Genomic DNA, 56,714 nt, shown 5'->3' on the forward strand with positions numbered 1-56,714 from the left:
CGTCTCCTGGGACGGCAACGTCATCGTGGGCGAGGCCGTCGTCCTCGACGACAACGGCAACGGCGCGTTCATCTGGACGCCCGAAACCGGCATGCGCCGCGTCACCGACGCCCTCGCCGAACTCGGCGTCGTCATCCCGCCCGGCTGGTACCTGCTCGCCGCCTACGGCGTCTCCGCGGACGGCCGCACCATCGTCGGCGGCGGGATCAACCCCGCCGGCAACTCCGAGGGCTGGGTCGCCTACCTCGGCCCAACCTGCCGCGCCGACTTCAACAAGGACGGCGCGGTCACCACGCAGGACTTCTTCGACTACCTCAACGCCTGGACCGACGCCAGCATCTTCACCGACTGGAACTACGACGGCGAGATCAACACCCTCGACTTCCTCGCCTTCCTCAACGACCACGCCAAAGGCTGTCCGTAGAAGCCACTGTGAATCGTTGTGATCCGACCGTGTGTCATCGCCCGGCCGCCCAAGGATTTCCATTGCGTTGTGCCGCCCTTGCGGTATGATGGCGGCGTTGACCGGCCCCGGGGCGCGGGATGCTGACACGCACGACCACACGACTGATCGAGGGGCTGCGCGATCCGGCCAACGCCGAGGCGTGGTCGGGGTTCGACGCGCGCTACCGCCCGGTGCTGATCGCGTTCTCGGCCAGGCTCGGCTTCTCGCACGACGACGCGGCCGAGATCGCCCAGCAGTCGCTCGCCGAGTTCGCGCGAGCCTACCGCGAGGGGCGGTACGAGCGCGAGCGCGGGCGGCTGAGTTCGTGGCTCATCGGCATCGCGCGCAACGTGGCGTCCGGGATGCGTCGGGGGCGCGGGGCGCAACGCGTCGGCGGCGACACCATGCTCGGCGAGATGCCGGACGATCCGGAACTGACGCGCATCTGGTCGCAGGAGCGCGAGCGGGCGATCTTCGCCGAGGCCATGGCGATCCTGCACTCCACCAGCCAGGCCAACGAGTCCACGCTCCGGGCGTTCGAGTTGTTCGCCATCCGCGGCGTGCCGGCGGAGGAGACCGCGGCCGAGTGCGGCATCTCGGTGGACGCGGTGTACCTCGCCAAGAGCCGGCTGACCAAGCGCCTGCGCGAGATCGTGCGCGAGTTGACGACCGCCTACGACGAGGGCGAGTGAGTGCGCGAGCCGTGCCCACCGCCCGCAACGCTCGAACGCTTTGCGCTGCACGGCGAAGGCGCGAGCGGCCTCGCGGGCCACGTCGACCGGTGCCCGGCGTGCCGCGAGTACGTCGAGGATGCCCGCGAGAACGAGGCCTTCCTCGGGCGGGCCGCGCCCGCGCTCGCCGAGGCCAGGCCCGCCCCCCGCGAGCCGATCGACCCGCACGCGGTCGACGGCTTTGAACTCGTCGAAGAGATCAGCCGCGGCGGGCAGGGCGTGGTCTACCGCGCCGTGCAGGCCGCGACCCATCGCCCCGCGGCCGTGAAGATGCTCCTCGCGGGCGCGTTCGCGTCGGATCGCCAGCGGCGTCGGTTCGAGCGCGAGGTCGAGATCGCCGCGCGCCTGCGCCATCCCAACGTCGTCACCGTCTTCGAGTCGGGGCAGACGCCCGACGGGCGGCCGTTCGTTGCGATGGAGTTCGTCAACGGCGTGCCGATCGACCGTTACGTGCGCGATCGGCTGCCCGAGCCGGGGCGCGACCGAACCGACGCCGTCCTCCGGCTCTTCCTGGCAATTGCGTCCGGCGTGGCGGCCGCGCACGCGGCGGGCGTGATCCACCGCGACCTGAAGCCCTCGAACGTCCTCGTTGACGCGGACGGCGTGCCGCGCGTGCTGGACTTCGGCCTGGCCCGCCCCATCACCGACCATCCCGAAGCGACGGTAACGCACGAGTTCGCGGGCACGCCCGCCTACGCCGCCCCCGAGCAGTTCATCGGCGACGCCGCGGCGATCGGCACGGCGACGGACGTCTACGCCCTCGGCGTCATGCTTTACACCGCGCTGACGGGTCGCCACCCGTACCCGCGCGACGGCTCGCTGGCAGAACTGGCGCAGCACGCCGCCTCGACCGACCCCGCGCCACCATCGCGGTATGTGGATCGTGCTCAAATCGCTGGCGAAGGACCCCGCGAGACGCTACCGCAGCGCCGGCTCGATGGCGGCGGACATCGGCGACTACCTGTCCGGGCTGCCGATCTCCGCGCGGCGCGACAGCGCCGCCTACGTGCTGCACCGGCTGGCAAAGCGGCACCGGGGGACGGCTGCGGCCGCGCTCGTCGTGCTGCTGACCATCGTCGGCGCGGTGGTGGGCCTCGCGCTGCTGGCCTCGGACCTCGACCTCGAGCGCCGGGCCGCGCTGGAGGCCCTGCGCGACAGCCGCATCCACCGCGCCCGCCTCATGGCCGCCGCCGGCGAACTCGACCAGGCTGAGGAACTGCTGTGGCGCGAGGCGGTGGTGGCAGGCGTGCGAGCGCACGACTCGAACTTTGGCTTCGAACACGACGCGATGCAGCGGCGCGCCTCGTGGGCGCTCGTCGAGTATTACACGCGCGTCCCGCGGGCCATGCGCGTGCGCCTGGGAGCGCCCGCGGACCGGGTCGAAGTCGCCGCGGACGGCACGGAGATCGGCGCCCGCGACGTACACGGCGCGTCCGCCAGATGGTCGCGCGACGGACGTCTGCTGCACGCCACGCCCCCGCTGCGCACACTGCCGCCCAGCGTCCAACGCACTCAACAGTACTCGGAGGACTACGACCGGCACGTGCGATACGCCGATGGCACGCTCCGGATCGTGGACCCGCGCTCGGGGGCGACGCTCGCCGGCCCCGTCGCGATCGAGCCGCCGCCACGCCAGTTCTGGATGACGGCCGACGGGAACCACGTCGTCGTCTGGGACGCCGACCGTTCCGTGCGCGTGCTGGACGGGCACACCCTCGGCGAGCGGGGAGTGCTGCTCGGACCCGAGGCGATGGCCTTCAACATGCGGCTCTTCGACGAGCACGGGATGCTCGCCGTTGTGTGCGTAGCCTCCCCCGCCGCGTGCGTCAGGTCCTGGCGGCTCGACACGCTGCGCGAGTCGCCCTTCCGCGCGACCGACCCCTCCGCGCCGACCGGCCTTGACGCCGCTTCGAACTCGTTCAACACGCTCAGCACTCCGGCCGTCAGCCCGGACGCCATGTGGCACGCCGCAGGCTCCGGCGGTGCCGTCCTGGTCTGGCACGCGGATCATCCCGACCGCCCTGCCCTGCTGGACGGGCACGCCGCGTCGATCGCGCACCTGACCTTCAGCGCGAACGCCTCGCGCCTGGTCTCGGTCAGCACCGACGGTGTCACCTGCGTCTGGAGCCTGCCCGCGGGCAACCTCCTCCACCGCTGGGCCAACGGGTCACGCGCCCTCGCAACCGACATCCGAACGGACCTCGGCCTGCTCGTCGTGGGCGACGTTCGCGGCTTCGTCACGCTCTACGAACTGCGCGACAGGCCCTGGCTGCACACCGTCTCCGCGCCGCCGATGGGCATCATGGCGCTGGCCGTGTCGCCCGACGGCCGGACCTACGCCTGGGGAGGACAGGCGGGATCGATCGCCGTCTATGACGCCGACTCGAAGCGCGCCATGCACGACATCGACGCCCACGACGCGCTCATCTCCGCGATCTGCTTCTCACCGGACGGCGGCACGCTCTACAGCGGCAGCGTGGACGGCGCGGTCCGCGCCTGGAACCCCGCCACGGGCACGCTCGAGCGGACGATCTTCGAGGGCCTCCCGGCAGTCTGGGCGCTCTCGGCAAGCCCCGACGGGCGTTCGCTCGCGGCGGGCGGCCTCGGCGGGTTCGTCTGCGCCTGGGACACGACCACCTGGGAAGCACGCCCGTTCCTGGGCATCGAGTCCATCCGCGTGCCCAACCTCGCCTTCAGCCCCGACGGTTCGCTCCTCGCCGCGGTCTCCGCCCACCCCGACGTGCAGCCTTGTGTCTGGAACGCCCGAACGGGCGACCTGCTCTTCCGACTCCAAGGCCACACCCGCGAGGTCCGCGCCCTCGCCTTCAGCCCCGACGGCAACACCATTGCAACCGGCTCCGACGACCTGACCATCCGGCTGTGGGACGCCCACACCGGCGCGCTGCTGCGCACGATCACAGGTCTGGCGCGAGACCCGTTCGAACTCGCGTTCGACCTGACAGGGCGCATCCTCTATTGCGTCGGCCGCGGCCCGGCGCTCGGCGTCTACGACCCCACCGCCGGCATCGAACTCGCCTCCATCACCGTCCACGAGCGCCTCGTGTTCGGACTCGCCCTCTCTCCCGACGGACGCACGCTCATCACCGGCGGCGAGGACGATCGCATCGCTTTCTGGGACCTCGACCACCTCTTCTCCTACGTCCGCGGAAACGCCGCTCGCTGGGAGGCTCAACTCGCGGGTGAGGGAAGCGAGAATGGCCCCCGGAGCGTGGGCACGCGCCGGGGGCCGGGAAAGTAGGCGCGGGCACGAGTCCCGACGCCCGTCATCGCGGCGCGCGGCCGCGACGAATCGTGAGCATCCAGGCAATCACGAGAACGGCGATTGAGTCCGCCGCGAACACGCCGATCAGGATCGGGCTGGGCCTGCCGTTCGCAACGCCGATCATCACCCCCACCCCGACCCCGGCGAGCACGACCAGCGCGGCGGCGAGGAGCACAAACGTCACCATCGGCTTCATGGCACGCACCTGCCTCTCGGCGTGGCTCAGCGACGCGGACGCGACGAGACCAGACCCGTGAGAACAAGGAGCACGAGCGAGCCTGGCGCGGGCACGACGGCGGCGATGTCCCACATCTCGCCCAGCGTTCCCCCGCTGCCGACGTAGACCGTCGTCGGCACGCCCCCGGTTGGCGGAATCCACGACACCGACGCGTTGCCCTTGTTCACCATGTAGAGCCGGTTGGTGGTCACCTCGAACTCGAGCCCGGAGACGAACTGGTGCCCGCTGAGGACGGTCGTCGTCGCGCCGCCGGCGTAGGGGATTGCGGAGATGGTTCCCGCGACGTAGTCGGACCAGAGGACGGTCTGCGTGAGCGGGTTCACGGTGAGGCCGGAGACGACGGTGCCGCCTGGCAGCGTTGCGAGGGTCTGCGGACTGGAGCCGTTGAGGTTGGCGACGTTGAGCGTGACCGAGGCTCCGCCCCAGCCGTCCACCCAGAAGAGTTTGCCCGCGGCGGGATCGACCTCGACGTCCTCGGCGTTGAAGGACGCGAGCACCTGGATCGCGCCGGTTCCGTCGTAGTTGGCGCTGTTCACGCCGTTCAGGTCTGTCCAGAAGACGCGCTTGTTCACGCGGTCTGCGGCGACGCCGTAGTTGTTCCCCCCGGCGCTGTTCCAGGACGCGATCACGGCGTGCGAGCCACCGGAGAAGTCGGCAACGTGCATCGTGTAACTGCCGTGCTTGCCGCCCGTGATGTGGTCCTTCCAGAAGACGAGTTTCGACGCGCCGTCCGCGGCCACGCCGGAGACCATGCCCGGCGCGGGGAGGATGTTCTTCAGCCCGTTGCCGTCGAGGTCGGTGGTGTAGAGCGCGTCCTTTTGCCCGCCGGCGTAGGCGACGGAGCCGAAGAACAGGTTCTGGGCCGAGGCCGACTGGAGCGCGAGGATCGAAGGCGCCAGGACGCACACCCCCATCCCAAGCCTCGGGGCGCGGCGACGCTCGCCCGGACGCCCCACCGAATCAATCTGCTGCGTGTTCATGCTCATCTCCTTATGCCGGATCGTGACGAGACCCGGCTGCATACGGACTTGTCACCCGGGTTCATGATCTTGCACTCCCGCCGCACATTTCCGATCGCCCGGCCCGCGCCGCGCAACAAACACCCCGTCGCACAGGGGCGACGGGGTGTTCGGAGAATGAGGTCTGGAATGAAGCCGTGGAACGCCGAGACGCCCTCCGGCGTGGTCAGCGTCTGCGCCGCATGGCGACGAGCGACGCGGCGCCGAGCAGGCCGAGCGTGCCGGGCGCGGGAACACCCTGCACGCGGAAGATCAGGAACTCGTCGTGGTTCGCCCCCGGGTTGAACGGGTTGCCGGCGCCGGTGTTGTGCCAGATCCACTCGACCGAGGGATCGACGCCGGGCCGGTGGCCCCAGGTCGTCACGTTCCCGACGGCACGGTTGTCCCAGTTCGGGAACGTGGCCGGCGTCACCCACACGGCGGGATTGATCGCCGCAAAGGCGAGCGCGGCATCGACCTCCGCCTGCGTCGGCATCTGGAGCATGGGCCACGTCGCCGGCCAGGACGGATCGATCTGCTGCAGGTACGCGCCGACGGGGAAGACCTCCCATGCGGGGGAGCCGGTGTTGAACTGGAGTCCCTGGGTGATGTTGCGGAACTCGCCGAGGAAGCCCTGCGCCCCCATGAAGTCCGAGGCCGTGGAGACGTAGAAGTAGTCGGTCGCCAGCATCCCCGGCTGCGTGAGCGAGTAGGTCACCTGCCAGTTGTTGCCCGTGAGCACCGCAGAGCCGACCGTCGCCGAAGCCGTCCCGACGTAGGCGTCGAACTGGTTGTCCACGTTCATGCGAATCTGCCACGTGTCCTGCGCGAGCACGGGAGCGGCTACCGAACCGAGCATTGCGAGAAGAACGAGCGTGCGGGAGTTGCGTGCCATCTGCTTGCCTCCTGTTGCGGTCTGTCGTGCGTGTCGGCCCGACTCTCGGACCGCTCAGGAGGACTCGGCGCAGCACGCGGAAGTCTGTCACCCGTTGTGGGACTTATTCCTGCAGCCAAGCCCACCGGCAGGCGCGCCGGCTTGCCGCTGCAACGACAACGCCGCGGCCATCGGGTCGCGGCGTCGTGCGGGAAGTGGAGGCGAAGGGACTCGAACCCTCGACCTCTTCCATGCCATGGAAGCGCTCTACCAAAGCTGAGCTACGCCCCCGCACACGGATTGTCGCCCGGCCTCCGGGGGCCGGGGGGACATCCTAGGCCCATCCAATCCGGGCACGCCCGGATCGGCGTCGCTCCGCCCGCCGCCCGGCACGAATCGGTTCCTGACGACCGTGCCGGTTGTACCGGTCGTGCGGCCTGTGACGGCTGTGCGGCTTCTGCGGTCCGGGAAAGGGTTGCCGACACCGATGCCTGCAACGATCGGGCGAACAGCGACGCCTGTGCCGCCCATCGGCCGCACGGATCGCACAGACCGCCGGGTCCGACTCTTCCCCCCACACCTCAATGTCGATGGAGTGAGGCACCGGAGCGGCCCGCGGGCGCCCCCGCTTCCTCGGCGGACCGTTGCCGCTTCAGACGGAGAAGCCGCCATGAACCCTTTGCGCTACACCGACATCGGGCACAGCACGGACGCCGGCCGGGTCGAAGCCTGGTGGATCGGTGAGCAGGGTCGGCTTCGCACCCACGGCTGCCGGGCGGGTCAACTCCGCCGACACGGCGAAGACCGACCGATCCGGGCGGCATCGCGCCTGCGAGCCTTGGCGATCGGACGGGTCGAACTCGACCGCTCCGTCGGCTCCGTCCATCTCCCGCAGACCGCCAGCGACGATGACCTGACCATGACGCTCGACCGGCTCGAACGGCGTTATCCGGGCGTGCGATGGTTCGTCTTCGGTGAGGCGGGCGCGAGGGAGTGCGCCAGAGCATCGGCGTGACCGCTACGACGGATGACAGGCCTCACCCTCCCAGCGCGGCGCGCCAGCGTTCGAGGTCGGCGTGCCTCGTCAGGTCGTACTGCAACGGCGTGATCGTGATCTTGTGGTCGAACAAGCCATGGACATCGGTGCCGGGATCGGTGGCGTGAAAGTCCAGCCCGTGACCCGACGCCCAGTAGTAGACCCCGCCCGAGGGGCTGACGCGGCGTTCGTAGGCATCGACGAGGCCGTGCGTGTTCATCGGGCAGACGACGACGGGGAGCGGTCGATCGCGGACGGGATTGTCGAGTTCGATAGGGGGGATGTTGACGTTGAGGCACTCGTGCCGGCGCAGGGGAGCGGCGGCCAGAACCTGCTCGACGACACGCCTCGCATGAACCGCTGCGGTGTCGAAGTCCGGCTCGCCCGCGCGGATCATCAGGCTCAGGGCGATGGAGGGGACGCCGAGGAACGCGCCTTCGAGCGCCGCCGCGACGGTGCCCGAGTAGATGACGTTCACGCCGCAGTTCGCGCCGGAGTTGAGCCCGCTGATGACGAGGTCCGGGCGCGAGGGCCGACCGTCTTCGTCCGGGCCGAACCGCTCGGGCCAAATACTGCTGATGGCGAGCTTGACGCAGTCCGCGGGGCGGGCATCGACGGCCACGCCCCGCATCCCCTCGGCGGCCTCGACCTCGCGCACCATGATCGGCTCGTGGAAAGTGACGCCGTGGCTGGTGGCGGACTGGACGGTGAGCGGCGCGACAGGGAACACCTCGACGGGCAGACCGTCCGGCCCGTGGAGCGGGCCGCCGAGCACGCCGCGGGCGTCGGTGAGCGATTGAAAGAGCGCGACAATGCCAGGCGCCCGGATGCCGTCGTCGTTGGTGAGAAGGATGCGCATGGGAAGAGACGGTAGGGAGCGCGGCACGCCCGGCGAGGAGGCCCAGCCGGACGGAGAACCGCGCCGGCGTCCGCGCTCGGCGCGGTACACTGCCGGGCGGAGTCTCGCATGACCCGCAACCCCTACGACTTCTTTCGCGGACGGGAGCTGACGCTCAACGACCATCTCGCCATCGACCGCACCGTCCTCTCGAACGAGCGGACGCTGCTCGCTTACGGGCGCACGGCTCTGGCCATGCTCATCATCGGCGGCTCGTGCATCAAGTTCTTCGATTCCGTGTGGATGCAGGCGCTCGGCGTCCCCTTCGTCGCCGGGGGGGTCGTGGTGATGGGCTGGGGCTGGCGGCGCTACGAACGCACACGTCGCTTCCTCGCGGCCGCGCTCCAGCACCAGACCGGCTCGCCCGAGCATCCGCTGAAGGAGAAGGCCAGCAGAAGCAGCCCCGCGCCGGCGGACCAGGCTACACCGGCCAGATCAGAAGAATCATCGGCGCACTGACAGCGAGCACGATCACGGAAACCGGCAGCCCGAGCCGCCAGTAATCGCCGAAGCGGTACCCGCCCGGCCCCATCACGAGCGTGTTGGACTGGTGCCCGATCGGCGTGAGGAACGCGCTCGACGCCGCCACCGCGACACCCATCAGAAACGGATCGACCGACGACCCCATGCCCTCGGCCAGTCGGACCGCGATCGGCGCCATCAGCACGGCCGCCGCCGCGTTGTTGATCACGTTCGAGAGCAGCATCGTCACGACCATCAGCCCCAGCAGCATCCCCCACGCCGGGAGCGACGACGACGCCCCGAGCAGCCCCGCGGCGATGCGACCCGCCGCTCCCGTCGTCTGCATCGCCTCTCCGACGGGGATCATCGCGCCGAGGAGAACGATGACGGGCCAGTCGATGGCCTCGTAGGCCTCACGAAGCGAGAGCAGGCGAGCGAGCAGCATGGCGCACGCGCTGGCCGCGAACGCGACCTCGACGGGAGCCAGTCCGAGCACCGTGGCCAGAACGCCCGCGGCGAAAATCGCGACGGCGAGCAGCGCCCGCCGCGGCTTTCCCACGCCGAGGTCGCGCTGCGCGAGCGGGAGCAGGCCGAGGGTCTCGAACGCCTGCTGGAGCGCGCCCTGGTTGCCCTGTAGGAGCAGCACGTCCCCGCCGCGAAGACGGATGTCGCGCAATCGGCGCCGGATGCGCCTGCCTTCGCGGGCCACGCCGAGGATGTTGATGCCGGCGCGGCGCCGCAGGTCGATCTGGGCCGCCGACCGGCCCTCGATCGTGCCTCCCGGCGTGACGATCGCCTCGACGACCGTGATCTCGCCCTTGGCGCCGAGCATCTCGGCGCGCAGTTCGCGGTCGCCGTCCAGCTCGAGGCCGAACGCACCGGTCAGAGCGGTGATCGTCTCGGCGTCCGCCTCTACGACCAGCACGTCCCCTGCCGCGATGCGCTCGCGCCGAGAGGGCATCGCCAGGCGCCGGTCGCCGTGCGCGATGCCGGCGATGACAGCGTCACCCTCCGCCGCGTCCCCGACCTCGCCGATGGTCATGCCCTCGGCCTTCGAACCCTTCGGCACACGCAACTCGACGACATACGCGTCGACGTCGAAGAGTGCGTCAGCGGATGAAGCAGGCTCTCGCTTCGGGAGCAGCCTCCAGCCGACCAGCCCGCAGAAGACGCACCCGGCCACCGCGACCCCCGCCCCGACCGGCGTAAACGAGAACATGTCGTAGGGCGAATCCGCGACCTCGGCCCGATAGGCGGCGATGATGATGTTCGGCGGCGTGCCGATCAGCGTCACCATGCCCCCGAGGAGCGAGCCGAAGGCGATCGGCATGAGCACGAACGAGGGCGATCGACCGCCGGCACGCGCCATCTGCACGGCAACGGGCATGATGATCGCCAGCGCGCCGACGTTGTTCATGAACCCCGAGCAGACGGCCGTGATGAGCGTGAGCGTGAGCGCCTGGCCCGTCGCACCCTCGCCCGCGATCCGCATCGCACGTCCCAGGACGTTGACCGCTCCCGAGTTGCGCAGGCCGCGCGAAACCACCAGCACCGCGGCCACGGTAATGACCGCCGGATGTCCGAAGCCGGAGAACGTCCGGTCTGCCGCCACCACGCCCGCGAGCGCCAGCGCCAGCAGCGTCATCATCGCTACCAGGTCGTAGCGCCACCGGCCCCAGACGAACAGCGCCAGAACCGTCACAAGCCCGATCCCCAGGATCGCCTGATCGGACATGCGTCGCCCCCGCGGCCGGTCTTGCACACACCGAACCGTGCTCCGCGCAGTCTACCGCGCGGGTGCGGAGACGGCGTGTCACGATCCACGAGCGGAGGTCGGGGGCAGGCCCGAGTCGCCGTCCTCGACCACGCGCCCCAGCGCGCCGGGGAGTTCGATCCCCGCCTGACGCGCCAGTTCGTGCACCGGGGGCAGCGAGCCGATGAGCCCTGAGAGGAAGTCCGCGGTGGCGCCGCGCGTGCCGCCGTTCTTCGGCTCCACGCCTCGCCCGGAATCCCAGACCGTGATCTTGTCGATCTTCAGGTTCTGCACCGCCTTGACCTGCTCGGCGACGAGTTCCGGCAGTTTCTCGATGAGGAGAAGCGTCGGCGCGACCTGCGGGTTCTGCGAACACGCGGCGACGAGCTGGCGGTAGCCCTCCGCCTTCGCCTCCAGCACCTTGCGCACGCCCTCGGCCTCCGCGGTGTAGCGGGCGAGGATGGCGTCCGCCTCGCCGCGGGCCTCGCGGCGCTGCTTCTCGGCCTCCGCCTCGGCAGCGATCTCGATCCGCTTCTTCTCGATCTCCTGCGGCGCGAGCTCGTCCTTGGAGAGCCGCGCCAACTCCTGCTCGCGCTCGGCGGCAAGGATGGCCTCGGCGGCCTTGGCGGCAGCGACCTCGGCACGGCGGCGCGCCTCGGCGCGAATCTCCGCCAGTTTCGCGTTGCTCTCCGCGACCTGCGCGGCGGACGTGTTCTCCCCCTCGACCGCGCGGGCCTCCGCGTCGGCGACGCGGACTCGCTGCTCCTGCTCCGCCTTCTTCTTGGCCGCGATGGTCTCGGCCTCGCGCGCCGCGGCCGCGATCTCCTGGTCCCGCTTCGCCTCGACCTCGCCCGTCACCGCCTGGGCTTCGAGAGCGGCCACCGCGACGCGCTGCTTCTGCTCCGCGTCCTTCTGGCCCTGCTCCGCCAGTGCGTGCTCCTGCGCCACGCGCACGTTCCGCTCGCGGACGGCGGCGGCCTCGCCGATCGCGCCGGTGCGCTCCTGCTCGGCAACCTCGACCTTGGCGCGGTTGATCGCCTCCGCCGCCGCGCGCTTGCCGATCGCCACGATGTAGCCCGACTCGTCCGTGATGTCGCGGATGTTGACGTTGATGAGTTCGAGGCCGATCTTGTTGATCTCCTGGCCCACGTTCTCGTTGATGTGGTTCATGAACTTCTCGCGGTCCTTGTTGATCTCCTCGATCGTCAGGGTCGCGATCACCAGGCGCAACTGCCCCAGGATGATGTCCTGGGCCTGCTCGCGGATGGCCTGCGTTGGGAGCATCAGCAGGCGCTCGGCGGCATTGTTCATGAGCACGGGGTCGGTGGAGATGCCGACGGTGAAGGTGGAGGGGACGTCCACGCGGATGTTGTTCAGCGAGAGCGCGCCCTGGAGGGGGATATCGATGACGATCGGTTCGAGGGAGAGGTAGGCGTAGTCCTGGATGAGCGGGATGACGAACGCGCCGCCGCCGTGGAGGCACTTGGCGGCCCGCTGCGCACCGACCTTGCCGTAGATGACGAGGATGCGGTTTGAGGGGCAGCGCTTGTACTGCTTGACGATCATCACCGTCACGAAGAGCAGGATCATCAGCACCGCGCCGACGATCCCGAGCGCGAGCACGGGGCTGGACCCGCCTGCGGCGTTCTGCGCGAGGGTAATCATGAGCGAATCGTTCACGTTCCCTTCTCCCTTCGTAACGCGGCGTCAGTCCGACCGCGCGACCGTCAGTGTGTTGTCCTCGTTCACGCGCGTCACCCGGACGCGCGTCCCCGTCGGCAGTTCCTCCCCCTCGGTGGTGGCGTTGTAGGTGCGCTGGCGCTGGTCGAGCACGACGCGCACCTGCCCCCGCCCCGCGCCGCGCGCGGGGATGGTGAGGTAGACGTCGCCCTCGTGTCCCAGCGCGTCCCCGATGGGGACGTTGCCGCTCGCCTCAAGGTCGTACATGCCCTTGAGCAGGACGGCGAGCAGCCAGACCATCGCCGCCCCGCCGACGGCCGCGAGCAGCAGGCTCGTCGGCATGGACCACCCGAAGCCCTTGAGCGAGGCCAGCCCCGCCCAGCCGAAGCCCATCGCGAATGCCGTCGCCGATTGGATCGACAGCACTTCGAACGCCTTGCCGGGGTCGCCGTGCGCGTCGGAGATATCCACGTCACCGAGCTCGGCCCCGCCCCCGCCGACAAGCATGAGGCCGAGCCGGAGCGCGAAGACCACCGTGCCGATGAGGGCCGGGATGGTGAACCAGACTGCGCTGCCCGTGAACAGCAGGTCGATCATGCGACCCCCCTTGCGGACGGTCGGCCACCGAGGCCGAGATCGTTCCAGTGTAATGAAACCCGCCCTTCGCGATTTGATTCGGCGAAGGGGCCTCGCGGTTTCGGGGGTTGGCGGGTTGGATGCCCGGGCGGCCTACGCCGCCAGGTCGATGTCGTCGTCGTCGGCTGCGCCGGGAAGGCCCCACTTGTCCTTCGGCAGGTGCCGATGGTGGACGTGGATCACTCGGGCGAGTTGTCGGCCAAAGAGGTCAGCGATCGTGCCGAGCAGTCGAACGGCGTCGGCGTTGAAGCCGGTGCGCCGCTCGCGGAACAGGGCCACCACCGCCAGGCACTCGCCGTCCTGGCGGCAGGAGAAGCAGGCGAGAGCGTTACCGGCGATCCAGTCGGCATCGTCGCCAAGTCGCGCGTGGAGGTCGTCCTCGCTCGGCATGAGTTCGACGGCCTCGCTGCGCTCGAAGCGCGGCGCGATCACCCCCGCCAGGTGTTCGAGGAGGACTTCGGTGGAGTCGCGCGGGCAGTCGTAGTTGACGTACGCCCCCAGCGAGTAGTCGCCGCTGGTGGAGGGGAGGTAGACGGCGGCGTTGGTCGGCCCGATCTTGGCGAGGATGAACTCGAGCACGGTGCGCAGCAGGGCCTCGAGGTCGAGTTCCTGGCGGACGAGGCTGTTGAACTCGGCGGCCTCGCCGACGTGCGTGATCTGATCGCTGAGTTCCTGGTACGCCCCGGCGAGGTCGTCGCAGAGCGAGCCGACCTGCGAGGCCATGCCCTCGCGGGCGTCGTTCAGTTCGCGGCAGACGTTGGCGAGCCGACGGAGGCGGTCGGCACGCTCCCGTGCGGCGCGGGCCCGGCGCAGCGATGAGGCGATGCGCTCGCGCAGTTCGGCCGGGCCGAGGTTGCCGACGATGAGGTCGAGCGCGCCGGCGCGCATCGCCCGCACGGCGTCGTCGATCGAGGCCGAGCCGGCCAGCATCACCGTGCCGAGCGATTCGTCGATCTCGGTCAGGGCGCGCGAGAGCTCGTACCCGGCACCGCCGGGAAGGTCGGCGGGGATGATGGCAAGGTCGAACCGGCTCGTGGATGCGGCGGCGAGCGCGTCCGCGATCGAGTCGGCCTGCTCGCACGCCGTGCTGCCGCAGGCGAGTGTCGCGGCGAGCCGCTGTCGCTCGGCGGCATCGATGGAGACGATGAGAAGTCGGGCGTTGGCGTCCGCGAGGCTGGTTTCCGCGCCCGCGCCGATGGGCGTCGTCGGGAGCCGCTGGGCGCGCCGGCCGCGCCCGCTGGCTTCCGGTCGTCCGGGCTGTTCGGGCGTCGCGCTCACGCGGCCAGACTCCCTTCCCCGGATGATGCTCGCGCCAAGGGGAGGGCGATCGTGGCGGTGGTGCCGTTGCCGGCTTCGCTCTGGAGGGCGATCTCGCCGCCGTGAATCTCGACGATGCGGCGCGCCCGCGTCAACCCGAGGCCGGTCTGTCGCCCGGCGGGCTTCTCGCTGAAGAACGGGTCGAATGCGTGACGCGCAGCCTTTGCCGACATGCCTGGCCCCTGATCGACGATCCGAACCAACAGTCGGCTATCCGCGGGGTCGGTTTGAGCCAGAACCCGGATGCAGCCTCCCGGCGCGGCCTCGACGGCGTTGCAGATGATCTCGGCCATGGCACGCACGAGCAGTTCTCGGTCGGCGTCGATCTCGACCGGCGCGTCGCCAAGGTCGATCTCCGTCTCCTGCCGAACGCCCGTTCGGCGGTGCGCTTCCTCGATCGCGGCGTCGATCACGGCGCGAAGCCTGACACGCTCGATCTTCGGCGCGGGCGGCGAGGCGAGGAGGTGCAGCGCGGTGATCATGTCGCTCAGTTCCACGGCGGCCCGCACGATCGCCTCCGCAGATGCCCGGTCGGCATCGTCCTTCAGTCGGCGCGCCAGCAACTGGCTGCGCCCGCTGATGACCGTGAGCGGGTTGTTCATCTCGTGGGCCGCACCCGCGGTCACCTCGCCCAGCCGCGCGAGGGCCTCGGTCTCGGCCAGCCGGTCCCGGGCCTCGACGAGCGAACGGTTCACCTCGGCGAGCTGTTCGCTGATGCGCTGTGCCTGCTCGTGGCGCGCGGCGGCGTCGAGCGCTGCCGCCCAGCTGGCCAGCAGCGCATCGGCGGGGCCGAGTTCGCTCCCGGCGGGGGTCTCATCGGAAAGCAGCAGGCAGACCTGCGACGCGCCGGCGGCACGCTGCACGCGAAGCGCGGTGTTCGGCTGGGCGCGCAGCCCCGTCGCGTCGAGCGCGCCCGAGGGGAGCGGGGGCACGTTGCGACCGCCCGAGGCGATGGCCGCGCTGAGTTTCGAAGAGGAGTCGCGGGACACGGCTGCGGCGTGCTCGACACGCCCCTCCGGACCGAAACGAACAGCGAGCCAGGGTTCGCCTTCTTGGCGGCGCAGAAGCACGCTCCAGCGCGTCGGGCCGAGCGTGCGCGCCGCCGAGCGGGCGATCGCGCCGATGGTCTCGATCGTGCCCCGGACGGCGTCGTGGTCGGTGAGGAACGCCTCGATGCATTCGAGCGCACAGGCGGATCGCTTCGCCTGGCGGGCGCGGCGATCGGCCGCGGCGTAGAGGTCGCCGAGACGCCGGTTGGCGTTGGCGATGGACTGCAAGAGCAGTTGCGGCGTGGGGCGCGCGTCCAGCCCGAGCACCTGGAAGCGCTGCGCCGCCGAGTCGTGCAGGTGCGTGGCGACATGGTCGATCGCGGCCGTGTCCAGGCCCGCCTCCTCGCAGACCGAGCGCGACGCAGGGGGCGGCCCGAAATCGCCCGACCAGCCGATGTGCATCTCGCGGCACAGCGCCTTGGCGAGCGTGACGAGAGCGATCAACTCGTGCGGCGAATCGACGGGGAGCGACGAGAGCGGCTGGGCGTGCAGCCACATCACGTCGCGCAGTTCGCCGGGCAGGCCCCAGCGCTCCGCGATGCGCCGGCCCGCCGTGTGGTGGTCGATGCCGATGACGGTGCGCTCGACGGCAGCACTGTCGCACCCGCGCTGCTGCGCGACCATCACGACACGCTGGTAGGCCTCGGGGAGGACGAGGTCGAGCGCGAGCTTGCCGACGCCGTGCAGCAGGCCGGCCGTGAAGGCCTCGTCGGCCCGCACGCCGAGCTTGCGGTAGCGGTGGGCGAAGAGTTCGGCGGCGCACGCGACGCCGAGAGCGTGCTTCCAGAAGCCCTCCCGGTCGAAGGCGGCCGAGCCTTGGGCCGGTTCCCGGCGGTGATTCCCGCGGCTGCTCATCAGGTCGTAGACGCTCACGCTCAGCACGGAGGACTGGACGGCCTCGAGACCCAGCATGATGATGGCACGCCGGACGGTGGTGACGCGGTCGCCAAGCCCGTGGGCGGCCTTGCGGCACAGACCCAGGATGCGCGCCGTCAGCGCGGGATCGGATTCAAGCAGCGTGACGATCTCGTCGAGGTCGGCGTCGTCCGCGCTGCCGACCGCCAGCAGGCGAGTCGCCACGGGCGAGAGCGTCGGCAGCGCGTCCACCTGCTGGAGCACCAGCTCGGCGTGCCGGGCGCGGGATGGATCGGTCGTCTGGTCAATCACGGGGCTACGCGTCGGTGTGCTCGAGACCGAGCAGCGACGCGACGCGCTCCATCAGCGCGCCGACGTCGAACGGTTTCTTGACGAACTCGTCCGCGCCGGCACGCCGCAGCGCGGCCACCTCGTCCTGGTTCACCACACCACTCACGCAGATGATCCGCGTCCCCTCGAGTTCCGGCTTCTCGCGGATGCGCTTGCAGACGACGTTCCCGTTCACGTCCGGGAGCATGTAGTCGAGGATGAGCACGTGCGGCCTGAAACTCTCGGTGAGCATGCCCGCGTCGTAGCCCGTCGAGGCGGTGCGCAGTTCGAAGCGCTCGTCGCCGCCCATCACGTCGCGGAAGAGTTCGAGGATGCCCTCGTCGTCGTCCACCACAAGGACTCGCTTGCGGGCGCCCTCGAGGGCGTCGGTCGGGATGTTGTTCGCCCGCATGAAGCGGATGAGCTCATCGCGTGGGATGCGGCGGAACTTCGAGCCGGGCACTCGGAACCCTGAGAGGCGGCCCGAATCGAAGCAGCGGATGATGGTCTGTTGGCTGACCTTGCAGACCTCGGCGGCCTCGCCGGTGGTGAAGATCTTCTTCTCCGCCCAGGTCTGCTGGCCGTTGTCGGTGCTCATGGCTGCCGTCCCTGCCCTGGGCGCGGGTCGGCCGTCCGTGGCCGCCGACGCGCGGAACCCCGCGCGCCGACCCTGCGCTGCTGGTGCATCGGCGCGCAGACCCCCCAACTTCACGCCAACCCATAACCATCGTGAATCAACGACTCCCACAACGAGCCGCGACCGTGAGGGTGCGGTTCTGTTCCCACCGGCCGCAAGGTCCGATTACTCCCCAGCCCCCCCCCGATCGCGCCAGAGCCGCACCGCCTCAGGCTCGCGGGCATAGATCGGGAGCACTCGAGCGGGATCGACGAACTCTCGCCCCGCCGCGGCGCGAAGGAGCCAGGACGCGCCGAGGACGAGCGGCTCGATCGAGATGCCGGATGCCATCGCCGTGCGACTGATCGACTCGGGCAAATAACTGTCTCCGACAAGACGCTGCAATCCCAGCGCGATCACGCCCCCGGCGTCGAGCACTCGCCCCTCGGCGGTCGGGTTGCCTCGCGCGTCGAACGGGGTAATGAAGGCGTGCTCGCCCTTCGAGGCAAGGGCGACAGCGAAGGGCCGACCGTCGCGGACCGCTGCGGTCGCGGCGATCTCCGCCGTCGGCACGCCGATGCAGACCGCCCCCGTAGCCTCGGCGATGAACCGGGCGGTGGTGACGGCGATGCGCAGCCCCGTGTAGCCGCCGGGGCCGAGCGAAACCACCACCGCCCGCAGGTCGGCGGGTCGCGCGCCGGTGCGGCTGCAGAGCCTGTCGATCGCGGGCATCAGGTCGTCGTCGTGGCGGCGTGCCGGCGAGAGACGCTCGACAGCCGCTGCCTCGCCGCCGATCACGCCGAAACCGACCTCCGCAGGGCAGGCGGATGGGTTGCTGGTCTCGATGGCGAGGGCGAAGAAGTGGGAAGTCATCGGCAACAATCAACTGTGCCAGCAACCGTGTCACAGACTTCGGCTGCTCGAAGCCGAAGTCGGTGCGTTGCGTGCTCGTCGTACAAGCATCGCACCGAGATCGCAGAGTCGATCTCGGTGGCACGAAGTTCGCGGTTTTTCCTTCACCAACAGTATGGAACGATTCTAAGCGACCGAACCGCCAGCCGCACATCGGCCTATTCGTCGGTTCGCCGGCGTGTTCGCTTCGTTTCCCCCCGGCGTTTCTTCGCCGCGATCCTGCGCTCGACCGACCCTTTCGTCGGCTTCGTCGCCCGGCGCGGCTTGGGGGCGTGCAGCGACCGCTCCACGAGGTCGGCCAGGCGTTCCACGCACGCCGCCCGGTTGCGGGACTGCGACCGGTACTCGTCCGCGGCGATGACCAGTTCCCCCTTCTCATCCGCCAAGTGGCGCGCCCCAAGACGCCGAAGCCTGCCCCGTGCGCCCGGCGGCAGCGGCAGGTCGTCGAGTCGCACGCGCAAAACCGCACGGGTGGCCCGCTTGTTCACGTTCTGGCCCCCGGGGCCGGAACTGGACACGAACGTGAACCGCAAGGCGTCCGGCCGCACTGCGACCCCCGGCGCAAGGCGCACAAGGTTCGCGGCCTCGGCAGGCTCGTCCCCCGCGTTGTCGTGGGTAGGGTGGTCGGCCATCCCGTGCTCTCATCGGCTCTCATCGTCAGGGACGGAAGGGCACGCTACGCTCCCGGCTCCTGAGACGCCGGAAACCGCCATGACCACCCCCCGTCTGCCCTCGCTGCTCGTTGCCCTCGTCAGTGCCGTTGCTGCTTCTGCCCAGGCCGTCGGCCAGAACGAGACCCCCCTCGGCGGCAAGGACTCTTGGACGGTTCGCTTTGAGCCGGCGGTCTGGTTCGTCGGCGCCTCAGGCGACCTTCGCCTGCCGGGCACGGAAGCCTCGGGGAACGGCCAGAAACTGGACTTCGGGGATCTGAACCTGGACAGCCCTCGGGCCAGCCCCTTCGGCGAACTCCACCTGAAGCGCGGCCCATGGCGGATCTCGTTCTCCGCGCTCGCGTTGTCCTCCGGCGGGCGCGATTTCGCCGCCGATGGACCGGGCCAACTCGGACCGATCGCTTTCGACGCGGGCGACGTGCTCGACCTCTCGATGGACTACGTCACGTTCGACACAACCGGCGGGTACGAGTTTTTGACCGCGGAGCGGGGCACAACGGAAAACGGCGGTGTGCAACTGCGCTCACGTCTCATCGGGTTCGCGGGCGCGCGCTTCCACGACGTGGATTTCGACGCGTCATTGCAGGCGCCGGACGGCGTATCGGTCTCCGCCGACCGCCTGTTCGCCGAGCCGATCGTCGGGCTGCGGTGGGAACTCGACATCAACGAGCGCTTCACGATTGACGTCGTTGGCGCGGGCGGCGCGTTCGGCTGGGGCGACCAGTCCTCATGGTCCGCGGACATCGGCGTGGGGTTCACCTGGCGGCCGGTCGAGAACCTCGGGGTGCAGGTGGGCTACCGGCAACTCGTCGTCGGCCTGGAAGACGGGGACGCACCGGAGCGGTTCGAGTGGCGCGGGAGCGTCGCGGGTCTCTATGCCGGGGCCGTCCTCCGATTCTGAGCAACAAACCCCTTGCGGACCCCCTTCCGGCGGCCTGCGGGGCCGGTCCCGAACGCCGGTGTTGACCGCACGCTGCCGATGTGCGACACTCTGCCCCGGAAGAGTCAGGATGCCCCGTGAACGGAGACTCACTCGTCGGGGGACGAGGCCCGCTGCACGGGTGGTGAGGACGCTCCCGTCGGCCGACACGCCGAACGGAACGCGCAGGGGGAGCGGGCGGCGATGAAAACCATCACCAAGAAAGACCTGATCGACCGCATCACCGCCCGAACGGGCGAGAAGCGCGCGGCGGTCAAGCGCATCGTGCAGGAGTTCCTCGAACAGATCGGCGGTGACCTCGCCGCGGGCAACCGCATCGAGTTCCGAGACTTCGGCGTCTTCGAGGTCCGGCAGCGCGCCCCGCGAACCGCCCAGAACCCAAAGACTCTCCAGCCCGTGCAAGTGCCGGGTCGCCCCACCGTCCGATTCAAGCCCGGCCGACTGATGCGCGACAGCATCGAGAACGGCAACGCCCGCATCGTCGAGGTCCGCCCGGCCGGCAAGCGCGCCCGAAAGGCGGAAGTGCACGTCCGCACGGGCGGCGGGCGCATCGCTTCCTCCGACGACGGACGCGCGCCCAAGGGCTGATCGCCCGGTCAATCCACGCAACTGGCCACAGGCTTCACGCCCGCCAGGCGGAGCATCCGCTCCAGCGCGGTCAGCGCATGCGCACGCACCTCGGGGTGCACGCGGATCACGTTCATGCTCCGCGGCTCGCCGCGCGGCGTGCCAATCCCGCACAGATTGTCCAGCGTCCAGAGCAGGTGCGGCTCGTCGATGCGGTACATCGTGGTGCACAGGCACTGGCAGTCGGAGAGGATGCGCACCTCGACCCCGCGCGCCGCGGCCTCACGCGAGAGGCGCCCGACCAGGTGCACCTCCGTGCCCACGGCCCAACGGCTGCCGCGCGGGGCACGACGGATCGTCTCAATGATGAACTCCGTCGAGCCGGCAAGGTCCGCCCGGTCCACGACCTCCTTGCAGCACTCAGGATGCACCAGGATGCGCACCGGCTCCTCGCCGCGCTCCCGGCGGCGTTCGTTCTCGGCCCGGATTTCGTCGCAGTGCTCGGGGCGGAACAGCTTGTGGACCGAGCAGTGCCCCGCCCAGAGGATCACGCGAGCATCCAGCAGGGCGCCGGGCGAAGCCCCGCCGAGCGGGTGCCCCTGCCGGGTCTGCCGCGGGTCGTAGAGGCACGACTCGGTCGCCACGTCCACGCCGAACTTGGCGGCCGTGTTGCGCCCCAAGTGCTGGTCGGGCAGGAACAGCACCTTCACCTCGTCCCCCGCGCCCGGCTCGTCGCCACCCGCCAGCGCCCACTCGAAGACGCGGTCTGCGTTGGAACTGGTGCAGCACGCCCCGCCGCGCTCCCCGACGAACGCCTTGATCGCTGCCGATGAGTTCACGTAGGTTACGGGGATGATCCGACCGCGCCAGCCCTGATCGCCCAGCGCGGCGTGGATCATGTCCCACGCCTCGCAGACGTCGTCGTAGTCCGCCATGTCCGCCATCGAACAGCCGGCAGACAGGTCGGGCAGGATCACCTCGACGTGCTCGGGCGTGAGCATGTCGGCGGTCTCGGCCATGAAGTGAACGCCGCAGAACACAACGTGGCGCACCGGTCGCTCGCCCGCGACGCGGGCCGCGATCTGGCTGAGTTTGAGCGAATCGCCCGTGAAATCCGCGTGGCGGATCACGTCGTCCGTCTGGTAGTGGTGCCCGAGGATGACCAGCGAATCCCCGAGGTGCGCACGGCGATCGTCGATCTGCCGGGCCAACTCGTCCGGCGCCATTCGAAGATAGTGGTCGCTGAGCGACGGCTGCCAGAGCATCGCGGCCTCCCACTACAACTATAGGAGGCCGAGGGCCGATTTCAGGCCGCTGCCGCCCCGACGGACTGTGCGCTGTCGAACTCGATGGCGATGCGCTGGCGGCCGTCGAAGCCCGCTTCCGCTCGCACGACCCGCGCACCGACCATCCGCTGACGCGCGAGCACGATCTCGCCGCCCCAGCCGATCGCGACGTCCACCGCGTCACCGGGCAGGAACGGGCGCGGCGACTCGACCAGCAGTTTCGCTCCTCCCGCGGAGAGGTCGTACGTGCCCGCGAGCACGAAACGCCGGCTGTCCCGGTGGATCAACTTGCACGGCCGCGTCACCGCGTACCTCGGGTGCCGCCTTCGGTCGCTCGCCTTCACCTCCACGGGCGGGCCTGCTCGTTCGAGGCTGGTGCGCGGGGATTCGGTCTCGGCCATGGATCGCTCCGTTCCGGGGGCGGGTGCCCCTCTCCATCGCCTATCGGACAGAACGCCGGGCCACTTCGCCGCACACCCGGCAAGGCTTCACCCGTTTTCGGCCGATAAGCAGAACCGGACCTTGCGAACACGACCAGGAGAACAGGCCCGGTGGAGATGAGCGTCGTCATCCCGACCCACGGCAGGCCGGACAAACTGGCCGCGTGCCTGCGCGCGCTCGCGCGGCAGACCCTCGACGCCGAACGGTTCGAGACGCTCGTCGGTATCGACGGCGGGACGCGAGACGAGCGGGCTGCCGAGGCGGTGCGCACTGCGCTGCGGGACGCCTGGCCGGCCGATCGATCCGATCGGCTGGCTGTCGTGCCCCTGCCACGAGGAGGCCAGGCGGCAGTGCGCAATGCGCTGCTGGCGCGGGCGTGCGGCGAAACCATCGTGTTCCTCAACGACGACGTTGTGCCGGACGCAGGACTGCTCGCGGCGCACCTCGCGGCTCAGCGCGAGGCGAACGAACCGGGACGGACCGCGCTCGTGGTCGGCGCAGCGCCGTGGCGCGTCCACGAGCCTGATCGCCTGTTCGACCGCCTGATCCGCGAAACCTCGATGATCTTCTTCTACGACCGCATGGACGCGATGGTGCGCACGGGCGAGGTCGGGCGAGACCACGACTGGGGATTCCGTCACGCCTGGATGCTGAACCTCTCGGCCCCAGCGTCGCTCGTGCGCGAAGCGGGTGGACTCTCGGTGTTCCCCGACACCTACGGCTACGAGGACGACGAACTCGCGTGGCGGCTCGGACAGCGATTCGGCACCCGCGTGCTCTACAGGCCCGAGGCCGCCGCCGTCCACGATCACAGGATGGAGCCTGACGACTACCTGCGGCGGGAGTTCCGGCTGGGGCACGCGGCATGGGGCTTCGCAAGGGCTGCGCCTGAATGCGCGAGGGCCATGTTCGGACGCGACGTGACAAACGGGGAGGAAGTCGAGTACTCGCGCGAGTTCGTGCGCCGCGAGAGGGCGACGGCCGAGCGACTGGAAGCGTCGTTCCGCTCGCTGGCCGGCCTGCCCGCGGACGCCGTTTCAGGGCCGCACACCGAGTCGCTCGTGCGCCTCGCCTACGAGCAGCACCTGCTGCTGAAGCGCTGGCACTGGCGGAAAGGGCTGCTAGCTGCGGCGGCCGAGGATGCGTCGCAAAGAAGTGGCTGAGTGACGCAGTATCGGACGGCGGTGCGCCTCGACACGCATCGGGGGCGGGCCTTCCCAAGACCTGCTATTCCCCGTCGCCTTCTTCGCGCCCTTCGTGTTCGATCGCGGCCGTCCGCTACGTCGGCAGCAGGTCGCGGCGCGGTCCGAAGTCAAGGTTCATGGCCTTCTTGGCCATCGCGAGCGTTTCCTCGGCGACCTCGTTCGCTCGGCGCGTGCCGCGCCGGATGACGTCGAGGATCACGTCATCCCCGCCGGGCTTCTCGTACTCGGCCCGGCGTGCCCGCATCGGTTCGAGCAGCGCGTTGATCGCTTCCGCAACCTCAGCCTTCACGTGCCCGTCACCGATGTTGTCGCCGGTGGCGTAGCGGCGCTCGAGTTCCTTCACGCGCTCCTCGTCCTTGATGAACGCCCGCACGTACTCGAAGAGCGCGTTGTTCACGTCGCCCGGCTCGGTCATGCTCTGGCGACCGGTGAAGATTTCCCCGACGCGCGTCTTCACTCTCTTGGGCGTGTCGCTCAGGAAGATCGCGTTATTCAGGCTCTTGGACATCTTGTTCTTCCCGTCCGTCCCCACGAGCCGCCCGACGCGACCGACGAGCGCTGCCGGGATGGGGAAGACCCCGCCGAGCCGCTCGTAGTCCGCGTCCTCCGCCTGCGGGTCCACGCCGCAGTACACCTGGTCGAAGCGGCGCGCGACCTCGCGGCACATCTCGATGTGCGCGACCTGGTCCTCGCCCACGGGGACATGGGCGGGGCGGAAGGCGAGAATGTCGGCGCACTGGCCGACGGCGTACATGGGGAAGCCGAAGGAGTAGGTGTCGCCGAGTTCCTTGGTCTCGATCTCGGTCTTGAGCGTGGGGTTGCGCATCACGCGGTTGAAAGGCAGGAGCATGGCGAAGAACCAGGTGAGTTCGGCGATGGCCGGCACCTCGGTCTGGAGCACGATCGTCGAGCGCTCGGGGTCGATCCCCGCCGCCAGCCAGTCCTTGACGATCTCGATGGTGTCGCGGCGTATGTCCGCGCTCTTGTGAGCGCGCGTGGTGAAGGCGTGCATGTTGGCGAGCAGGAAGTAGCACTCGTGGTCCTGCTGGAGCCGCACGCGGTTTTCGAGCGAGCCGACCCAGTGGCCGAGGTGAAGCCGCCCGGTAGGCGTGTCGCCGGTGAGGATGCGGGGCAGCGTCATGGGGGAAGAGTGTAGTAGAGCCACAAGGCTTGAGGCGCTGGGTCTGAGCGTTGTGAATCGTGGAAGGCACGCCTTAGGAACCCGACTGCGTCCCCGTCGCCCACATGGCCATCGCCACGTTCATGGCGTTGAAGCAGGCGTGCATGGTGATCGGGACCAGCAGACGCTTGGTGCGCTCGTAGGCCAGCCCGCAGGCGAGGCCCAGCACGCCGATCGGGACCGCGGCATACCACGGGACGCGCTGCTCCGCGGGGCCGACGGCGTGAGCCACGGCGAAGACGACCGCGGCCGCGAGGATGCCGACCCACGGCAGGCCCGTTGCGCGCGAGATCGAGGACTGCAGGAACACGCGGTAAATCATCTCCTCGACCAGCGGCGCGCCGACGACGGCCGCGGCGATCAGCGCCCACACCCATGCCGATCCCCCCCCCTGTGCGCCCTGGAGCATCAGGGCGAGGGTCGGGTGCGCCACGCCGTCGGCGGGCAGCGCGCCCCCGATGCTCGCGTGCATCCGAACCGCCAGTTCCCCGCTCAGGAGCACGAGCGGCAGCGCGAGCACGTACAGGCCCATGCCGATCGGCAGGTCGCTCCACAGCGGCCTGAGGCCGGCGTTGGGCGCGGCGTGGGCCATCATGTAGACAAGGCCCAGCGCGACGATCCCCCCGATGAGGTACGTCGCCCCCTGCACGGCGGCGTGGTAGCGCAGCGCGCCGCTCTCAGGCCCGACGAGCCACGGCCACGCCGACGCTGCGCTCGCCGTCAGCGCCAGCGCCGCGAACGTGAGCAGCCCTGGGAAGAGCCAGATCGGCCACGGGAACGGCTTGAGGTCTCGCTCCCCGGACCGCTGCAGCGAGCCGGGCCGGATCGCGTCGCCCGCCCACAGCATCACCAGCACCAGCGCAGACGCCGCGGCCAGCAGGCCCACGCGCCAGTCCGCCATCACGCGAACGAGTTCCGAGACCGTGACCGAGTCCAGCCCCCCGCCGCTCTCGCCCTGCTTTCGTCCACCCGATTGCCCGAATGCTGGCCCGGCGGCGACAGCCAGCCCAAGCCATGCAACAATGACCCCCGTGAACGACCGGGACGAGACCCAACCCGAAGGCTCCGAGGTGCCGCGGCAGGACCTCCCGGGGCAGCCCTCGGGCGTGCTGGGCGAGATCGTCGCGCACAAGCGGGTCGAGGTCGAGCGGGCGATGTCGGCGACCCCGCTGCGCGAACTCGAGGGGATGGTCGCCGCCGCCGACCCCCCCCGCAACTTCTTCGCGGCGGTGACCCGGCCGGGACGGTTCAGCCCGACGGCGGTGATCGCTGAAGTGAAACGGCGCAGCCCGAGCGCGGGGCTGCTGCGCCCCGAGTACGAGGGAGATGGATTCCGCCCTGAGGCCATCGCAGAAGCCTATTTCCTGAACGGCGCATCGGCGATTTCCTGCTTGACCGACGAAAAGTTCTTCGGCGGGCGGATCGACTTCATCCAGCGGATCAAGGACGCCGTACCCCTGCCCGTGCTCCGCAAGGACTTCATCATCGACCCCTGGCAGTTGTGGGAGAGCCGCGCCCACGGCGCGGACGCCGTCCTGCTGATCGCAGAGTGCCTGACCGAGTCGCAGATCGTGGACATGCTGATCCTCGCCCAGCAACTGCAGCTCACGGTCCTCCTGGAAGTTCACTCGATGGAGAACCTGCTGCGGGTCCGCCCGCACGTCGGGTTCCCTCACCGGGCCTACTGCCTGCTGGGCATCAACAACCGCGACCTCGGCACGATGGCGGTGGACCTGAACCACACGCTCCGGCTGGTGGACCTCGTGGATGATCCGAAGGTGCTGGTCAGTGAGTCCGGCATCCGCACGCCCGACGACCTCTCACGCTTGCGGCGGGCCGGGGTGCGGATCGTCCTCGTCGGCGAGCACCTGATGCGGCACGACGACCCAGGCAAGGCCCTCGCCACGCTCCTCGCCCGCGAGTGACCCGCCGCACGAACCCGCCCCTACGATGCCGGTATCCGAGGCCGGGAATCCCAGGGAGGTCGGTCATGCTCCGATTCCGCGTCGCTGTCGTGCTCGTTGCGGCCGTCTGCTTCGCGTGGCCCGCCACGGGACAGGTCGTCGAACCGGAAGCCGCGCCCGCGGCCTCGCGCCCTCCCGAGGTCGTGGGGCTGCTCGAACGGGCGCGGGACGCCGTGCTCGAACACGGCATCTTCGCCGCAAGACTGAAGACCTACGCCACCGGCTCGCCGGGGCTGGCCGACAACTTCGGACGCGCCGAGGGCGAACTCGTCGCGCAGCGCGACGACGACAAGCAGGAGACGTGGCGCACGCGACTCACCGGCGAAGGCTCGCTCACGGCCCAGGCCACACCCGTGCGCTTCGACTCGATCTGGCACGGCACGCGCGTGGCGTGGATCGACCACGAAGCCCGCGTCTACTACGAGCAACCCGTGGCGGCGCGCGGCGTGTCGAGCACGCCGCTGCGCGTCAGCGATTCCCTCCGGCTCGCTGCCGCGCAGGTCGCATCCTCCAGGCCCTTCGCGGACGCACTGGCGGCGACCGACATGGCGTTCGAGAGGCACGAGGTCGCCGACGGCGTCGAGTGCGGCGTCGTCACCTTCACCGACAAGACCGGCCGGCAGCGATGGCACTTCGCCCTCAACGACGGCCTGCCCCGCAGAGCCGAACTGATCGCGGGAGGCGCGGGCATCAGCGTCAGCATCATCACCGAGTTTTCATCGCCGACGACCGATCCCTCCGCCGTCGCCGGCCAGACCTGGACCATCCCGGTCCCCGAGGGCTACGAGCGCAAGATGGCGCCCGCGCCCGACGAGCGCAGACCGCCCGCGGCACGTCCCGCCCCCAGCGCGGCGCCCGCCGCGAGGTACAGCCCGGAGTGGGAGCTGAAGTCGGCGGAAGGCAAGGCGGTGTCGCCGAGCGCGCTGCGGGACAAGGTCACGGTGCTCTACTTCTGGGGAACGTGGTGTATCCCCTGCAAGCGGGCCGCCCCGCTCCTCATCGACCTGCACCGCGACTACAAGGACAAGGGCGTCGAGGTCGTCGGCATGGCGTGCCGCGAGCGCGACGCCGCCGCCGCCGTGCGCCACGCCGCGGAAGCGGGCTACGACTGGCCGCAGATCATCGGCGCTGACGAGGTCGCGAAACTCTACGAGGTGCGCTCCTACCCGGCGTTCATCGTGCTCGGGAGGGCGTCCGAGATCGTGTACGAGTCGGGCCGGCCGCAGAACGGTTCGTTCGACTCGATCTTCGAGGAGATGCGCAAGGCCATCGACGCCGCGCTCGCGGGCGAACGCCCAGGACAGCCGGGCGCATCCCGGCCGGGGCAGACGCCAGGCCCGACCGCTCGGCCCGTCGAGGGAACGCCGCTGCGAATCCGGCCTCGCCCGACCAACGACACCACGCGGCCCGAGCGCGACGACCACGATCCCGAGTGATCGCCCCGGTGCGCCGGTGACGGCTCAGTTCCCGCCGCGGATCGCGGCCTGCGCCGCCGCCAGCCGCGCGATCGGCACGCGGAAGGGCGAGCACGAGACGTAATCCAGCCCGACGCGGTGGAAGAAGTGGACGCTGGCCGGGTCGCCGCCGTGCTCGCCGCACACGCCGACCTTCAGATCGGGGCGCCGCTCGCGTCCCCGCTCGGTGCCCATGCGGACGAGTTCGCCGACGCCCGTCTGGTCGAGGGACTGGAAGGGGTCGTGCGCGAGGATGTCGCGGTGGAGGTAGTCGGGCAGGAACGAGTTGGAGTCGTCGCGGGAGTACCCGAACGTCAGCTGCGTCAGGTCGTTGGTGCCGAAGGAGAAGAAGTCGGCGACCTCCGCGACGTCGCCGGCGACCAGGCACGCCCTCGGGATCTCGATCATCGTGCCGATGCGGATGTCCAGCCGGCCGCTGTAGCCCTCGGCCGCCCGCGTCCGCTCGATCGTCTCCTCGATCTCGCCGCGGAGCAGGTCCAGTTCCCGGCGCGTGCCCACGAGCGGCACCATGATCTCGGGAACCGCCCGCACCTTTTCGCGGGCGCACGCGATGGCCGCTTCGACGATGGCGCGCACCTGCATCCGCAGCACCTCGGGGAACGTGACGGCGAGCCGGCACCCGCGGTGCCCGAGCATCGGGTTCATCTCGTGCAGCTGGCTCACTCGGGCGCGCACCTTCGAGACCGGCACCCGCATCGTCGCCGCCATCTCCTCCTGCGACTTGTCGTCGTTGGGCAGGAACTCGTGGAGCGGGGGGTCCAGCAGGCGGACCGTGACCGGCAGCCCCTTCATCGCACGGAAGATGCCGATGAAGTCGTCGCGCTGGTAGGGGAGCAGTTTCTCCAGCGCGGCCTCGCGCTCCTCCACCGTCTCCGCCAGGATCATCTCGCGCATCGCCGAGATGCGGTGGCCCTCGAAGAACATGTGCTCCGTCCGGCACAGCCCGATCCCCTCCGCGCCGAACGAGCGCGCCCGATCCGCGTCCGCGGGCGTGTCCGCGTTCGCGCGAACGCCCATCGTCCTGTGCTTGTCCGCCCAGCGCATCACCTTGGCGAAGTCGCCCGAGAGCGTCGGCTCGACCGTCGAGACCGCCCCGGCCATCACCTCCCCCGCCGCACCGTCCAGCGAGATCAGGTCCTGCCGGCCGTAGACCTGCCCCCCCACCGTGAACGTGCCCGAGGCGGCGTCGATCTGGATCATCCCAGCGCCGGCGACGCAGCACTTGCCCCAGCCGCGCGCCACCACCGCGGCGTGGCTCGTCATCCCGCCGGTGCTGGTCAGGATGCCCGCCGCCGAGTGCATCCCGTCCACGTCCTCCGGGCTGGTCTCCTTGCGCACCAGGATCACGCTCTCGCCCGCGCGGGCGCGCTGCACCGCCTCATCGGCGGTGAAGGCCGGGCGGCCAACCGCCGCCCCGGGCGACGCCGGCAGCCCGCGCGCGATCACCTTCGCGATCGCCTTGGCCTTCGGGTCGAAACTCGGCAGCAGCAACTGCGTCAGGTCGCCCGCGGGAATCCGCAGCAACGCCTCCTTCTCGGTGATCAGACCCTCCTTCACCATGTCGCACGCAATCTTCACCGCCGCCGCACCGGTGCGCTTTCCGGTGCGCGTCTGCAGCATGTACAGCGTGCCGCGCTCGATCGTGAACTCGATGTCCTGCATCTCGCGGTAGTGCTTCTCAAGCCGGTTCTTGATCTTCAGCAACTGCTCATGGACCTTCCTGTTCCACTTCGCCATCTGCGCCACCGGCTGCGGCGTGCGGATGCCCGCGACCACGTCCTCGCCCTGCGCGTTCACCAGGAACTCGCCGTAGAAGACGTTGCGGCCGGTGCTCGGATCGCGCGTGAAGGCGACGCCCGTGCCCGAGTCGTCGCCCATGTTGCCGAAGACCATCGCCTGCACGTTGACGGCCGTGCCCTTCAGGCCCGTGATGCCCGAGAGCCGACGGTACGAGATCGCGCGGTCCGCGTTCCAGCTGCGGAACACCGCCTCGATCGCCAGTTCCAGTTGCTTGAACGGGTTCTGCGGGAAGTCGTGCCCGGTGTGCTGACGCACGACCTCCTTGTAGAGCACGCACAGCTCGACGATGCCCGCCTCCGGCACCTCCGTGTCCTCTCGCACCTGGTGCCGGCGCTTCACGTCGTCGAACGCACGCTCGAAGTGCTCGTGCCCCACGCCCATCACCACGTCCCCGAACATGTTGATGAGCCGGCGGTAGGCGTCGTAGGCGAACCGCCGGTTCCCCGTCGAGCGAGCCAGCCCCTCGACCGCCTGGTCGTTCAGGCCCAGGTTCAGGATCGTGTCCATCATGCCGGGCATCGACACCGCCGCCCCGGAGCGCACCGAGACCAGCAGCGGGTTCGCGTCGTCGCCGAACTTCTTGCCCGTCTCACGCTCCAGCAGGGCGACGTGCTGGTGGACCTCGTTCATCAGGCCGTGGGGGAGGCGCTTGCCGTGCTCGTAGTACTTCGCGCAGGTCTCGGTGGTGATCGTGAATCCGGGCGGCACCGGCAGCCCGATCGACGTCATGTCCGCGAGGTTCGCCCCCTTGCCACCCAGCAGCGCCTTCATCGAGGCGTTCCCCTCGGTGCGCCGCGAGCCGAAGAAGTAGACCATCTTGCCCGCCTTCACGCCACGCCGCAACGGCTTTCGGGCCGCCGCGCGAGCGGGAGCGCGGCCTCGGTCGGCGACGTGCTTCTTCGCCGCGGGCATCGAACGGGGTGCGGACGCTGACTTCCCGCCCGCGACGACACGGGCGGCTTTCGCCTTCGACTTCTTCTTCGCCATGGTCAGAATCATCCTCAGCGGCGGTTACGCCGCGATGCGGTATCGGCAACCCTCCGGCCCACGGCACAAGCATCCCGCAAGCGCCGTCGTCCGAGTTCACCATCCCTCGCGCCATGCCGGATGGGGCGAACAGTGTAGTTCGCGCCGACCACCGAAGGCCAATGGCCGCAAAACTCCCGTGAACCATCGATGATCCGCGCCTCTCCCTTTCGGGGGCTGAGCCTTGCAGGCCCCGACTTCCACTCCTTCATGCTCTCTCTCCCACGCACAACCCCGTCAAACCCTCTCTATCATCGGCCGTGCCTCTCAGAACCGCACCGACACGGCCGAGGATCGCACCTGACGCTCGCCCGCTCGTGTACGCGTGCAACCTCCCCTGCCGCGGCACGCTGCGCGCCGCCGCCGAATCCACCTTCCGCGTTGCGCTCGACGACTCCGGCCGCCCTCGCTCCCGCTGGCTCGACGCCGCGACTGGAGACGATCGACCCGCGCCCCTCGCCTTCATCCATGATCCTCTCCGCGACCTCGACCGGCTCCTCACGGCGCATGCGAAACCCGAACTCACCGAGCCGTTCGCCTCAGGCTGGATCGGGTGGCTCTCCTACGACCTCGGCAGGCTGATCGAACCCGCCGCGGACGCGGCCCGCTGCCCCACGGTCCCTTCCGACACCCCCCCCTTGATCGAACTCCACCGGTTCACCGGCGAGCCGCGACAGTCATGGAGCGGTCCGCTCACGACCGAAGAGCCGCTCCCTCACGGTGGCGGCCCGTCGGATCATGGCGGTTCTTTCGGCGTGCTCCGATCCGTCGCGGGCCGCGCCGCCTATGTCGCCGCCGCCGACCGTGCCCTCGAGCACATCCGCGCAGGCGACGCCTACCAGATCAACCTCGCGCACGCGCTCCGTGGCCGATTTACAGGCTCGGCACGCGATCTCTACGCCTCCCTCGCCGCGACCGCGCAGCCCGAGCACGGCGTCTACGTCGAGTCCGCGGCTGGCCCGACCCGGTGGGCCGTCCTCTCGCTCAGCCCCGAACTCTTTCTCTCGTTCGACCCCGCGTCGCGGCGTGTCGTCACGCGACCGATGAAGGGCACGCGCCCCGGCCACGCCGACCCCGACGAACTCATGCGCGCCCCGAAGGACCGCGCCGAACTCGCCATGATCGTGGACCTGATGCGCAACGACCTCGGCCGCGTCTGCGAGTTCGGCTCCATCCGCGTCGACGTGCCACGCCGGATCGAACGCCACGCGACCGGCGCGGCCCGGGTCCTGCAGGCCACCGCCACGGTCTCGGGCACGCTCAGGGGGGGGATGACGCTCGGGGGGCTTCTCGCCGCCGCGTTCCCGCCGGGGTCGGTCACCGGCGCGCCGAAGGTGCGTGCCATGCGGATCATCGACTCGCTCGAAGGCTTCCGTCGCGGGCCGTACTGCGGGGCGACCGCCGTCATCGACGACGCCGGCCGCGCCGTGCTCGGCGTCGCCATCCGGACCGCCGTGGTCGCGGGACGCGCCGACGCCCACGGCCGCTTCATCGATGCCGCCGTCGAGTACGCCGTCGGCGCGGGCATCGTCGCCGATTCCGACCCCGAAGCCGAGTGGCGCGAGACGCTCGACAAGGCGGGGCCGCTGCGGGGCGTGTTCAAACTCGAAAACACCGAGGGAAGCCGGGACTAACCCAGCAGGATGACCCGCTGGCGTTCCGGCCCGGGCCGTGCGATACTCCTCGCACCCCCGCGCTCGCGTTGGTCGCGGCCTCGGCGGGCACCTTCTGGAGACACGCATGGCCGTTCGAGTCGTCGGTGGCGCGTTGGTCGGCGCCGTGGTCGCGTTCATGTGGGGGTTCGTCTTCTGGACCGTGCTGCCGTTCTCGGATCAGGCCATCACTCGGGTCGCGGACGAGGGCGCGCTCTCCGAGTCGCTCCGCCAGCACGTCGGCGCGAGCGGCGCATACGCCCTGCCCTACCCAGACCACCACGAGGGCATGACCGCCGAACAGAAAAAGATGGCCGACACCATCTGGAAGGGCAAGCACGAGATGGGCCCAGTCGCCCTCCTCTTCTACAGCCAGGATGGCGTCAGCACCGAAGACCCGCTGACCTTCGCCCGTGGCTTCCTCATCGCCCTGCTCGCGTCGTTCCTGCTCGCGGCCGTCTCCGCCGCGGCCGCCCAACGCGGCGTGCCCTATGGCAGGCGCGTAGCCCTCATCCTCAGCATCGCGCTCTTCGCCGCCCTCACCTCCCACGCCATGCAGTGGAACTGGTTCTATCTCCCGATGCGCTACTCGATCACCATGTTCGCCGAACTCGTCGTCGGCTGGACCCTCGCCGGCCTCGCCATCGCTGCCATCGCCCAACCCGGCAGACCGAAGTCGCCCCCGAAGCCCGTGGGACGACCGAAAGGCGAAGAGTCGGCGTCGTGACGCTGGCCGCTCTCCTCTTCCACACTCGGATGGTGCCCGTACCCCGTTTCCCGCCCGCGGGGCGCACGTTCGTTGCCAAGGGCGCGGCGAGGCTTTGCAAGCAAGCCCCTAGAGGGGGACCGCCCAATCTCGCTTTCTTTGTGCTCCACACAGAATGACCGCTGCAATGGCTCGAGGTACCGGAGATGGGGATGTTGTTCCCATACCATCCTCCGTGCCCGAACCCGCACCCCACACTCCCCCCGCATGGGGATCCGAGACGCGTGACGAGCGTCTCGCGCGGCTGCTCGCCAAGGCCCGCGCTCTGCCCGCCGTGCCGGGGGTGTACCTGATGAAGGACCACCGCGGCGTGGTGCTCTACGTCGGCAAGGCGGCGCGGCTGCCGGCGCGGGTGTCGTCGTACTTCGTTCCATCGGCGGACCTCGGGCCGAAGAAGGAACTGATGCTCGACGCCGTGCACGACTTCGACGTGCTCGAATGCGAGACCGAGTGGGAGGCACTGCTCGCCGAGAACCGGCTCATCAAGGACATCCGACCGCGCTACAACGCGATGCTCACCGACGGCAAGTCCTTCCCCTACCTCGTCGTCACGCAGCGCGAGGACTTCCCGCGCGTGTACATCACACGCAACCCCTCCGGCGTGCGCGACGACGGCACGGAGGACCCGCTGGTGCGCGGGGCGAAAGTCCTCGGCCCGTTCGTCAGCCCCGGCGCGCTGCGCGAGGCCGTGCAGATGCTCCAGCGCATCTTCCGCTTCCGCACCTGCTCGCTGGACATCGTGGACGGCGACCCGCGCAACCGCCACTTCCGCCCTTGCCTGCTCTATGCGATCGGTCAGTGCTCGGGGCCGTGCGCGGACCGCATCCCGCGTGACGCCTACCGCGCCGACGTGGACCGCTTCGTCCGCTTCCTCGAATCGAAGCGCAGCGTGATGCTGCGCGAGTTGGCCGCCGAGATGCAGGCCGCCGCCACAGCCCTCGACTTCGAGAAGGCCGCCGTGCTGCGCGACCAGATCGACGCCCTGCGCAGGCTCGACGAGCGTTCGACGCGCAAGGCCGGCTGGCAGCCCGAGACCGAGATCGGCTATCTCGACCCGCGCAAGGCCACGCGCAGCCTCCAGCGCACGCTCGCCCTCGACCAGCCGGTCCGATGCATCGAGGGCATCGACATCGCCCACCTGCACGGCGGCGAGACCGTGGGCTCCAAGGTCTGCTTCGTGGACGGGCGGCCGTTCCGCAATGAGTACCGCCGCTACCGCATCCGCTCGGTCGAGGGCGGCAACGACGACTACGCCAGCATCCGTGAGGTCGTCAGCCGCCGCTATCGCGAGGCTGGCGAGGGGCACGAGTTGTACCCCGACGTCATCCTCATCGACGGCGGGCTGGGCCAGTTGCACGCCGCGCTCGAAGCGTTCGAAGGCCTGAACGTGCGTCCGCCCATGGTCGTCAGTCTCGCCAAGAAGGAAGAACTGCTCTACGTGCAGGCACGCGCCGAGCCGATCCGTCTCGGCCGCGACAACCCAGGCCTGCGCCTCTGCCAGGCCGTACGCGACGAGGCCCACCGCTTCGCCCAACTCTACCACCACGCCCTGCGCCGCAAGCGCACGCTCAACGAGGACTGAGCATCTCTGCGAATCCTCCGCGGCCTTCGCGTTCTGTCCTCTCATCCGTTGTCGTACCGCACCCACTCCAGGCACAGCCCCGCGGGCGGCAGTGTCGGGCCGGCGCGGCGGCGGTCGCGCGACGCCAGAATCTCCGGCATCGACGCCACGTCCATCTTCCCCCGCCCCACCTCGTGCAGCGTTCCCGCGATGATCCGCACCATGTTGTAGAGGAAGCCGCTGCCCGACACGTCGATGCGGATCAGCGCGCCGCTGGCCGGGCTTCCTGTGTTGCCGCCCGGCACACCCGCCAACCCATCCACCACGCGCACCCGGCAATCGAAGATCGTCCGCACCGTCGTCTGCCGCCCGTGCCCCGCCGCCGCGAACGCCGCGAAGTCATGCTCGCCCACCAGCAGACGCGCCGCCCGGTCCATCGCCCCCGCGTTCAGGGTGCGCCACGAGTGGAACACCCACCGCCGCTCCCACAACGGCCGGTCCTCCGAGCACAGGATCGTGTACGAGTACGCCTTCGCCCGCGCATCGGCGATCGGGTCGAACGCCTCCGGCACGACCTCGACCCCCGTCACCAGCACGTCCTCGGGGAGCCGCGCGTTCACCGCGAGGCGCAGCCGGTCCAGACCGCGCGCCACGGGCCACCCCGAGCGCCCCCGCGACGCCGCCTCCGTCCCGCCGCCGTCGCCTTCTCCGCCCCCCCCCTCGTCGCCCGAGCACGTGAACGCCGCCACCTGCCCGCGCGCATGCACGCCCGCATCGGTCCGCGACGCCCCGGCTAGCCGCACCGGCTCGCGCACCACCTCCCGCGCCGCCCGCTCGACGATCTCCTGCACCGTCCGCAGCACCGCCCGGCCCTCGCGTGCCTCCGAACCCGCCGGCACGGGCGCGGCCCCCGGGTTCACAGCCGGGTTCGGCGGCTCCTGCTTCTGCCACCCGTGGAACGCCGTCCCCTCGTACGCGATGGTCAACTTGTACCGCGGCACGCCCACAGCCTATCCGCCCCATTTCCCGGGCCAGATACGGCTCGAATGTGAACCCGCGCCCCCGAACCGACCGATCTGCCCCGCGAGACGGCCTCGACGCGGGGAGTGCGCATGAGCGGCATGGTCTTCGGAATCGGCCTCAGCAAGACGGGCACCAACAGCCTCAACGAGGCTCTGTGCACCCTCGGCTACCGCTCTCTGCACTACCCCGATTGCGTGCTCATGCTCGCGGGCCGATACGACGATGCCCTCTGCGGGCACGACGCCGCCACGGACATCTCCGTCGCCGCTTTCTTCCGCGAACTCGACGCGGCCTACCCCGGCTCGAAGTTCATCCTCACCGTGCGCTCCCTCGGCGCGTGGCTGCGTTCCGTGGGCGAGCACATGGCCCGACGCCCGCCCGAGTCCATGCACCCCGGCGAGCCGCGCGGCGAGGTCCGCCTTCGGCTCTACGGCACGCGCGGGTGGGATGCCGACCTCTTTGTCGAGGCCTACCGCCGCCATACCGCCGCCGTGCGCGCCCATTTCGCCGGTCGCCAGGGCGACCTGCTCGTCCTCGACGTCTGCAACGGCGAGGGCTGGGAGAAACTCTGCCCGTTCCTCGGCAGACCGATCCCCGCCGCGGCGTTCCCCGCCCTCAACCGCACCTCGGAGCGGCTCAAGACGGCGTGAGGTCGCACGATCGCGTCATCCGAGCGCGTGCTCGACGTCCGCCAGCAGGTCGTCGCCGTCCTCGATGCCCACGCTGAAGCGCACCAGGCCGTCGGAGATGCCCAGGCGGGCGCGCTGCTCGGGCGGCACGCTCGCGTGCGTCATGATGCCCGGGTGCTCGACGAGCGACTCCACCCCCCCGAGCGACTCGGCGAGGCTGAAGATCGTCAGGCGTTCGAGGAACCGGCGCGCGTCTTCGATCCCGCCCTTGAGTTCCGCGGTGATCATGCCCCCGAAGCCGCGCATCTGCCGCGTCGCCAGGTGGTGCTGCGGGTGCGACGAGAGGCCGGGATAGATCACGCGCTTCACCTTCGGGTGCTGCTCCAGCCACGCCGCCAGCCGGCAGGCGTTCATGCAGTGCCTCTCCATCCGAACGTGCAGCGTCTTCGTCGATCGCAGCAGCAGGAAGCAGTCGAAGGGGGACGGCACCGCCCCGACCGCGTTCTGGACGAACTTCAGCCGCTCGTGCAGGTCCGGGTCGTTCACGACCAGCGCACCACCGACGACGTCCGAGTGCCCGCCGAGGTACTTCGTGGAGGAATGGCACACGATGTCCGCCCCGAGCGCGAGCGGGTTCTGCAGGAACGGCGACGCGAACGTGTTGTCCACCGCCAGCAGCGCGCCCCGCTCGTGCGCGATCGAGGCGGTGCGCCGCAGGTCGATCACCTTCAGCATCGGGTTCGTCGGCGTCTCCAGCCACACCAGCCGCGTGCGCTCGGTCATGGCGTCGCGCGTGGCGGACTCGTCCGTCATGTCCACCAGCGAGACCTTCAGGCCGTGGCGCGTGAAGACGCGGTTGAAGAGCCGGTTCGTCCCCCCGTAGACGTCGTCGCACAGCAGCACGTGATCTCCCGGCTCGAAGAGGTGCAGCACGCACTCCATCGCCGCGCACCCGCTGGCGAAGCACAGCCCGTGCCGACCGCCTTCGAGCGAGGCGAGGTTGGCTTCGAGCGCCTTGCGGGTCGGGTTGCTCGACCGCGAGTAGTCGTAGTCGCTCTTGATGACGCCCGGGCTTTCCTGCACGTAGGTCGCCGTCTGGTAGATCGGCGTCATGATCGCGCCCGTCGTCGGGTCCGGCCGCTGGCCGGCGTGGATGGCGCGCGTCCCGAACCGCTGCTCGCTGCTCATGCTCTGCCCTTAGCCCTGCGCCCTTCGGCTCAGGTAGTCAATCACGTCGATCTGCGACACGATCCCCACGATCCTCCCGTGGTCCACCACCACGGCCACCCGGTCCTTCTCAAAGATCGGGAACAACTCTTCCACCCGCGCCTTGGGATAGACGACCCCGTCCAGCGGGTTCGCCACCTCGCGCACCGGCGAGTCCGGCCCCACCCGACCCGTCTGCAACCCCCGCAGCAGGTCGATCTCGTGCACGATCCCCTTCGGCCTGCCCTGCCCGTTCGTCAGCGGCACCTGCGAGATGCCGCGCGTCCGCATCAACTCCGCCACGCGCGCGACCGTCGCCCCCTCGTCCACCGTCACCACCTCGCCGTGCGGCTGGCGCAGCACGTCTTCGACCACGCCCATCTGCCGCGCAGGCTCCAGGAAACCGTGGTCCTTCATCCACGCGTCCGACAGGAACTTCGTGATGTACCGCGTCCCCGAGTCCGGCAGCACTGTCACGATGCGCTTGCCCGGCCCGAGCTCCTTGGCCAACTCCACCGCCACGTGCACGTTCCCGCCCGACGAGCCGCCGCAGAACAGGCCCTCCTCGCGCACCAGCCGACGCGCCATCACGAAGCACTGCCGATCGTCCACCTGGCGCATCTCGTCGACGGCCTTCATGTCGAAGGCCTCGCACACGATGTCGTCCCCCAGCCCCTCGACCTTGTACACGTGCGCCTCACCCGGAGTCCCCGTGTAGAACAGGCTGTAGTGCACCGACCCGAGCGGGTCGACGCCGACCACGCGCACGCTCCGTCCCGTCTCGCGGTTCTTCTCCTTGATGAACCGGCCGATGCCCGAGATCGTGCCGCCCGTCCCCACGCCCGCCACGAACGCATCGAACTCGCCGCCCGTCTCGTCCCAGATCTCGGGGCCGGTGCGCCGGTAGTGCGCGTCGATGTTCGCCGGCGAGTGGTACTGGTTCACGTAGAACCCGCCCGGCGTCTCGCGGGCCAGCCGCTTCGCCACGTTCACGTAGTGCTCCGGCGAGTCGCCCGGCACGTCGGTCGGCGTGATGACGACCTCCGCGCCGAACGCCTTGAGCATGTTCACCTTCTCCAGGCTCATCTTGTCCGGCATGGTGAAGATGCACTTGTACCCCTTCACCGCTGCCGCCATCGCCAGCCCCAGTCCCGTGTTCCCGCTCGTGTTCTCGACGATGGTGCCCCCCGGGCGCAGCTGCCCGCTCCGCTCCGCTTCCTCGACGATGTGCAGGGCCATGCGGTCCTTGATCGACCCGGCCGGGTTCATGTACTCGCACTTGACCAGCACTTCCGCCGCGCCCGCAGGCACGACCCGCCGCAGCCGCACCAGAGGCGTGTGCCCGACAGCATCCAGAATCGATTCAAAGCACCTCATGGCACACTCCTGGAATCACGGGACGCGTCCGCCCGCAGCCGCCGCACGGGAGGATAGCGGCGACCCGCTCCCCACCCCGGCAGCGCCCGCCCGGCCCCGCTCCGATCGCCGCTCGCCACCCCCACGCGCGCGTGCCGCTCGCCAACCGCCATCCGCTATCCGCCCCTCTTGTTCCTCACCCGCATCACCACCCGCCGAATCCCCCCCCCTGCGCGATCCTGCAGCGCGGCCCGGCCGCCCGAGCGCAGCCAGCGATCCACGCGGAACCGCGTCGCCCCGTCCGTCACCTCGACCGTCACCACGCCCCCCACGAAACGCACGACGCGCGACCGCCCGGCGAGTTCCGGCGGGCAGAGCGCGGCCCACGCCCCCGCCAGCCCTCCCGTCAGCCGACGCTCTCGCTCCAGCCCTTCTGCCACCGCCCGCGCCGCCGCACCGATCGCGACGCCAGGCTCTCGCACGGCGCGAAACTTCTGCAAACGCGCGATCTCGCCGGCCGCATGACCCGCCCGCCTCATCCCGCCATCCTACCACCCAGCCGCCGACCGCAGCCGGTCTCGTTCACTGTCCGCTCGCCCCTGTCCCGTTTTCCCCTTCGGACAGTTGGCTCTTCGGCCATTCGGCTCTGTGCGCTCTGCTACCCTCCCTCCCCATGACCACCGCCATCCGCATCGTCGGCCTGGTCAAGGAGTTCCCGCCCGTCGCCCGCGCGCCGCGCACCCGGGCCGTTGACGGCGTCTCCCTCGACGTTGAGCCGGGCGAGCTCTTCTTCCTGCTCGGCCCCTCAGGCTGCGGCAAGACGACGCTTCTGCGCATGATCGCGGGGTTCATCCAACCCACGGGCGGCACGATCGCCTTCGCCTCCTCTCCTCCCGGCGCCCGATGCCCGGCGCCCGATGCCTCCTTCCGCGACGTCACCCGCATGCCGCCCAACAGGCGGAACACCGGCATGGTCTTCCAGTCCTACGCCCTCTGGCCGCACATGACGGTGGAGCAGAACGTGGCCTTCGGCCTGGGCGTGCGGCGCGTCCCCACCCCTGAGAGGACGGCCCGCGTGCGCGAGGCCCTCGACGCCGTCCGCATGGGCGACTACGCCAGGCGCAAGCCCACCCAGCTCTCCGGTGGTCAGCAGCAGCGCGTCGCGCTCGCCCGCGCCCTCGTCGTTCGCCCCGACGTGCTGCTGCTCGACGAGCCGCTCTCGAACCTCGACGCGAAACTCCGCATCGAACTCCGCGCCGAGATCCGTCGCATCTGCAAGCAGGCCGGTCTCACCACCGTCTACGTCACCCACGACCAGAAGGAGGCCCTGAGCATGGCCGACCGCGTCGCCATCATGGACGCGGGCCGGGTCGTGCAACTCGGAGCGCCGGCGGACCTCTACCGCCGGCCCCGCTCACGCTTTGTCGCCGAGTTCCTCGGCGAGACGAACTTCCTCGACGCCGAAGTCCTCGGCGTTGAGAGCGGCGTCGCCCGCCTGCGCACCCCCGCCGGCGAACTCGCCGCGCTCATCGCGGATGACGGGGCGCGGAGCGAAAGCGTGCGCCACGCTCCCGCATCCCGAGTCACCCTCAGCATCCGTCCCGAGGCCCTCCGCCTCCTCCCCTCTTCGCAGGACTCGGGACTCAGGACTCACCAACCCACCCTCCCTGCACGCCTGCTCGACACCGTCTACCTGGGTGAGATCGCCCAGCACACGCTGGAGCTGCCCGGCGGCGCGCGATTGAAGGCCGCGGAACTCAACCCCCCCCCCACGCCCGCGCGCGCCAGCGACCTCCGCATCGCCGTCGATCCGGCCGACGTGGTCATCATCCCGTGACGGCCTGCCTCGCTGTCCTTGCCCCGGACTCCCGCGACAGCAACTCCCCCACCGTCATCCACGCGAAGTCCGACAGCAGCGAGGCAAAGCGTGCCCCGCAGCGGTCCAGGTTGTTGTAGTGCCGGAAGGCGTGCGAGCGGCGCAGCCCCGACATCCGCGGCTGACCCGGATCGATCTCCCACGGGTGGATGTAGAAGACGTAGGGCGTCCCCGAGCGCAGAATGCGCCGAACGCCGCGCTTGAACACCGGGTACGGGATCAGCCGGAAGTACCCCCCCCCTGCCCACGGCAGGCCCCGCCTGCCCAGCTGCAGCGTGGAGACGCACACCTCGTGGAAGCCCGGCCTGATCTCGGCGATCGGCTCGCCCGCGTCCATGCCCGCCAGCCTCCCGTAGCGATCGTGCGCCACCGTCGGGAACGCCGACGAGTCATACGCGAACCCTTCCTCTCGCAGAACGTCGATCGCCCAGTCGGTGATGGAGAACGACGGCGCGCGATAGCCGCGCACCACCGCCCCGGTCAGGTCTTCCGTGAGCCGCTTCGCCCGGCGCACGTCCTCGCGGAACTGCTCGTGCGTGAGCGTGTAGATGAGGTCATGCCCGTACCCGTGGCTGGCGATCTCGTGCCCGGCGGCCGCGATGCGCTTGATGAGCGATGGGCACCTGTCGGCCACCCAGCCGAGAATGAAACAGGTGCAGCGCACCCCGCGCTCCGCCATCAGTTCAAGCATCCGGTCGGTGTTCCGCTCGACGCGCAACTCGCGCTCGTCCCACGTGTCGCGCGCAACGACAGCCCGCAGGTTCTCGACCTGGAACCAGTCCTCCACGTCGATCGACATGGCCGCCGGGGCATCAGGCATCTGGCAGCGGGCAGCAGGTCCGTCCTTCCCTGGTGCCCGGTGCCTGGCGCCTCATCCCTTCTCCAGCATCCTATGGCCCCGTCTCCTGAACGCCTTCACGTCGCCCGGCTTCGGGAACGAGAAGTACTTCTTCCCCGACATGTCGAGCGGTGTTGCTTCGACAGGCCCGGCCCGGAACCGCTCGAGCACGCGGATCATCAATCTTGCGCCCTCGCGCTTCGTCCCCGTGATGACCCGGTCCAGCGAGTCGCGCTCGCGCAGTGGGAACTCGAGCGTGTCGATCACGCCGCCCGCGTCCAGTTGTTCCGCCATCTCGTGCACCGTCACCACCGCCGCCCGCTCCCCGTGGAGCAACTGCCAGAAGTTCGGCATCATCCCGCGGTAGACCGGCAGCCGGCCAGAGTGGATGTTGATGCACGCCACCCGGGCCGCGGCCAGGATGTCGCGCCGGAAAATCTCCGGCGCGGCGACGGAAACGATCACGTCCGGCCTCAACTCGTCGCGCACCCGCGCGACGTACTCGGAGTCGTTCACCGAGCGCGCCGGCACAATCGGCACGCCCGCCTCGCTCGCCAGCGCCGCGATGGTCCGCCGCCTCGCCTTCGCCAGCGCGAAACGCCAGCACAGCCGCACGAAGTCCACCGGCCCGTAGAACCGCCACATCCGCAGCGCGGTCTTGTGCATCGGCTCGTGGAACGCCTCGCTCACGGTAATGCCGACCAGGTCGATGCGGTCGCGCGGGCACTCGGCAAAGAAGACCTCGAAGAACCGCACGACGTACAGCGGATCGTCCTCGGTGACGATCAGCACGCGGAGCGGAGGGCGCGTCTCGGGCGGATTCATGGCGGGCGTCCGTGCTTGTCAGGCCGCGGTCTCGGCCGCCGCCTGCGACGGCACGGGCCGCTTCTTCATGTCCAGACCCCACAGGTCGGAGAAGGCCTCGATCGCCTGCGCCTGGGTGTACTTCTCCTTGTACGCCTTGAAGGCCTTGCGCCCCATCTCCGCCGTGCGCTCGCGGTCGGCGGCCATCTCGCGGATCGCCCGCACAAGGCCCTCGGTGTCGCCCGGCGCCACCGTGACCCCGCAATCGCACTCGGCGAGCGTGTAGGCCGTCTCGGATTCCAGCGGCGTCTGCGCCAGCACCGCCCGGCCGCTCATCAGGATGCCGTACAACTTGCTCGGCACCGCGATCCCCTCGAACCCCGCTCGCAGCGAGATCAACGCGACGTGGCAGCTCGAAAGACTCTCACGCACCTGCTCGAGGGGAACGAAGTCGTGCCAGGTGATGTTCGTGCAGCCGAGGTCCTCCGCCAGCCGCACCGCCGCGGTCCGGCGCGCCCCCTCGCCGATGAACAGGAAGTGGATCGAGGGGTCGTCCTCGACCATTTTGGCGGCGCGCACGAACGAGTCCATGTCGTGCCACATCCCCATGTTGCCGGAGTACTGCACGATGAACTTGCCCCGCAGCCCCAGCCGGTCGATCATCGCACTCTTCTCGATCGGCAGCGGGTCGGGCGCCTCGACCGCGCTCCAGTGTGGGATGTAGACGATCGACTTCTTCTCGTCGATCCCGTAGCGGTTCACCAGCAGCGTCGTCATGTCCCGCCCGAGCACGATCATCTTCTCCGCGCGCCGGTACGCGATCTTGTTCAGCCACGTCCACGCCCGCGCGACGAACGAACGCTCGCTCATCCCCAACGCGATCAGCGACTCGGGGTACGCGTCCAGCACCATGTACTGGTACTTCAGCCCCCGGAGCAGCGAGACCAGGTACAGCCCCTGCGCCAGGAACGGCGGGTTCGTCACCCCGAACACGATCGTGGTCTTGGGCACGAACAACAGCCGCAGCAACGCGGGGATCATGAACCCCAGGTACGACATCGCCCGCGAGTAGTGCGACTTCTTGTGGTCGATCCGGAACCCCAGCCGGCGGATCTTGATCCCCTTGTACACCTCGTACCGGGGGAGTTTCCGCCCGCGGCCCTCCTTCCCGCTCGGGAACGCGCACAACGCCGTGATGTCGTGCCCCTCCTTCACCATCTCCGCGAACATGCTGGTGAACAGCTGGCTCGTCGACGTCGTGTCCGGGTAGAACACCTGGCAGACGAACAGTATCTTGCGCGGCGTGCTCATGCCTCGGTCTCTCCGTCGCGGGAAGGGGGCGAGTATAGTGGCCCGCCCCGCGACCCTCACCAGTCCAGCCCGGCCTCGTACCCGAACTCCACGAGAAACTCCCCGATCGTGCTCTTGTACGTCCGCCGCAGGGCGTCGTCGAAGTGGTTCCGCCAGTCCCCCGCCACGCCCTTGCGCACGAACGCCTTCGCGTCGTCCTGCCCGCGCTCACGGCCCCCGCTCATCCGTTCGAACGAGTGCGCCTCCACGATCCCGCCGATCGTCTCCGGCGAATCGTCCAGCCCGAAGAGCGCCGCGATCCGCGTCAGCGACCCCCGCGCATCCGCCAGCATGTCCTCGTAGCGCAGCATCAGGCTCGCCTCGGGGTCGCGGTTGTCGCGCCACGAACGCACCCACGCCGCGTACGCAGGAAGGGTCCGCTCCGAAAACACGCGCAGCCCCTCCTGCAGCGGCAGCGGCGCATACAGCGGGTATTCCGGGTGCCAGGGCGTGTTCCGAACGTAGAAGTAGTTGCTCACCGCCACGTCACGCAGGTCGCGGTACAGCACGACGTACGGCACGCCCGCACGCTTCAGCACGCCCGCGTTGTGCACCGAGCCGTGCGCGTGCATCTTCGTCAGCACCAGCATCCCGCGGAACCGCTCGAACATGTCGTCGGGAAGTTCGAAGTCGTGGCTCCCGCCCGTGCGCAGCTCGTGCGACGCCACCTCGGGGATCAGCAGTTCGTGGAAGCCGGGGAACGACGAGATCATCTTCTCCAGCCACGTCGTGCCGCTCTTGGGCAGCCCCGCCACGAACAGCACCGGGTGCGGGTACCGCGACCCGTACTCTCGAAACCCGCGCCGGCACGCGGCACGCTGGGCCCAGTACCGCGGCCAGACGGCCACTCGCTTGGCCTCACGAGCCGCCGACGGAGGAAGGAACCTCCTCGCGAGGTTTTCAAGGGTTTTCGTCGGGTCCATGCCGATCCCACCCATCTCCTGTCGGCCCGCCGCGACGGGTGGCACGATAGGCCGAACGCTCCCGGTCTCACCATCGGCACACCCCTGCCGATACTGTTGTGGCTTGCACCCGATCGGTTCGCGCTCGACCGGCGTAGTGCGGCTGGTGCCCCGCGCACGCCGGCAGTCCCTTCGGAGACCCGATGACCCCCAACGCGACCCAAGACCCGCCCGCAGCCGGCACCCGCTCCGCGCAGGCCGTGCCGCCTCCACCGCGCCGGTCGATCTGGACCCCGAAACAAAAACTTGTTCGGGCTGTGTGGGGGACGGCAGGCCGCCTCTTCTGGGAACTTCTCCCCCCTGCAAGGTCCGCTCTCCTCCGCCTCTTCGGAGGTCGCGTCGGCCGCGGGTGCTCCTTCGGCTCGGGCATCGACATCGCCATTCCCTGGAACATCCGCTGCGGCGACCGCGTGCAGGTCGCGGACCGCGTCATCCTCTACGGCCTCGGACCGATCACCATCGGCGACGGCACCGTCATCGACTACCGCGCCCACATCTGCGCCGGCACCCACGACATGACCGACTCACGCTTCCCACTCCTCAAACCCCCCATCACCATCGGACGCGGGTGCTTCATCGGCCTGGACGCCTACCTCGGCCCCGGGATCGAACTCGGCGACCGCTGCCGCGTCCTGCCGCGCGCCAGCGTCTACAAGTCCGCGCCGCCCGACACTTGGCTCCGCGGCAATCCTGCTCGCCCCTTCGACCCCGCAGCCGAAGGAGACGCGCCGTGAGGGTGTTCCTATGGCGCACGCTCGGGCGATGGGCATTCCGGCTCTCGCCGCACGTCGCCAACCGCTGGCGACGCGCCGTGCTCCGCGCCTTCGGCGCACGCCTCGCCCCGAACATGAAGGTCCGGCGCAGCGTCGCCATCGATTGCCCGTGGCTCCTCTCCGTCGGCTCGCTCACTGTCATCGGCGACCGGGCCGCCCTCCGAGGGGCGGGGCGGATCACCATCGGCGACCGCTGCGTCGTCAGCCAACTCGCCATCGTCACGACCGAGGCCCGCGACCCCGCCGCGCCGGGCCATCCCGTCCGCCGCCGCGACGTCGTGCTCGAGGACGACTGTTGGCTCGCCGCCGACGCCCTCGCCCTGCCCGGTACACGGCTGCGCGCGGGCACCGTCGTCGGCGCACGCTCCCTCGTGCAGGGCGACACCCTGCCCGGCTGGACCGTCGCGGCGGGACAGCCCGCGCGGCCGATGAAGAAACGCGAGTTCGTCAACGTGGCTTCGGCCTGAAGAAACGCGCCAAGGCACGCGACATCAAGGCACACGGTGGCATGAACACCGGAATCGACATCTCGAACAAGCCCAGCCCGCACAGCCTCGGCAACCGCCTCCGCCGCGTCGCCTGGGGACTCGTGCAGGCAACGGTCTTCCGCTGGATCCCCCGCCCCATGCACGCCCTGCGCGCCCGCATCCTGCGCCTCTTCGGCGCGCGCGTCTCGCTCAAGGCCCGCGTCTGCCCGCGCGCCCGCATCTGGGGGCCGTGGAACCTCGTCATGGGCGACTACGCCACGCTCGCCGACGACGTGGATTGCTACTGCGTCGATACCATCGAGATCGGCGCGCACGCCACTGTCAGCCAATACTCGTACCTCTGCGGTGCGACTCACGACCACGAGGACCGACGCTTCACGCTCCGACCCATGCCGATCCGCATCGGCGCATCGTGCTGGATCGCCGCCGACGTCTTCGTCGGCCCGGGCGTCACGATCGGCGAGGGCACCGTCGTCGGAGCGAGATCCAGCGTCTTCCACGACCTGCCGCCGTGGAAGGTCTGCGTCGGCACGCCCGCCAAGCCCGTCAAGGACCGCGTGATCCGCGAGCGCGACCGCGAAGCGCCATGATCCGTCGCCCCTGCCCAATCCGCAAGGTCTCCCCCGACGATGGCTGGCACTACTGGTTCGGCTACTACGACAAGCACCCGTGGTCTGCCGACGGCACGAAACTCCTCGCCCACCGCGCCCGGTTCTGCGACCGCTTCCCCGCCCCCGACGAGCCGGCCGAGATCGGGTGGATCGACGCCGAGCGAGGCTCGTTCGAGGCGATCGGGATCACACTCGCCTGGAACTGGCAGCAGGGAGCACAACTCCAATGGATCGATGACGGCGGGCGCGAGCGCATCCTCTACAACGACACCGCCGACAATCGGCCCATCGCTCGCATCGTCGAGCCTTCCGGCGCGGAAGTCCGCGCCCTCCCCTGGCCGGTCCACGCCGTCTCGCCCGACGGCAGAACCGCCGCCACGCTCGACTTCGGCAGGCTCACACGCCTGCGGCGCGAGTACGGCCTTCCCGCCGCGCACGACGCCCATCCAGACGACCCCGCGCCGGACACCGACGGCGTCTGGCGCCTGGACCTCAGCACGGGCGAGCGCACCCTGATCGCCTCCATCGCCGCCGCGCGCGACCACCACCCGAACCCGATGGGCGACGCGGCACACCACTACGTCAACCATCTCATGTTCAACCGCTCCGGCTCGCGGCTCTGCTTCCTGCACCGCTTCGACCGCCCCGACGGCATCCTGCACTCGCGCCTCTTCACCATCGGCACGGACGGCGCGGGCCTGCGCCTGCTCATGGAGGGCATGGTCAGCCACTACGACTGGCGAGACGACTCCACGCTCCTGGCGTGGGCGGGACGGCGCGTCCTGCTAGGGGGGGGGACGGCCGGCCCCCTCGGTGCGGCCATGACCGCCGCACGACGCGCACTCAAGCCCATCTACTACGCACTCGGCAAGCCGCGCTTCCTCATGAGCCGCGTCGTCCGCGACTCCTACCTGCTCATCCCCGACGAAGAGAACGCGGCCACGCGGCCCTTCGCCCGGGGCGAACTCACCTGCGACGGTCACTGCACCTTCAACCGCGGCGGCCCGGAGCCGGGCCGCTGGGTCGTCACCGACGGTTACCCCGACCTCCGCTCGCGCCAGCCCCTCTTCCTCTGGGACTGCCGCCGGAACACCGGCTACGAGATCGGCCGCTACCCCACGCCCCGCGAACTCGACGGCGAAGTCCGCGTGGACCTCCACCCCCGCTTCAACCCCGACGCGAGCGTCGTCTGCATCGACTCCGCCACGGACGGCCGAAGGGCCATGTATGTTGTGGACACCTCGGAACTGACCGGACGCTGAACGATGCCTGTGTCGATCTTCATCCAGACCCTGAACGAGGAGGCGAACCTGCCCGGGTTGCTGGACAGCGTCTCATGGGCGGACGACGTCGTCGTGCTGGATTCGCTCTCAACGGACCGCACAAAGGACGTCGCGCTTGCCCGCGGCTGCCGGTGGTTCGAGCGCGCCTACGACGGACGCGGCCCGCACCAGAACTGGGCCATGGAGAACATCCCCTTCAAGCACCGCTGGGTCTTCTACCTCGACGCCGACGAACGCATGACACCCGAACTCCGCGCCGAGATCGAGCGCATCGCCGATGGGTGGGAGCGCGGCGAACGATCCCGCGAGCGCGGCGACCCCGTCGCCTATTACTGCGGCCGGCGGAACTACTTCATGGGCAGGTGGATCCGCCGCGCCATGCCGCCCGGCAGCATCATGCGTTTCTTCCAGCCCCCCCACATCCGATTCGAGCGACTGGCCAACCCCGCGCCCATCGTGGACGGCGGCGTCGGCTACCTCCACGAGCGGTTCATCCATTACAACTTCAGCAAGGGCATCGGCGAGTGGCTCGAACGCCACAACCGATACTCGACCTACGAGGCCATCGAGACCATGAAGGCCCTGCGCGAGCGGCCTGTCCGGCTCGCGAACCTCCTGAGCCGCGACCGCAACACGCGCCGGCTGGAACTCAAGAACCTCTCCTTCCGGCTGCCAGGCCGCCCCTGGCTCAAGTTCGCGTACATGTACCTCGCGCAGGGAGGGTTCCTCGACGGCGGCCCGGGCCTCACCTACTGCGTGCTGCAGGCGATCTACGAGTACCAGATCGTGCTCAAGGTCCGCGAGATGAAGCGGGCCGAGCGGGGCCTGCCGCCCTGAGCGCGCGCCCGCCCGCGCCGTGCCGGGCTTGTGCCGCCGCTACGATTGGCCGATAGAGGGGCGGGGCGCGTTCGCGCTCCGCGGAAGGAGACCGTGTGCCATGGGGCAGAGCGACGCCGGGCTGAGACCGCCCATCATTCTCTTCGGCAATGCGCGCTCGGGCACCACCATGATGCGCGAACTCTTCGACCTCCATCCCGATGTCTCCTCCTGGTATGAGGAACGGACCATCTGGAACTACGCCGACCCGGCACGCAAGCACGACCGCTTCACCGAGGAGGACGCGACGCCCAAGGTCCGCGCCTACATCCGCAAGCGCTTCCTGCAGCGCCAGCGCGAGATGGCCGGCCGCCGCGTGATGGAAAAGACGCCCGCCTGTGTCGTCCGCATCCCCTACGTCCGCGCCATCTTCCCCGAGGCGAGTTTCGTCTACATCGTTCGCGAGCCGCTCGCCAATCTCTCCAGCGCGGAACTCCGCTGGCATAACGCCATCCACTTCCGGCACATCCGCCGGCGCATCCGCGACACCCCGAAGTCGCAACTGCACTACTACCTCGGCAAACTCATCGTCGATCACTTCCGCAAGAAGGTGCTCCGCCAGAAGCACGTCTCCGTCTGGGGCGTCAGGTACCCCGGCATCCTCGAAGACCGCAAGCGGCTCTCGACCGAGGAGATCATCGCTCGCCAGTGGTCCTATTGCTCGAAGACCGCCGCCGAGGACCTCGCCGGGATCGAACCCGGCAAGGTCCACACCGTCCGCTACGAGGACTTCGTCACCGACCCGGGAACCCACTTCGCCCGCATCCTCACCCACTGCGGCCTCGACATGACGCCCGAGATCAACAAGGCTCTCACCGAGTGGGTCGATCCCGGCAGGCAGCAGAAGTGGAAGCGACTCGACCCCGATGTCCTTCGGAAGTGCCTCCCCGTCGTGATGGATGAGATGCGCCGACACGGCTACCAGGTGCCCGACGAAGTGCTCGCGCTGCTCGACGGCACGCCACCGCCCGCCGCCGTAGGCGCCTGATCGCCGGAGGCGCGCGTGCTCGACTCCTTCAAACCCCTGCTCCGATCCGCCAAGCTGCGGGTCATCCGCGCCCGTGCCGAGCGCCTCGCACGCAGACCAGCCCCCAAAGGGGGGGGGGCGCTCACCCCGCCCGCCTTCATCGTCGGCTGCGGCCGATCCGGCACCTCGATCCTCGGCGTCGCCCTCCGCGAGCACCCCGCCGTCTGGTATCTCCGCGAGCCGTACCACCTCTGGGCGAACGTTGACCGTAGGCTCGACGTAACCAACCTCCACTACCGCGGTAAGGCACGCCTGTTCATGGACGCCGCCGACGCCACGCCCGAGTCGCAGGAACGATTCAACCGTCTGATCCTCGGCGCTCGCCTCCGCGCAGGCCGCCCCGCCCTCATCGAGAAGACCCCGCACAATGTCTACCGCATAGGCCTCATCGAAGCGTTCACCGGGGGGGCGGCACGATGGGTTCACATCGTCCGCGACGGCGTGGACGTCGCTCGTTCGATCCACCGGCTCGCCACCACGCAGCCCTACCGCATGGCCGGACACGCCGACTACAACCAGTGGTGGGGTCGCGACCACCTGAAGTGGAGACGCCTCGCCGAGGAAGGGCCGCCGCGCGGCTACTTCCCCGACGAGGTTGCGCGCCTCGCCACCGATGCGCAGAAGGGCGCCTACGAGTGGCTCACCAGCCTCGGCGAGGCCGACCGCTGGCGCGCCGTGCTCGCCGACCGTCTGCTCGAGATCACCTATCCGCAACTCACAGCCGACCCCGAGGGCACGCTGCGCCTCATCGCCGTGCACGTCGGCACGGAAGCACCCGCGCCGTGGCTCGACGCCGCCTCGACCATGATCTCAGCCGAGCGCCGCAACGAAGGCACGCCCCTCCTGCTCCCTCCCGCCATGGCATCGCGCTTCAACGAACTCCAGGCCCGCTACGGATTCCCCGGTCGCGCACGGACGGAGGAGCGCGCGTGAAGGTCGTCCATGTCGAACTCACGATGCGCCTCGCGGACGGCGGCGTCGTCGTCGCCGTCATGGACCTCTGCCGCGAGTTTGCGGCCCGCGGGCACTCGGTCACCCTCCTCGCCTGCGACGACACCGACGTGCCCGACGCCTGGCGCGCCGGCGCACCCGGCTCGCCTCGACTCCTCAGGCTCGAACCGCCCTCGCTGCCGATCGGACTCTTCTCCCCGGGCCAACTCCGCGCCGCCCGCGACGCCATCGCCGGCGCGGACGTGCTCCACCTCCACGGCGCGTGGACCCCCTCGAACGTCCAGTTCGCCGCCATCGCCCGACGCGCCGGCGTGCCCTACGTCGTCAGCATCCACGGCATGCTCGACGACTGGTGCATGGCGCAGAAGCGGCTCAAGAAGTCCCTCCACCTCGCGCTCGCCGGGCGGCGCACGCTCGAACGCGCCGGCGCGGTTCACTGCACCGCCGCTGCCGAACTCGAACAGTCCCGCAAGCGATTCCCCCGCGCCCGCGCCGCTGTCATCCCGCTCTTCCTCGACCTCGAACCCTTCCGCGATCCCCCCGGTCCCGAGGAAGCACGCGCGGCGTTCGACTCGCTCGCAAACGAAGGGCCGCACGTCCTGTTCCTCAGCCGCCTTCACCCGAAGAAGGGCCTCGAACTCCTGATCGACGCCGCGAACCTCCTCCGCACGCGCGGCCGCGCCTGCACGCTCACCGTCGCCGGCTCCGGCGATCCCGCCTACGAGCGATCTCTCCGCGAGCGTGTCCGCTCGCTCGACCTCGACGACCGGGTCCGCTTCGTAGGCTTCGTCGGCGGCCGCCTCAAGATCAGCCTCCTCCGCGCCTGCGACCTCTTCGTCCTCCCATCCAGCCAGGAGAACTTCGGCTACGTCCTCTTCGAGGCGATGGCCGCGGGCACGCCGGTCGTCGCGTCGCGCCTCATCGATACCTGGCCGGAACTCGTCGAGAGCGGCGGCGCGGCGGTCGTCGATCGTGACCCCGGCGCAATCGCCGACGCCATCACGACGCTGCTCGACGATCCGGGCCGACGTGCCGCGATGGGAAGCGCGGGCCGAGCGTGGGTCACGCGGAACCTCAACCCCGACGCTGTCATCGCCCGATTCGAAAGCCTGTACGCCGAACTCGCCTCAAAGACGCGACGCACGGAGCCTCGATGAACGTCACGCACTACTTCCACCGGCTGCGGCTGGAAGGCGGCGGGCCGGTACGCGGCGTGCTCGACCTGTCCGCCGCCCTCCACGCACGCGGACACCGCGTCACCATCCTCACCTGCGACGCCTCCGACGCTCCCGACGACTGGAAACACGAGAACGCCTCCTCGCCGCGCGTGCTCACGCTCCCGCCCGCCGGCCTGCCGGGCGGGCTGTTCACGCCCTCGCAGGCGAGGCGCCTCGACGACGCGCTCCAGGGAAGCGACGTGGTCCACCTCCACGGCGTCTGGACACCATCGAACGTGCAGGTCGCCTCCGCCTGCCGGCGCGCAGGCATCCCCTACGTCTGGAGCATCCGCGGAACACTCGACGACTGGTGCATGGGAGAACGCGCCGTCAAGAAGCGGCTCTTTCTCGCCGCCGGTGCCGGCCGCTCGCTCGCCCGCGCCGCCGCCATTCACCTCACCGCCGAGGACGAACTCCGGCAGGCGAGCCGATGGTTCCCACGTGAACTCGGCGTCGTCATCCCCAACCTCCTCGACCTCGAACCCTTCCGCTCTCTCCCCGGCCCCGGCCTCGCGCGCGAGCGCTTCGCCCAGATCGACCCCGCGCGCCCGACCGTGCTCTTCCTCAGCCGGGTCCACTACAAGAAGGGCGTTCCGCTGCTGATCGACGCCGCCGCGGACCTCATCGCGTCCGGCACGGACCTCACCGTGCTGATCGCCGGCAACGGCGAGAACGCATACCTCGACCGTCTCCGTGCGCACGCCGCTCGGCGCGGCGTCGAATCACGCGTGCATCTCGTCGGGTTCGTCTCCGGTGCGCTCAAGCTCTCGCTCTACCAGGCCGCGGACATCTTCGTCCTTCCCACCAGCCAGGAGAACTTCGGCTTCGTGCTCTTCGAGTCGCTCGCGTGCGGCACCCCCCTCGTCACCACGCGCGGCGTGGACACCTGGCCCGAACTCGTCGAGTCCGGCGGGGGCGTCATCGCCGATGCGTCGCCGCCGGCGATCGCCGACGCGATGCGCGACCTGCTCGCCGACCGGGACCGCCTCCGATCGATGGGCGCGTCAGGCCGCCGATGGGTCTTCGAGCGGCTCGAACCCGTCGCGATCCTCGCTCGCTTCGAGGCCATGTACGCCCGTGCCGTCGGCCGCTAGCGCGCCACGCCACGCCTGCGCTCGATGTCCAGGATGATCGGCGCGAGCGTCGTGCGCACGTACGCCTGCAACTCGCGGAAACGCTCCTCGCCGTCGAGGTGGTGCCAGATCAGCACGCCGTTCGCCCCCGCCTCGGCCGGCACCTCCAGCTGCTGGCGCATGTTGACGTCGTTCACGAACGTCCGGTTGAGTTCCGGCCCGGCGGCCTGGTCGTAGCACGCCCAGATGTGGACGTACACGGGCTTACCGCGCGCTACGCGCAACGCCTCCGCCACGTTCGTCCGGATGAACTCGCGGTTCTCCTCGGGCGTGTTTTCCGGCGCGCCCTCGCGCGGTCGCCGGTCCGCCACCGTGTACCGCGGCTGGTACACGTTCGGCGTCACCGCGTCCATCGCTTCCCACAGCCACCCCAGCGTGTCGTTCACCCTCGATGCCTCGTGCGTCAGGTCGCCGTATCCGAACACGCCCGCGGGCGTCTCGCGCCGATCGTACATGCGGCTCGGGTACCCGTAGAACGACCACTTGGCACGCGGCCGAAGCCGCTTGCACTCGTTGATCGTTGCCAGGAAAAACGTCCGCGCCGCCTCTTCCCACGTCCGCTTGAAGTATTCCCGCTGCTCGGGCCGTGACAGCCGCTGCATCAGGTCCGGCTCGCGCGACAGGAGGTAGTCGCGCCAGTCGTCGCGGTAGTCCTCGTCGCGGTCGTCCGGCCCGAGGTCGCTCGGCACGTTCGCCGTTCGCTCCCAGATCAGGTCCCACCGCTCGTAGTCGATGATCGCCAGTCCGTCGTAGTTCGGGTCCGGGATCATCCACGCCAGGTCGGACTCGATCTTCGCCACGTGCGCCTCGAGCGCGCCGGGCCTGCCGAAGACCTGGTGCAGCCCCGCGACGGGGAAGTTGCCGAGGTGCCTCGCGTACAGGATGACCGCCCGGTCGCGCACGATCGGAGCGCCGTGGAAGTCGATCCGAGCGGACCAGTCCCGTCCCTGCCGGACCTCGCTCGGCTGTGTCGTCACCAGCCACAGGTACTCGAACCCGCCGCGAGCGCCGCCCTCCGCTGAAGGGGGGGGTGGCGCGGGCCGCGACGGCTCCGGCGTCGTCACGCACGCGCACAGCACGCTCGCAAACGCCAACGCAATCAGGCCCGCTCCGGCTCGCGGCGTGCGCATGAGAACTCCCCGGGGCCTCGTGATCGTGCCCCGGGGAGTGATAGGCCTCGCAAACGGGCCGCACCGCCTACGGCCGCTCGTTCCGCCCGCCGGGGTTCCGGTTGTCCCTCGGCTTCTGGACCGCCCCACGACCCTCGTTCCCGCCGCCACGGGAGTTGTTCAGCCTGTCGGCGGGTGGCGGCGGGGGCGCATCGGCGTCGTCGCCCACGGAGCCGTCGCCCTCGCCCTGGTCGCCCTGGTCGCTCCCGTCACCCTTTCCATCGCCGGAGCCGCCGTCGCCCCCGGCCTTGCCGTCGCCCCCCTCGTACAGCCCGTACGTCAGCATGATGTCCGCGAGCGTCGGGATGAACATGCGGTCGAAGTACGCCTGCTCGCTCAGGTAGTCCGCCTCGTTGAGCAGGTTGCCCCACAGCACCACGCCGTCCGCACCCGCGAGGTACGGCACCTCGAACTGGTTGCGCAAGTTGATCTCGTTCAGGAACTCGTAGAATCGGCATCCCTTGTTCGGCGTGTGGTACCGAAGCCACGACACCGCATAGACGGGCTTGCCCTTGCCCAGCCGCCGCGCTTCCGCGACGTTCGAACGCAGGAACTCGCGGTCCTCCTCCCTCGACGCCTCCTGGTTCGGGCAATGGCTCGGCTCGCCCGCGAGCAGTGTGTAACGCGGCGCGTAGTACGACGGGAAGAGCGCATCGACCGCTTCCCACATCCACCGAAGCCTGTCGTTGATCTGCGAGGCCCGGTGCGTGTGATCGCCGTAGCCGATCACGTTCTTCGGCGTGTCGGTCTGGTGCTTGAATATCTTGCTCGGGTACCCGTAGAACCCCCACTTCGCCTTCGGCCGCATCTCCTGGCAGAGCCGGAGCGTCGCCAGGTAGAAGTCCGCGCACGCCTGCTCGTAGGTGTCTCGCAGGAAGTCCTCCTGCTCCGAGGGGCTCATCGACTTGAAGTGCGGGTACGTCATGAGGACGTGATCGCGCCAGTCGTCCTTGAAGTCGCGGTCCTCCGCGTCCGGCCCGAGCGGGCTGGGCACGTTCGGTGTGCGGTCCCACTCGCAACGCCAGATCTCGTAGTCGATGATCGCAACGCCGCTGAAGTCCGGGTTCGGCACGAACTTGTCCACCGCCCACGCCACGCGCGCGAGGTGGTCCTGCATGTAGGTCGGGGTCGAGTAGACCATGTGCACACCGGCCCGCGGGAAGTTGCCGAGGTGGTGCTGGTACAGGATGACCGCCTCACGGTCCATCAACCAGTCGTCGAACTGGAGCTGCGAACCCCAGTCGTTCCCCTGCTGCCGGTCGTCCCCGCCCGTCGTGTAGCAGAGGTAGTACCTGAACGCGTCGCTCTGCGCGAGCGCTTGCACGCTCGTCGCAAGCCCGACCGTCAGAGCCGCAGCGACCAGTCTCCATGTACGATTCATCGTGTGCCTCCTCCGTCGTTCCAGCCGGCAGTGTGGAGCCGTGTGTCGCTTCTATCCTCCGTATCGACCCACGCCCCGGCGAGCATCGGAACGCGAAAGATGGAAAGCCGGTTCGGACGATGTGGGATGGGCAAGGCCTGACGATCATGACGGATGCACCGACCGCGACGCCACGCCCGTTCTCGTCTCAGCGGCGCCGGCGGGTCGCACGCACGCTGCTCGCCTCGGGCATCCTCTGCGCCGGCGCGGCCTCGATGTTCCCGGGCCTCGGCTGGCTGCCAGGCATGATCGCCGAGATCGCGGCCCAGGCCCTCCTCGTCTCGCTGCCTTTCGCCGTGGTCTGGGCCGTCCGTCGCCGCTGGGCGTGCGCCGCAGCCTCCTCCGTCGCGTGTGTGCTGCTCGCGTCCGCGCTGCTCCAGCCGCGCGCCCCGTTCACACCCGGCAGCGGAGAGAAGACCATACGCGTTCTTGCGCTCAACGGCGGTCCCGAGAACGAGCACCCCGACGAACTCCTCAAACTCCTCACCTTCGTCAAGGCCGAGGTCGTTGCACTGGTCGAGCCGAATCCGGGCCTCGTCCGCGGCATCCGACGCCACGGCGCGCTCGACGCCTCGTTCCCGCACGGTGCGGCCCGCGGGCCGGTCTCGCACCTCACCTCCTGGAGGCTCGTCCTCAGCGAGTTTCCAGTCCTCGACACCGACGAGAACAGGACCGTCAAAGACCTCCTTTCCGTCGTCGTGCGCCACCCCTCGGGCGAGTTCGGCATGGTCGTCGTCCACCCTTCATCGCCGCGATCGCCCTCGCGGTGGCGCGAGGGGAACGAACTCATCGACCGCGCTCTCTCCGAAGCGAGGCGTCTCGAATCGCAGGGCTACCCGACCCTCATCATCGGCGACCTCAACAGCACACCCACGGGCCACCGCTCCCGGCTGCTGGCCCGCGGCGGCTACCTCCGCTGCAAGCCGCTCCGTGCGCCGATCGGAACCTTCCCCGCCTGGTCCGTCTGGCCCGCGATGGCCGCCATCGACGACGCCTGCGCGTCGCCCGGATGGCGGGTGCGCTCGTGGCGCACCATCCGCGGCGGCGGCTCGGACCACCGCGGCGTGCTCATCGA

General features: G+C 69.8%; 52 protein-coding genes and 1 tRNA gene (1 of these 53 running past the window's edge). 25 read left to right on the forward strand and 28 right to left on the reverse strand.

The genetic code is table 11. The annotated features are described in order from the left end of the window. The first annotated feature begins 543 nt into the window (after nucleotides 1-543). Genes FBT69_07870 through FBT69_07880 form a run of 3 tightly spaced genes read left to right on the forward strand, consistent with a single transcriptional unit; the run spans nucleotide 544 to nucleotide 4,435 of the window. A complete protein-coding gene (locus FBT69_07870) occupies nucleotides 544-1,137 on the forward strand; it encodes a sigma-70 family RNA polymerase sigma factor (GenBank protein MDL1904707.1) in 594 nt (197 codons plus the stop codon). Next, nucleotides 1,138-2,388, forward strand: coding sequence for a serine/threonine protein kinase (locus tag FBT69_07875; GenBank protein MDL1904708.1), 1,251 nt, complete (start codon nucleotides 1,138-1,140; stop codon nucleotides 2,386-2,388). Next, nucleotides 2,051-4,435, forward strand: coding sequence for a WD40 repeat domain-containing protein (locus FBT69_07880; GenBank protein ID MDL1904709.1), 2,385 nt, complete (start codon nucleotides 2,051-2,053; stop codon nucleotides 4,433-4,435). Before FBT69_07875 ends, FBT69_07880 begins: the two co-directional genes overlap by 338 nt. A 25-nt stretch (nucleotides 4,436-4,460) precedes the next feature. Here the strand turns inward: FBT69_07880 and FBT69_07885 are convergent, their stop codons facing one another. The 4 genes from FBT69_07885 to FBT69_07900 all read right to left on the reverse strand — a co-directional run bounded on the left by FBT69_07885 (nucleotide 4,461) and on the right by FBT69_07900 (nucleotide 6,860). Continuing rightward, complete coding sequence (locus FBT69_07885; protein MDL1904710.1) at nucleotides 4,461-4,655, reverse strand: hypothetical protein; 195 nt, start codon at nucleotides 4,653-4,655, stop codon at nucleotides 4,461-4,463. Between the two features lie 26 nt (nucleotides 4,656-4,681). Then, nucleotides 4,682-5,677, reverse strand: coding sequence for a hypothetical protein (locus FBT69_07890; protein MDL1904711.1), 996 nt, complete (start codon nucleotides 5,675-5,677; stop codon nucleotides 4,682-4,684). A 205-nt stretch (nucleotides 5,678-5,882) separates the two neighbouring features. After that, entirely contained in the window at nucleotides 5,883-6,590 is a 708-nt protein-coding gene (locus tag FBT69_07895) for a PEP-CTERM sorting domain-containing protein (protein MDL1904712.1), read from the reverse strand. 195 nt (nucleotides 6,591-6,785) lie between these two features. Then, nucleotides 6,786-6,860: transfer RNA gene (locus FBT69_07900), tRNA-Ala, on the reverse strand. 379 nt (nucleotides 6,861-7,239) lie between these two features. On the opposite strand from FBT69_07900, the gene FBT69_07905 reads away from it, so the two are divergent. Next, nucleotides 7,240-7,584 (forward strand): hypothetical protein, encoded by a 345-nt coding sequence (locus FBT69_07905; GenBank protein MDL1904713.1) that lies wholly within the window; start codon nucleotides 7,240-7,242, stop codon nucleotides 7,582-7,584. A gap of 22 nt (nucleotides 7,585-7,606) precedes the next feature. Here FBT69_07905 and surE read toward each other — a convergent pair whose 3' ends face one another. Further along, nucleotides 7,607-8,464 carry a 5'/3'-nucleotidase SurE gene (gene surE / locus FBT69_07910; protein MDL1904714.1) on the reverse strand — a complete coding sequence of 286 codons (858 nt, stop codon included), beginning with the start codon at nucleotides 8,462-8,464 and terminating at the stop codon, nucleotides 7,607-7,609. Between the two features lie 108 nt (nucleotides 8,465-8,572). On the opposite strand from surE, the gene FBT69_07915 reads away from it, so the two are divergent. Further along, the gene (locus FBT69_07915) at nucleotides 8,573-8,962 is read left to right on the forward strand and encodes a DUF202 domain-containing protein (GenBank protein MDL1904715.1); all 390 of its coding nucleotides are present in this window, start codon (nucleotides 8,573-8,575) and stop codon (nucleotides 8,960-8,962) included. Here the strand turns inward: FBT69_07915 and FBT69_07920 are convergent. From FBT69_07920 to FBT69_07955, 8 genes are all read right to left on the reverse strand, one after another. Next, nucleotides 8,925-10,700, reverse strand: coding sequence for an SLC13 family permease (locus FBT69_07920; protein ID MDL1904716.1), 1,776 nt, complete (start codon nucleotides 10,698-10,700; stop codon nucleotides 8,925-8,927). The genes FBT69_07915 and FBT69_07920 overlap by 38 nt on opposite strands. Nucleotides 10,701-10,778: 78 nt before the next feature. Next, nucleotides 10,779-12,383 (reverse strand): flotillin family protein, encoded by a 1,605-nt coding sequence (locus FBT69_07925; GenBank protein ID MDL1904717.1) that lies wholly within the window; start codon nucleotides 12,381-12,383, stop codon nucleotides 10,779-10,781. A gap of 42 nt (nucleotides 12,384-12,425) precedes the next feature. Continuing rightward, nucleotides 12,426-12,995 (reverse strand): hypothetical protein, encoded by a 570-nt coding sequence (locus tag FBT69_07930; GenBank protein ID MDL1904718.1) that lies wholly within the window; start codon nucleotides 12,993-12,995, stop codon nucleotides 12,426-12,428. A 132-nt stretch (nucleotides 12,996-13,127) separates the two neighbouring features. Beyond that, on the reverse strand, nucleotides 13,128-14,312 hold the full coding sequence (locus tag FBT69_07935) for a response regulator (protein ID MDL1904719.1): 1,185 nt from the start codon (nucleotides 14,310-14,312) through the stop codon (nucleotides 13,128-13,130). Beyond that, entirely contained in the window at nucleotides 14,309-16,567 is a 2,259-nt protein-coding gene (locus FBT69_07940; GenBank protein MDL1904720.1) for an HDOD domain-containing protein, read from the reverse strand. The genes FBT69_07935 and FBT69_07940 overlap by 4 nt, the downstream gene beginning before the upstream one ends. A gap of 4 nt (nucleotides 16,568-16,571) precedes the next feature. Next, the gene (locus FBT69_07945) at nucleotides 16,572-17,183 is read right to left on the reverse strand and encodes a response regulator (GenBank protein MDL1904721.1); all 612 of its coding nucleotides are present in this window, start codon (nucleotides 17,181-17,183) and stop codon (nucleotides 16,572-16,574) included. Between the two features lie 204 nt (nucleotides 17,184-17,387). Continuing rightward, entirely contained in the window at nucleotides 17,388-18,074 is a 687-nt protein-coding gene (gene tsaB, locus FBT69_07950; protein ID MDL1904722.1) for a tRNA (adenosine(37)-N6)-threonylcarbamoyltransferase complex dimerization subunit type 1 TsaB, read from the reverse strand. A gap of 197 nt (nucleotides 18,075-18,271) precedes the next feature. Further along, nucleotides 18,272-18,745, reverse strand: a complete 474-nt coding sequence (locus FBT69_07955; protein MDL1904723.1) for an aminoacyl-tRNA hydrolase — start codon at nucleotides 18,743-18,745, stop codon at nucleotides 18,272-18,274. Nucleotides 18,746-18,824: 79 nt separating this feature from the next. On the opposite strand from FBT69_07955, the gene FBT69_07960 reads away from it, so the two are divergent. Both FBT69_07960 and FBT69_07965 read left to right on the forward strand, forming a co-directional pair. Further along, entirely contained in the window at nucleotides 18,825-19,685 is an 861-nt protein-coding gene (locus FBT69_07960) for a hypothetical protein (GenBank protein ID MDL1904724.1), read from the forward strand. 222 nt (nucleotides 19,686-19,907) lie between these two features. Next, on the forward strand, nucleotides 19,908-20,312 hold the full coding sequence (locus tag FBT69_07965) for an integration host factor subunit beta (GenBank protein ID MDL1904725.1): 405 nt from the start codon (nucleotides 19,908-19,910) through the stop codon (nucleotides 20,310-20,312). Nucleotides 20,313-20,320: 8 nt separating this feature from the next. Here FBT69_07965 and nadA read toward each other — a convergent pair whose 3' ends face one another. Beyond that, on the reverse strand, nucleotides 20,321-21,556 hold the full coding sequence (gene nadA, locus FBT69_07970; GenBank protein ID MDL1904726.1) for a quinolinate synthase NadA: 1,236 nt from the start codon (nucleotides 21,554-21,556) through the stop codon (nucleotides 20,321-20,323). A gap of 41 nt (nucleotides 21,557-21,597) precedes the next feature. Continuing rightward, nucleotides 21,598-21,978, reverse strand: coding sequence for a PilZ domain-containing protein (locus tag FBT69_07975; protein ID MDL1904727.1), 381 nt, complete (start codon nucleotides 21,976-21,978; stop codon nucleotides 21,598-21,600). 150 nt (nucleotides 21,979-22,128) lie between these two features. Here FBT69_07975 and FBT69_07980 point away from each other — a divergent pair, with 150 nt between their 5' ends. Next, complete coding sequence (locus FBT69_07980) at nucleotides 22,129-23,181, forward strand: glycosyltransferase family 2 protein (protein MDL1904728.1); 1,053 nt, start codon at nucleotides 22,129-22,131, stop codon at nucleotides 23,179-23,181. Nucleotides 23,182-23,296: 115 nt separating this feature from the next. On the opposite strand, the gene trpS is transcribed toward FBT69_07980, so the two are convergent. Together trpS and FBT69_07990 are read right to left on the reverse strand one after the other, a co-directional pair. Next, nucleotides 23,297-24,364 (reverse strand): tryptophan--tRNA ligase, encoded by a 1,068-nt coding sequence (gene trpS, locus FBT69_07985; protein ID MDL1904729.1) that lies wholly within the window; start codon nucleotides 24,362-24,364, stop codon nucleotides 23,297-23,299. Nucleotides 24,365-24,437: 73 nt separating this feature from the next. Continuing rightward, nucleotides 24,438-25,304, reverse strand: coding sequence for a CPBP family intramembrane metalloprotease (locus FBT69_07990; GenBank protein MDL1904730.1), 867 nt, complete (start codon nucleotides 25,302-25,304; stop codon nucleotides 24,438-24,440). A gap of 121 nt (nucleotides 25,305-25,425) precedes the next feature. Here FBT69_07990 and FBT69_07995 point away from each other — a divergent pair, with 121 nt between their 5' ends. Both FBT69_07995 and FBT69_08000 read left to right on the forward strand, forming a co-directional pair. Then, nucleotides 25,426-26,328 carry an indole-3-glycerol-phosphate synthase gene (locus tag FBT69_07995; protein MDL1904731.1) on the forward strand — a complete coding sequence of 301 codons (903 nt, stop codon included), beginning with the start codon at nucleotides 25,426-25,428 and terminating at the stop codon, nucleotides 26,326-26,328. Nucleotides 26,329-26,393: 65 nt separating this feature from the next. Then, nucleotides 26,394-27,803: a TlpA family protein disulfide reductase gene (locus FBT69_08000; protein ID MDL1904732.1), complete on the forward strand. Its 1,410-nt coding sequence runs from the start codon at nucleotides 26,394-26,396 to the stop codon at nucleotides 27,801-27,803. A gap of 24 nt (nucleotides 27,804-27,827) precedes the next feature. Here the strand turns inward: FBT69_08000 and FBT69_08005 are convergent, their stop codons facing one another. After that, nucleotides 27,828-30,458, reverse strand: coding sequence for a pyruvate, phosphate dikinase (locus tag FBT69_08005; protein MDL1904733.1), 2,631 nt, complete (start codon nucleotides 30,456-30,458; stop codon nucleotides 27,828-27,830). A gap of 356 nt (nucleotides 30,459-30,814) precedes the next feature. Here FBT69_08005 and FBT69_08010 point away from each other — a divergent pair, with 356 nt between their 5' ends. The 3 genes from FBT69_08010 to FBT69_08020 all read left to right on the forward strand — a co-directional run bounded on the left by FBT69_08010 (nucleotide 30,815) and on the right by FBT69_08020 (nucleotide 34,668). Next, the gene (locus tag FBT69_08010) at nucleotides 30,815-32,302 is read left to right on the forward strand and encodes an anthranilate synthase component I family protein (protein MDL1904734.1); all 1,488 of its coding nucleotides are present in this window, start codon (nucleotides 30,815-30,817) and stop codon (nucleotides 32,300-32,302) included. Between the two features lie 106 nt (nucleotides 32,303-32,408). After that, complete coding sequence (locus FBT69_08015; GenBank protein ID MDL1904735.1) at nucleotides 32,409-33,047, forward strand: hypothetical protein; 639 nt, start codon at nucleotides 32,409-32,411, stop codon at nucleotides 33,045-33,047. A 331-nt stretch (nucleotides 33,048-33,378) separates the two neighbouring features. Then, nucleotides 33,379-34,668, forward strand: coding sequence for an excinuclease ABC subunit UvrC (locus FBT69_08020; protein MDL1904736.1), 1,290 nt, complete (start codon nucleotides 33,379-33,381; stop codon nucleotides 34,666-34,668). 41 nt (nucleotides 34,669-34,709) lie between these two features. On the opposite strand, the gene FBT69_08025 is transcribed toward FBT69_08020, so the two are convergent. Next, entirely contained in the window at nucleotides 34,710-35,648 is a 939-nt protein-coding gene (locus FBT69_08025; GenBank protein ID MDL1904737.1) for a tRNA pseudouridine synthase A, read from the reverse strand. A gap of 111 nt (nucleotides 35,649-35,759) precedes the next feature. Here FBT69_08025 and FBT69_08030 point away from each other — a divergent pair, with 111 nt between their 5' ends. Beyond that, nucleotides 35,760-36,320, forward strand: a complete 561-nt coding sequence (locus FBT69_08030) for a hypothetical protein (protein MDL1904738.1) — start codon at nucleotides 35,760-35,762, stop codon at nucleotides 36,318-36,320. Nucleotides 36,321-36,335: 15 nt separating this feature from the next. On the opposite strand, the gene FBT69_08035 is transcribed toward FBT69_08030, so the two are convergent. From FBT69_08035 to FBT69_08045, 3 genes are all read right to left on the reverse strand, one after another. Continuing rightward, nucleotides 36,336-37,487 (reverse strand): cystathionine gamma-synthase, encoded by a 1,152-nt coding sequence (locus FBT69_08035; protein MDL1904739.1) that lies wholly within the window; start codon nucleotides 37,485-37,487, stop codon nucleotides 36,336-36,338. Between the two features lie 9 nt (nucleotides 37,488-37,496). Beyond that, the gene (locus tag FBT69_08040; GenBank protein MDL1904740.1) at nucleotides 37,497-38,882 is read right to left on the reverse strand and encodes a pyridoxal-phosphate dependent enzyme; all 1,386 of its coding nucleotides are present in this window, start codon (nucleotides 38,880-38,882) and stop codon (nucleotides 37,497-37,499) included. A 155-nt stretch (nucleotides 38,883-39,037) separates the two neighbouring features. After that, on the reverse strand, nucleotides 39,038-39,400 hold the full coding sequence (locus FBT69_08045; GenBank protein ID MDL1904741.1) for a coproporphyrinogen III oxidase: 363 nt from the start codon (nucleotides 39,398-39,400) through the stop codon (nucleotides 39,038-39,040). Nucleotides 39,401-39,534: 134 nt separating this feature from the next. On the opposite strand from FBT69_08045, the gene FBT69_08050 reads away from it, so the two are divergent. Continuing rightward, complete coding sequence (locus FBT69_08050) at nucleotides 39,535-40,698, forward strand: ABC transporter ATP-binding protein (protein ID MDL1904742.1); 1,164 nt, start codon at nucleotides 39,535-39,537, stop codon at nucleotides 40,696-40,698. Here the strand turns inward: FBT69_08050 and FBT69_08055 are convergent. The 4 genes from FBT69_08055 to FBT69_08070 are packed head-to-tail and all read right to left on the reverse strand — an operon-like array spanning nucleotide 40,688 to nucleotide 44,697. Beyond that, on the reverse strand, nucleotides 40,688-41,557 hold the full coding sequence (locus FBT69_08055) for a DUF3473 domain-containing protein (protein MDL1904743.1): 870 nt from the start codon (nucleotides 41,555-41,557) through the stop codon (nucleotides 40,688-40,690). The genes FBT69_08050 and FBT69_08055 overlap by 11 nt on opposite strands. A 51-nt stretch (nucleotides 41,558-41,608) precedes the next feature. Then, entirely contained in the window at nucleotides 41,609-42,400 is a 792-nt protein-coding gene (locus FBT69_08060; protein MDL1904744.1) for a hypothetical protein, read from the reverse strand. Between the two features lie 18 nt (nucleotides 42,401-42,418). Then, complete coding sequence (locus FBT69_08065) at nucleotides 42,419-43,690, reverse strand: glycosyltransferase family 4 protein (protein MDL1904745.1); 1,272 nt, start codon at nucleotides 43,688-43,690, stop codon at nucleotides 42,419-42,421. A gap of 56 nt (nucleotides 43,691-43,746) precedes the next feature. Next, on the reverse strand, nucleotides 43,747-44,697 hold the full coding sequence (locus FBT69_08070; GenBank protein MDL1904746.1) for a sulfotransferase domain-containing protein: 951 nt from the start codon (nucleotides 44,695-44,697) through the stop codon (nucleotides 43,747-43,749). A 137-nt stretch (nucleotides 44,698-44,834) separates the two neighbouring features. On the opposite strand from FBT69_08070, the gene FBT69_08075 reads away from it, so the two are divergent. From FBT69_08075 to FBT69_08115, 9 genes are all read left to right on the forward strand, one after another. Next, entirely contained in the window at nucleotides 44,835-45,425 is a 591-nt protein-coding gene (locus tag FBT69_08075; GenBank protein ID MDL1904747.1) for a hypothetical protein, read from the forward strand. Further along, complete coding sequence (locus FBT69_08080) at nucleotides 45,422-45,931, forward strand: colanic acid biosynthesis acetyltransferase WcaF (protein ID MDL1904748.1); 510 nt, start codon at nucleotides 45,422-45,424, stop codon at nucleotides 45,929-45,931. The genes FBT69_08075 and FBT69_08080 overlap by 4 nt, the downstream gene beginning before the upstream one ends. Before the next feature lie 41 nt (nucleotides 45,932-45,972). Beyond that, nucleotides 45,973-46,542 (forward strand): colanic acid biosynthesis acetyltransferase WcaF, encoded by a 570-nt coding sequence (gene wcaF, locus FBT69_08085; GenBank protein MDL1904749.1) that lies wholly within the window; start codon nucleotides 45,973-45,975, stop codon nucleotides 46,540-46,542. Next, nucleotides 46,539-47,825: a hypothetical protein gene (locus FBT69_08090; GenBank protein MDL1904750.1), complete on the forward strand. Its 1,287-nt coding sequence runs from the start codon at nucleotides 46,539-46,541 to the stop codon at nucleotides 47,823-47,825. The genes wcaF and FBT69_08090 overlap by 4 nt, the downstream gene beginning before the upstream one ends. A 3-nt stretch (nucleotides 47,826-47,828) precedes the next feature. After that, on the forward strand, nucleotides 47,829-48,683 hold the full coding sequence (locus FBT69_08095) for a glycosyltransferase family 2 protein (GenBank protein ID MDL1904751.1): 855 nt from the start codon (nucleotides 47,829-47,831) through the stop codon (nucleotides 48,681-48,683). A gap of 100 nt (nucleotides 48,684-48,783) precedes the next feature. Continuing rightward, entirely contained in the window at nucleotides 48,784-49,710 is a 927-nt protein-coding gene (locus tag FBT69_08100; GenBank protein ID MDL1904752.1) for a sulfotransferase, read from the forward strand. 15 nt (nucleotides 49,711-49,725) lie between these two features. Further along, entirely contained in the window at nucleotides 49,726-50,682 is a 957-nt protein-coding gene (locus tag FBT69_08105; GenBank protein ID MDL1904753.1) for a sulfotransferase, read from the forward strand. After that, nucleotides 50,679-51,857 (forward strand): glycosyltransferase, encoded by a 1,179-nt coding sequence (locus FBT69_08110; protein MDL1904754.1) that lies wholly within the window; start codon nucleotides 50,679-50,681, stop codon nucleotides 51,855-51,857. Before FBT69_08105 ends, FBT69_08110 begins: the two co-directional genes overlap by 4 nt. Then, nucleotides 51,854-53,011 carry a glycosyltransferase gene (locus tag FBT69_08115; protein ID MDL1904755.1) on the forward strand — a complete coding sequence of 386 codons (1,158 nt, stop codon included), beginning with the start codon at nucleotides 51,854-51,856 and terminating at the stop codon, nucleotides 53,009-53,011. The genes FBT69_08110 and FBT69_08115 overlap by 4 nt, the downstream gene beginning before the upstream one ends. Here FBT69_08115 and FBT69_08120 read toward each other — a convergent pair. Then, nucleotides 53,008-54,180, reverse strand: a complete 1,173-nt coding sequence (locus tag FBT69_08120; GenBank protein MDL1904756.1) for a hypothetical protein — start codon at nucleotides 54,178-54,180, stop codon at nucleotides 53,008-53,010. The two genes, FBT69_08115 and FBT69_08120, sit on opposite strands and share 4 nt — an antisense overlap. 67 nt (nucleotides 54,181-54,247) lie before the next feature. Then, nucleotides 54,248-55,600, reverse strand: coding sequence for a hypothetical protein (locus tag FBT69_08125; protein MDL1904757.1), 1,353 nt, complete (start codon nucleotides 55,598-55,600; stop codon nucleotides 54,248-54,250). A 146-nt stretch (nucleotides 55,601-55,746) separates the two neighbouring features. Here FBT69_08125 and FBT69_08130 point away from each other — a divergent pair, with 146 nt between their 5' ends. Then, nucleotides 55,747-56,714 carry the 5' portion of an endonuclease/exonuclease/phosphatase family protein gene (locus FBT69_08130; GenBank protein MDL1904758.1) on the forward strand. The gene runs 34 nt beyond the window's last position, so 968 of the gene's 1,002 nt are visible here — the first part of the coding sequence; the start codon lies at nucleotides 55,747-55,749; its stop codon lies off the right edge, out of view.

The organism is Synechococcales cyanobacterium CNB (assembly GCA_030263455.1).
Lineage (GTDB): Bacteria > Planctomycetota > Phycisphaerae > Phycisphaerales > UBA1924 > CAADGN01.

Bases quoted from the DNA above. Each gene is read 5' to 3' on its own strand.
- FBT69_07870 (MDL1904707.1), top strand. From the start codon at position 544: ATGCTGACACGCACGACCACACGACTGATCGAGGGGCTGCGCGATCCG.
- FBT69_07880 (MDL1904709.1), top strand. From the start codon at position 2,051: ATGTGGATCGTGCTCAAATCGCTGGCGAAGGACCCCGCGAGACGCTAC.
- FBT69_07885 (MDL1904710.1), bottom strand. From the start codon at position 4,655: ATGAAGCCGATGGTGACGTTTGTGCTCCTCGCCGCCGCGCTGGTCGTG.
- FBT69_07890 (MDL1904711.1), bottom strand. From the start codon at position 5,677: ATGAACACGCAGCAGATTGATTCGGTGGGGCGTCCGGGCGAGCGTCGC.
- FBT69_07895 (MDL1904712.1), bottom strand. From the start codon at position 6,590: ATGGCACGCAACTCCCGCACGCTCGTTCTTCTCGCAATGCTCGGTTCG.
- FBT69_07905 (MDL1904713.1), top strand. From the start codon at position 7,240: ATGAACCCTTTGCGCTACACCGACATCGGGCACAGCACGGACGCCGGC.
- surE (MDL1904714.1), bottom strand. From the start codon at position 8,464: ATGCGCATCCTTCTCACCAACGACGACGGCATCCGGGCGCCTGGCATT.
- FBT69_07915 (MDL1904715.1), top strand. From the start codon at position 8,573: ATGACCCGCAACCCCTACGACTTCTTTCGCGGACGGGAGCTGACGCTC.
- FBT69_07920 (MDL1904716.1), bottom strand. From the start codon at position 10,700: ATGTCCGATCAGGCGATCCTGGGGATCGGGCTTGTGACGGTTCTGGCG.
- FBT69_07925 (MDL1904717.1), bottom strand. From the start codon at position 12,383: ATGATTACCCTCGCGCAGAACGCCGCAGGCGGGTCCAGCCCCGTGCTC.
- FBT69_07930 (MDL1904718.1), bottom strand. From the start codon at position 12,995: ATGATCGACCTGCTGTTCACGGGCAGCGCAGTCTGGTTCACCATCCCG.
- FBT69_07945 (MDL1904721.1), bottom strand. From the start codon at position 17,183: ATGAGCACCGACAACGGCCAGCAGACCTGGGCGGAGAAGAAGATCTTC.
- tsaB (MDL1904722.1), bottom strand. From the start codon at position 18,074: ATGACTTCCCACTTCTTCGCCCTCGCCATCGAGACCAGCAACCCATCC.
- FBT69_07955 (MDL1904723.1), bottom strand. From the start codon at position 18,745: ATGGCCGACCACCCTACCCACGACAACGCGGGGGACGAGCCTGCCGAG.
- FBT69_07960 (MDL1904724.1), top strand. From the start codon at position 18,825: ATGACCACCCCCCGTCTGCCCTCGCTGCTCGTTGCCCTCGTCAGTGCC.
- FBT69_07965 (MDL1904725.1), top strand. From the start codon at position 19,908: ATGAAAACCATCACCAAGAAAGACCTGATCGACCGCATCACCGCCCGA.
- nadA (MDL1904726.1), bottom strand. From the start codon at position 21,556: ATGCTCTGGCAGCCGTCGCTCAGCGACCACTATCTTCGAATGGCGCCG.
- FBT69_07975 (MDL1904727.1), bottom strand. From the start codon at position 21,978: ATGGCCGAGACCGAATCCCCGCGCACCAGCCTCGAACGAGCAGGCCCG.
- trpS (MDL1904729.1), bottom strand. From the start codon at position 24,364: ATGACGCTGCCCCGCATCCTCACCGGCGACACGCCTACCGGGCGGCTT.
- FBT69_07990 (MDL1904730.1), bottom strand. From the start codon at position 25,304: ATGGCGGACTGGCGCGTGGGCCTGCTGGCCGCGGCGTCTGCGCTGGTG.
- FBT69_07995 (MDL1904731.1), top strand. From the start codon at position 25,426: ATGACCCCCGTGAACGACCGGGACGAGACCCAACCCGAAGGCTCCGAG.
- FBT69_08000 (MDL1904732.1), top strand. From the start codon at position 26,394: ATGCTCCGATTCCGCGTCGCTGTCGTGCTCGTTGCGGCCGTCTGCTTC.
- FBT69_08005 (MDL1904733.1), bottom strand. From the start codon at position 30,458: ATGGTCTACTTCTTCGGCTCGCGGCGCACCGAGGGGAACGCCTCGATG.
- FBT69_08015 (MDL1904735.1), top strand. From the start codon at position 32,409: ATGGCCGTTCGAGTCGTCGGTGGCGCGTTGGTCGGCGCCGTGGTCGCG.
- FBT69_08020 (MDL1904736.1), top strand. From the start codon at position 33,379: ATGAAGGACCACCGCGGCGTGGTGCTCTACGTCGGCAAGGCGGCGCGG.
- FBT69_08030 (MDL1904738.1), top strand. From the start codon at position 35,760: ATGAGCGGCATGGTCTTCGGAATCGGCCTCAGCAAGACGGGCACCAAC.
- FBT69_08035 (MDL1904739.1), bottom strand. From the start codon at position 37,487: ATGAGCAGCGAGCAGCGGTTCGGGACGCGCGCCATCCACGCCGGCCAG.
- FBT69_08040 (MDL1904740.1), bottom strand. From the start codon at position 38,882: ATGAGGTGCTTTGAATCGATTCTGGATGCTGTCGGGCACACGCCTCTG.
- FBT69_08045 (MDL1904741.1), bottom strand. From the start codon at position 39,400: ATGAGGCGGGCGGGTCATGCGGCCGGCGAGATCGCGCGTTTGCAGAAG.
- FBT69_08050 (MDL1904742.1), top strand. From the start codon at position 39,535: ATGACCACCGCCATCCGCATCGTCGGCCTGGTCAAGGAGTTCCCGCCC.
- FBT69_08055 (MDL1904743.1), bottom strand. From the start codon at position 41,557: ATGCCTGATGCCCCGGCGGCCATGTCGATCGACGTGGAGGACTGGTTC.
- FBT69_08060 (MDL1904744.1), bottom strand. From the start codon at position 42,400: ATGAATCCGCCCGAGACGCGCCCTCCGCTCCGCGTGCTGATCGTCACC.
- FBT69_08065 (MDL1904745.1), bottom strand. From the start codon at position 43,690: ATGAGCACGCCGCGCAAGATACTGTTCGTCTGCCAGGTGTTCTACCCG.
- FBT69_08075 (MDL1904747.1), top strand. From the start codon at position 44,835: ATGACCCCCAACGCGACCCAAGACCCGCCCGCAGCCGGCACCCGCTCC.
- wcaF (MDL1904749.1), top strand. From the start codon at position 45,973: ATGAACACCGGAATCGACATCTCGAACAAGCCCAGCCCGCACAGCCTC.
- FBT69_08090 (MDL1904750.1), top strand. From the start codon at position 46,539: ATGATCCGTCGCCCCTGCCCAATCCGCAAGGTCTCCCCCGACGATGGC.
- FBT69_08095 (MDL1904751.1), top strand. From the start codon at position 47,829: ATGCCTGTGTCGATCTTCATCCAGACCCTGAACGAGGAGGCGAACCTG.
- FBT69_08100 (MDL1904752.1), top strand. From the start codon at position 48,784: ATGGGGCAGAGCGACGCCGGGCTGAGACCGCCCATCATTCTCTTCGGC.
- FBT69_08115 (MDL1904755.1), top strand. From the start codon at position 51,854: ATGAACGTCACGCACTACTTCCACCGGCTGCGGCTGGAAGGCGGCGGG.
- FBT69_08120 (MDL1904756.1), bottom strand. From the start codon at position 54,180: ATGCGCACGCCGCGAGCCGGAGCGGGCCTGATTGCGTTGGCGTTTGCG.
- FBT69_08125 (MDL1904757.1), bottom strand. From the start codon at position 55,600: ATGAATCGTACATGGAGACTGGTCGCTGCGGCTCTGACGGTCGGGCTT.